Source organism: Salipiger mucosus DSM 16094, from assembly GCF_000442255.1.
Lineage (GTDB): Bacteria > Pseudomonadota > Alphaproteobacteria > Rhodobacterales > Rhodobacteraceae > Salipiger > Salipiger mucosus.
This window is the reverse complement of sequence record NZ_KE557285.1, coordinates 6,306-62,500: the sequence shown is the minus strand read 5'-3', so window position 1 is coordinate 62,500 and position 56,195 is coordinate 6,306. Positions and strand designations below refer to the sequence as shown.

Genomic DNA, 56,195 nt, shown 5'->3' with positions numbered 1-56,195 from the left:
CTGGCCGCTCTTCGCCGAGCTCAAGACGCTCGACGGCATCGGGCCCCAAGACCGCGCAGGCGCTGGCGCAGGCCGATATCGTCGCGCCGCGCGACCTGCTCTACACGTTGCCGCACTCGGGCATCGACCGCCGCCTGCGCGACAGCGTGCAGGGCGCCGAGCTGCCCGGTGTCGTCACGGTCGAGGTCCGCGTCGGCAAGCACCGCCCGGCGGCGCGCAGGGGCGGGCCCTACCGCATCCACGTCGAGGACGCGCAGACGGATTTCACCGTGGTCTATTTCCACGGCCGCGGCGATTACCTCGCGCGGGTGCTGCCGGAGGGATCGCGCCGGGTGATCTCGGGCCGGGTCGAGCTTTTCGACGGCATGGCGCAGATGGTCCACCCCGACCATGTGCTCGCGCCCGAGGAAGCTGAGAGCCTGCCGCAGTACGAGCCGGTCTACCCGCTGACGGCCGGGGTGACGCAGAAGATCATGACGCGGGCGGTCTCCGATGCGCTGGCGCGCGCGCCGGAGCTGCCGGAATGGATTGACCCGGGGCAGGTGGCGCAGGAGGGCTGGGCCGACTGGCGCGCGGCGCTGGCCGCCGCCCATGCGCCGCACCACGCCGACGACCTCTCGCCGCATGCGCCCGAGCGGAAGCGGCTGGCCTACGACGAGTTGATGGCGCATCAGCTCACGCTCGCGCTGGCGCGGGCAAAGCGGCGCAAGGGCAAGGGCCGCGTGACCGAGGGTGACGGGCACCTGCGCCGCCGCGTGCTTGGGGCGCTGCCCTATAGGCCGACCGGCGCACAGGCCCGCGCGATGGAGGAGATCGCCGCCGACATGGGCCGCGAGACGCGGATGAACCGGTTGCTGCAGGGCGACGTGGGCGCGGGCAAGACGCTGGTGGCCTTCATGGCGCTTCTGGTCGCGGCCGAGGCCGGGGGGCAGGGCGTCATGATGGCGCCGACCGAGATCCTCGCGCGTCAGCATCTGGAAGGGCTCCAGCCCCTGGCGGAAAGCGCGGGCGTGGTGCTCGAGATCCTGACCGGCCGCGACAAGGGCGCCGAGCGGCGCGCCAAGCTCGAGGCGCTGGCCCGGGGCGACATCCAGGTGCTGGTGGGCACGCATGCCGTCTTCCAGGACGACGTGGTCTTTGCCGACCTGCGGCTCGCCATCGTCGACGAGCAGCACCGCTTCGGCGTGCGCCAACGGCTCGAACTGGGGCGCAAGGGGCAGGGGGCGGACGTGCTGGTCATGACCGCGACGCCGATCCCGCGCAGCCTGGCGCTGGCGCAATACGGCGACATGGACGTCTCGGTGCTCGACGAGAAGCCGCCGGGCCGCAAGCCGATCCGCACGGCGCTGCTCTCGTCCGAGAAGATGGACGAGGTGGTCGAACATCTGCGCAAGGCCGTCGCCGAAGGACGGCAGGCCTACTGGGTCTGCCCGCTGGTGGAGGAGAGCGAGTCGCTCGACCTGACCGCCGCAGACGCCCGCTTCCGGCATCTGCGCGCGGCGCTTGGCGAGGGGGTCGTGGGGCTGGTGCACGGCCAGATGCCACCGGCCGAGAAGGACGCCGCGATGGCGCGCTTCGTCGCGGGCGAGACCAAGGTGCTGGTGGCGACCACGGTGATCGAGGTGGGCGTGAACGTGCCCAACGCCTCGATCATGGTGATCGAGCGGGCCGAGTGGTTCGGGCTGGCGCAGCTGCACCAGTTGCGCGGCCGGGTGGGCCGGGGCGAGGCCGCGAGCACCTGCCTGCTGCTCTACCAGCCGCCGCTCAACGAAAGCGGGCTCAAGCGTCTGACGACCCTGCGCGAGACCGAGGACGGATTCCGCATCGCCGAGGTCGATCTCGAGATGCGCGGTGCGGGCGACCTGATCGGCACGGCGCAGTCCGGGCTGCCGGTGTTCCGCGTTGCCGATCTGGAACACCAGGCGGGCCTTATGGCGGTGGCGCAATCGGACGCCCGACGTCTGTTGGCCGAGGATCCGGACCTCACCGGAGAGCGCGGCCAGGCGGCGCGGCTATTGCTGTGGCTGATGCGGCAGGACGAGGCGATCCGTCTGATTTCGGTCGGTTGAGGGAACGTCGGGGAACGTCCGACCGATAGGATGGGACCGCCTCGTCCCTTTGTGTTCGCAAATGTTCTTAAAAAGTTCTTTACACAGGGTTAATGGTATGAGAACAAAGTGGCAACGAAGCGCACAACAGGGAAGACCGCCATGTACCAGACGATCCGCACCGCCCTTCGCCGGTCCCAGCCGACGCTTGTTCAGGACATGCTGGGCGCCACCGCGCTCGTGGTCATCCTTGTTGGGGCGCTGCACCTGCCCGTTCTTTGAATTCTGCCTGCGTCCCGGTCCCGGCCTCCCGCATCATCTGTCCCCGATGCGCTGCCCGTAACTGCCTGTCCCCCGTCCGGTCTGCCTGATCCCGGACACGGGCCGGAGCCCCCGGACCCCGACCGACGCAAACTGACCGCCGCGTCCCATCGGAGCGCGGCGGTTTTTTCTTGTCCGGGTGTCTCGGAGCGGGGGAGGCTCAGGCGCTCTGCGCGGCGCGGGCCTGGTCGGCGGCCTCGGCCGAGGCCTCGAGCGCGAGCATGATCGAGGCGTGGCGGTTCTTGTAGGCCTGTGCCGGGCGCAGCACCTCGAGCCCGTCGAAGGGCGCGGGCGGCGTGGGGCCGTCGTGCTTGAGCATGGCGCGCAGGGCGTCCCGGGCCTGGGCAATCTCGTCGGGAGTGCAGCCCACGATGGCGCCGCCCACCACGGCCGCCGCGGCCTGGCCGAGCGCGCAGGCCTTCACGTCCTGCCCGTAGTCGGCGACCTTGCCGTCCTCCATGCGGATGTCGACGGTCACGGTCGAGCCGCAGAGCGGCGAGCGCTTCTTGACGGTGGCATCCGGTGCCTCGAGCCGCTCGGTTCGCGGAATATCGGCCGCGAGCGCAAGAATGCGCGACGAGTAGAGCTTGATGAGGTCCTGTTCGGCCGACATGGCTTTTCCTTCCCGGTTCCTCCCCATAGATAGGGGCGGACCGGCGTTCTGCAAAAGGGTTTTCTGCATGTCTTTCGATCCCGCGACCTTGGTCTATGACGACCGGGGCCTCATCCCCTGCATCGCGCAGGAGGCCGAGACCGGCGAGGTGCTGATGATGGCCTGGATGTCGGCCGAGTCGGTTGCCCGCACGCTGGAGACGGGCCGCGTGACCTACTGGTCGCGCTCGCGGCAGGCCTTCTGGGTCAAGGGCGAGAGTTCCGGGCACCTGCAGGAGCTGGTCGACCTGAGGCTCGACTGCGACCGCGACTGCCTGCTGGCGCTCGTGCGCCAGGCGGGGCCGGCCTGTCACACCAACCGGCGCTCCTGCTTCTATCGCGCGGTGCGCGAGGGCGCAGAGGTCGAGATCATGGCGCCGATGGCGGACTGAAGCGCGGCGCCGGGAGCCGCCGGCGGTGGGCCGTGCGGCAGGCGGCGTGATTGCGTATTTGGAACAAGAAGAAGAGCGGGGCGCGGGTCAGAGCCCGACCATGGCGCGGATGTCGGGCGGGGATCTACCTTCGGTGCGGTAGGTGGCGATGGCGCGGGCGTCGTCGCGCTTGGCGAGGCGGCGGCCGGTCTCGTCGCGGATCAGGCGGTGGTGGTGGTATTGCGGGTGCGGCAGGTTCAGAATGTGCTGCAGCACGACGTGGATTGGCGTGGCGCTGAAGAGGTCCTGCCCGCGGACGACGTGGGTGATGCCCTGCTGCGCGTCGTCGAGGACCACGGAGAGGTGGTAGGAGCCGGTGAAGTCGCGGCGTGAGAGCACGACGTCGCCGATGGTCTCGGTCAACTGCTGGCGGGACGTCACGATGCGGCCGGCCTCGCCCTCGGGGCCGGCGCCGGTTTCCTCGAAGGCGATCTCCGGCAGTGCCTCCAGGGCGCGGGCCATGTTCAGGCGCAGCGCGGTGCCGCCCGGGCGGGGCGTCGCGCCGTAGCCGGGGGCGAGCAACGCGCGGCAGGTGCCGGGGTAGACGAGGCCATCGGGGCCAACCGTGGGCTCGGCGCCTTCCTGCGGGGCCGAGGCGGCGGCGGCGATGTCGCGCCGGGAGCAGTGGCAGGGGTAGATCAGTTCGCGCTGCCAGAGGCTGTCGAGCGCGGCCTCGTAGGCGGAGATGCGGTCGGACTGGCGCAGGGGCGGCTCGTCCCAGTCGATGCCCAGCCAGTGCAGGTCCTCGTATATCTGCGCCTCCCAGTGGTCGCGGGCGCGGGTGCGGTCGATGTCCTCGATCCGCAGCAGGAAGGTGCCGCCGGCGGCGCGCGCCATGTCGTGGGCGAGCAGTGCCGAGTAGGCGTGGCCCAGGTGCAGCGGGCCCGTGGGCGAAGGCGCGAAGCGGGTGCGCAAGGGCGGCCTAGTCGTCGCGGCGGTAGCTGCGTTCGAGGCGGCGCGTGCGCCGCTCTTCGCCGGACTGGTAGATCAGCACCCAGGCGAGCAGGATGAACATCGGGTGCGTGAGGCCGCCGGTGAAGAGGATCGCCGGGATCCAGATGAAGAGCACCACGATCGACAGGATGATCCGGCCCGTGAAGAGGATCGAGAGCGGGGGCAGGAAGAGGGCGAGGACGTAGTTCATGCCGGTTGCGCCTCCTGCGCGGTGAGCCAGTCGGACCAGGCCGCCTTGGCGCGGTCGGTATAGGCCTTGTAGCGGTCGCGGCGGCCGCGGCGGCCGCCCTTGAGCCCCTCGACCGGGCGGAAGAGGCCGAAGTTCACGTTCATCGGCTGGAAGGTCTTTGCCTCGGCCCCGCCTGTGATGTGGTGGATGAGCGCGCCGTGGGCCGTGTCCTGCGGGATCGCGGGGACCGGGCGGCCGAGGATCTCGGCCGCGGCCATCCGGCCCGAGGCGAGGCCCATGGCGGCGGATTCGACGTAGCCCTCGACGCCGGTGATCTGGCCGGCAAAGCGCACGTTGGGTCGGCTGCGCAGGCGCATCTGGTCGTCGAGCAGCGTGGGAGAGTTCAGGAAAGTGTTCCGGTGGATCCCGCCGAGGCGTGCGAACTTCGCGTCCTGAAGGCCGGGAATCATCCGGAAAACAGAAGCTTGGGCGCCGTACTTCATCTTGGTCTGGAAGCCCACGATGTTGTAGAGCGTCCCCAGCGCGTTGTCGCGGCGCAGCTGGACCACCGCCCAGGGCTTCACGTCGGGCTGATGCGGGTTGGTGAGGCCCACCGGCTTCATCGGGCCGTGGCGCAGGGTCTCGCGGCCGCGCTCGGCCATGACCTCGATCGGCAGGCAGCCGTCGAAGTAGCCGGCGGTCTCGCCCTCGTGGAACTCGGTCTTGTCGGCGGCGAGCAGCGCATCGATGAAGGCCTCGTACTCGTCGCGCGTCATCGGGCAGTTGATGTAGGCCTTGCGCTCGTCCTCGGTCTCGCCCTTGTCGTAGCGCGACTGACGCCAGGCGGTGTCCATGTCGATGGTCTCGGCATAGACGATGGGCGCGATGGCGTCGAAGAAGGCCAGCGCGTCGGCGCCGGTCTCGGTGGCGATGGACTTGCCCAGCCCCTCGGAGGTGAGCGGGCCGGTGGCGAAGATCCAGCGGCCGTCGTCGGGGAGCGTGTCGATTTCCTCGTTGGAAATCGTGATGTTGGGATGCGCTCTCAACCTGTCGGTCACCGCCTCGGAGAAGGGATCGCGGTCGACCGCCAGCGCACCGCCGGCGGGAAGGCGGTGGTCGTAGGCGCTGCGCATGACAAGGCTGCCGGCCTGCAGCATCTCCCAGTGCAGAAGGCCCACCGCGTTCTGCTCGTGGTCGTCCGACCGGAAGGAGTTCGAGCAGACCATCTCGGCGAGGTTGCCGGTCCGGTGCGCGAAGGTTTCGACCTTCGGGCGCATCTCGTGGATCACCACGGGCACGCCCGCCTCTGCGGCCTGCCAGGCGGCCTCGGATCCGGCCATGCCGCCGCCGACGATATGCAATGTCTCTGTCATGTGAGGGCAGATAGGCGATCCGGGCGCCCAAGTTAAGAGGGGATGCACAGGCGATGTGCGCGCAGGGCCCTGTCGCGCGTGGCCTTGCCTGTCTAACTGGGCTGGAGAATGCACCGCCAAAAGGGGACCTCTGCCATGGAAATCGGCCTTTACACGTTCGGCGACGTCGGCACCAACCCTGTCACGGGCGAGCAGGTCGACGCGCAGACGCGCCTTGCCAACCTGATGGAGGAGATCGAGCTGGCCGACCAGGTCGGGCTGGATGTCTTCGGGCTGGGCGAGCATCACCGGCCGAACTATGCCATCACCTCGCCCGCGACGGCGCTTGCGGGCGCGGCGCGCACGACGCGCAACATCAAGCTCAGCTCGGCGGTGAGCGTGCTCAGCTCGGACGATCCGATCCGCGTCTACCAGCAGTTCGCGACGCTGGACAATCTCACGGGCGGGCGCGCCGAACTGATGGTCGGGCGCGGCAGCTTCATCGAGAGCTTCCCGCTGTTCGGTTACGACCTGCAGGACTACGACGCGCTCTTCGACGAGAAACTGGCCATGCTGCTCGAGATCGACAAGGGCGAACGGCTGACCTGGAAGGGCACGCGGTTCACGCCCAAGGTCGCGGGGCAGGGTGTCTACCCGCGGCCCGCGGGCGGGAATCTGCCGATCTGGATCGCCGCGGGTGGCTCGCCGCAGAGCATGGTGCGTGCGGGCGCGCTGGGGCGACCGCTGGCGCTGGCGATCATCGGAGGCGAGCCGCGCCGCTTTGCGCCGCTGGCCGACCTCTACCGCAGGGCCGCGGGCCAGGCCGGCCACGCCGACACGGCACGCGTCTCGCTGAACGTGCACGGTTTCGTGGGCGAGAACGGGAAACGCGCCGCCGACGTTTTCTTTCCGGCGCAGAAGCAGGTCATGGACCAGATCGGGCGCGAGCGCGGCTGGGGGCCGCAGAGCCGGGCGCAGTTCGACGCGGGCATGGGCCCGGAGGGCGCGATGTTCGTGGGCTCGCCGGCTCAGATCGTCGACAAGATCCTCGGGCTGCGCGAGGATCTCGGCTTCGACCGGGTGACGATCCAGATGGCCATCGGCGTCATCGAGCATGCCGAGATGCTCAAGGCGATCGAGGTGCTGGGCACCAAGGTGGCGCCGGAGCTGCGCAAGGCGGGCTAGGGCGGCCGGGAAGACCGCCCGCGCCTCACTCCATCGCGCCGCCCTCGGGCAGCGACTTCACGTAGGCCGCGACCGCCTCGCGGTCCTCGGCCGGGAGTTTCGAGAAGTTGTCGACCACCTCTGCCATGTGGCCGCCGACGCTGTCGTAGTCGGGGGTGAAGCCGGACTCGAGGTAGTAGGCGATGTCTCCCGCGCTCCAGTCGAACTCCCCGGGCGTCAGCGGCGGGATCGTGCCGGACCCGTTGGGATTGGGCGCGCCGGTCAGCCAGGCCGAGGTATCCAGCCCGCCGAGCGCGTCGCGCGGCGTGTGACATTCGCCGCAATGCGCCAGTGCCTCGACGAGGTAGCGGCCACGCGTCTCTTGGGGGTCGAGATCGCCGGACATGACCCAGTCGCGGCCAAAGTAGAGCATCTTCCAGCCGCCCACGGCGCGGCGGATGTTGAAGGGAAAGCCCACCTCGTGCGGCTGCGAGGGCGTGTCCGCCTCGGGCAGGGTCTGCATGAAGGCCCAGAGGTCGGCCAGGTCCTGCGGCTCCATGCGGGCATAGGCGGTGTAGGGGAAGGCCGGGTAGAGATGCGCGCCGCCCGGGTCGATCCCGCGCATCACGGCATTGGCGAAGTCGTCGCGGGACCACGCACCGATCCCGTGCTCGGGGTCCGGCGAGATGTTGGGCGCAAGGAAGGTCCCGAACTCCGAGGCAAAGCGCTGGCCCCCCGCAAGGACGCGCTTGTCGTCGCCCTCGGCCTCGGGAGCGTGGTGGCACGAGGCACAACCGGCGGCGGTGAAGACCGTCTCGCCGCGCGCCGCGTCGCCTTCGAGCCCGGAAAGCGTGTCGTCGGGCAACGGCTCGGGCGCCGTCAGCCACCATCCGACCCCGGCAAGGACGACCCCCGCCAGGGCAACTGTTCCCAGAAGCTTGCGCATCGGCTCAGTTCGCGGGGGCGCGGTAGTCGTCGTGGCAGCTCTTGCAGGCGCCGCCGACCTCTCCGAGTGCGGGGCCGATGGCTTCCTGACCTTCGCCCGCGGCGCTGGCCATCACCTCGGCCGCCTCGCCGAGGGCCGACCATTTCGACGCGAAATCATCCCAGTTGTCCCAGATCTCGACCTTGGCGCGCGTGCCGTCGAGGCTCATCTCGCCCGACTCCTCCGGCCAGAGCGGTTGCTGCTGGATGCTCGTTACGGCCACGAGGTTGTCGGCGGCCATCTGCGCGCGCTCGGCATCGTAGTCGATCTCGCCCTTGGCCATGCCGCCCAGAATCCCGAGGTTGATCGCGAGGATGCGGAACTGGCCTTGCCGGGCCTTGAGCTGGTCTCCGTAGTCCTGCGCCACGGCGGCGCCGGCTGTCAGGGTGGCAGTGGCCGCGATGGCCGTCAGAAGGGTCTTCATGTCTGGCTCCTTGAGTCGCTCGGTAAAACGAAGGGTAGCGTCCGCCCCCACTGGGGCAACGATAGCTTCGGCGCTGACCGGCTCTGTGACAACGTCACCGGTGACAGAGGCTGCGGGCCCGCGGAGGCCTGCGGCAGAACGCCACATCACGAGGAAAACAAGGAGGTTTGGCGCCTTGAGAGCGTCGGGCGCGGAGCCTGCGCTCGCGCAGATGTGACCTGGCGTGGGCGGTCAATGGCCCGGGATCAGGGCGAAACGCGCATGGGCGGGCGGGCCCGCTCGGGCGACAGGGCGTCGGGCCAGCCGACCCAGCGCTCCACGGCGAAGAGCGCAAGGCAGATCCCGACGACGGCAAGCACCAGCTTGACCCGTCCGGGCGAAGGCGGGTTGCGCGCCCATCGCGCCATGCGCAGGAGCCAGGTGGGACCCATCGCTTCACTCCCCGGTAAAGCGCACCTTGCCGATGAAGGGCAGGTTGCGGTTGCGCTGCGCGAAATCGATGCCGTAGCCGACGACGAACTCGTCGGGGATCTCGAAGCCGGTCCAGTCGGCCTTGAGATCGACCTCGCGCCGCACCGGCTTGTCGAGCAGCGCGATCGAGCGCAGCCGGCGCGGCTGGCGCGAGGCCAGAAGCGCCATGACGTGATGCAGCGTGTGGCCGGTGTCCACGATGTCCTCCACGACCAGCACGTCGCGCCCCTCGACGGGCGAGCGCAGGTCCTTGAGGATGCGCACCTCTCGGCTGCTTTCCATGGCGTTGCCATAGGAGGAGGCCTCGAGGAAATCGACCTCGACGGGCAGATCCAGCTCGCGCACGAGATCGGCGATGAAGACGAAGCTGCCTCGCAGCAGACCCACGACGACCAGCTGCTCCGTATCGCGGAAATCGGCCGCGATTTCGCGGGCCAGCGCCTCGACGCGGGCGGCGATGGACTTGGCCGAGATCATTTCGTCGACAACGTAGGCGCGGTCGGTCATTTCGCTTTCCCTTGAAACCCGGGGGCCACCATACGTATTGACCCATGAGTGTCACGCGATAAAGGACCGGTATGCCGACCCATTCCGAGACCAAGCGCCTGCCCTACACGGCGCAGCAGATGTACGATCTGGTGGCCGACGTGAGCCGCTATCCCGAGTTCCTGCCCTGGACCGCGGCGGCGCGCGTGCGCTCGCGCGAGGACAAGGGCGACCACGAGGTCATGCTCGCGGACTTGGTGATCTCGTTCAAGGTGTTCCGCGAACGCTTCGGCAGCCGCGTGACGCTCTGGCCCGACGAGAAGCGGATCGACACCGAGTACCTGGACGGGCCGTTCAAGTACATGCACTCGAAGTGGCAGTTCGAGGATGTCGAGGGCGGCGTCGACGTGCATTTCTTCGTCGATTTCGAGTTCAAGAACCGCATCCTGCAGGGGGCTGCTGGGATGTTCTTCTACGAGGCGATGCAGCGCATCGTGCGCGCCTTCGAGCGGCGTGCGGCCGAGCTCTACGGCTGACCGCCGGCCTCAGTCTACGTCGAGCGCGCCGCGGATCAGCTCGAGCGCATGATGAGTCGCGGCGGCCCGCACATTGGCGCGGCCGAGCGCTCCGAAGTCCACGGTTTCGACCTGCGTGCCCGACGCCGTGGCGAGGGCGAAGCAGACGCGCCCCTCGGGCTTGAGGTCGGTGCCGCCGCCGGGGCCCGCGACACCCGATACGGCGACCGCGATGTCGGCACTTGCCGCAATGCGGGCGCCCTCGGCCATCTCCACGACCACCGGCTCCGAGACCGCGCCATGCACCTGCAGGCTCTCGGCGTGGACGCCCAGCATCTCCTGCTTGGCGGCGTCGGAATAGGTGATCATCCCGCGGTGGAAGATATCGGACGAACCGGGAATGTCGGTCAGCGCGGCGGCGACCATGCCGCCGGTGCAGCTTTCGGCCGTGGTGACCGTGACGCCCGCCTCTCGGGCGCGGGTCAGGATGTCGTGGGCAAGGACTTCGGTCACATCAGGACTCCGTGCGAAATGGCGGCGAGAATAATCGTCACGATAGCAGAAAACACGCCCGCGATCACGTCATCCAGCATCACGCCGGTCGGGCCGCCCATGCGGTCGGCGCGCCCCACGAGCCAGGGCTTCCAGATGTCGAAGAGCCGGAAGAAGACGAAGGCCGAAACCCAGCCGGGCCAGAGGCGCCAGAGGTCCGCGGACATGAACATCGCGCCGTAAGCCACGGGAAACAGGGCGATCCATTGGCCGACGACCTCGTCAACCACGATATGGCCCGGATCGTGGTCGGCCTTGCCCGCGGTCTCGGCGCGGGTGGCCGCCCAGCCCAGCGGATATAGCGCCAGGGTCGCGGCCAGAAGCAGCCAGAAACCGCCCAGCGTCAGGATCCCGTATGCCACGGGCAGCGCGGTCAGCGATCCCCACGTGCCCGGGCCGGGGCGCAGGAGGCCGACGTAGAAGAAAGTGGCGATCAGTTTCATGGTTTCACCAGCGTTGCGGTGGCAATGGCGGCGATTCCTTCCTCCCGGCCGGCAAAGCCCAGCCGCTCGGAGGTTGTCGCCTTGATCGAGACGCGGTCCTCGCACAATTCGGTGATGCGGGCGATTTCAGAAATCATATCAGGGGCATGTGGTCCGATCTTCGGGCGCTCGCAGACCAGGGTCAGGTCGAGGTTCGAAACGGTGAAGCCCTTGTCCCGCGCCAGATCCACCGCGTGACGGAGGAATATCTCCGAGGCCGCGCCTTTCCACTGCGGATCGGACGGCGGGAAATGCCGGCCGATATCGCCCTCGGCCATGGCGCCATAGAGCGCGTCCGTCAGCGCGTGCATCCCGACATCGGCGTCGGAATGGCCCTGAAGTCCCCGGGAATGCGGGATTTTCACGCCGCACAGCACGACGTGATCGCCGGGTCCGAAGCGGTGAACGTCGAAACCGTTGCCAAGGCGGATGTCCATGCGGGAACTCTCCAGGAGTGCGGCGGCGCGGGCGAAATCCGCCGGGGTGGTGATCTTGAGATTGCGTTCCTCGCCCGGAACGATGGCGACCTCGAGCCCCGCGGCGCGGGCGACCTCGACGTCGTCCGCGGCGCCGCCCGGGTGCGCCGCGTGGGCCTGCACGATGGCCGGGTACAGGAAAGCCTGCGGGGTCTGCGCGCGAAAGAGACCGTCACGGTCCTGCGTCCCCGTGACGCGACCCTCGGCGCCGCGCCAGAGGGCGTCCGTGACGGCCAGTGCGGGTGCCGCGCCCGGTGCGTCGTCGAGCGCCGCGATGATCGAATCGATCAACCCACGGCTGACGCAGGGACGGGCGACGTCGTGGATCAGCACACGGTCGGGCGGGGCGCCCGCAAGCGCGTCGAGCCCCGCGCGAACCGATCCGGCACGGTCCGCGGCTCCCGCGGCAAGGATCACGTCGAGCCCCCGGGCGGCCTCCGTCGCAAGGGCCTGGTCATCGGGGTGCACGACGAGGACAACCTGGTCGAGATGGGCAAAGGCCTCGAGCGTCCGGCGCGCCACGGGACGGCCCGCGACCTCGCGCCACTGCTTGGGCAGGGGACCGCCGGCGCGGGTGCCGCGCCCGGCGGCGACGATGATGGCGGCTGTGCGCATGACAGGCTGTCCTTTCGCGCGTTCTCTATGCGTTGCGTGGCGCCTGCGCAATCACTGCGCCCGGGGTGCATAAAAAACGGGCATAGCTCTGCTATCGCGGCAGACGCGGACGCAATAGCATTGAATGCGCCTCGGACGCGGGTTACCTCCCAAGCATCTGCACAAGGAATAGGCGCTTGAGTTTCCCCTTGGGTGACAGGCTCATCACACCTCCCGTTCTGCTGGCACCGCTGGCGGGCATCACCGATCTGCCCTTCCGCAACCTCGTCTCGCGTTTCGGGGCCGGGCTTGTCGTGTCCGAGATGATCGCGAGCGGCGAGTTCCTCACCGCGCGGCCCGGCTCGCGCGAGAAGGCCGAACTGGGCGCGGGCATCGAGAACACCTCGGTGCAGCTCGCCGGCCGCAGCCCCGGCCCGATGGCCGAGGCCGCGCGCATGGTCGAGGGCATGGGCGCGCGGGTGATCGACATCAACATGGGCTGCCCGGCCAAGAAGGTCACCGGCGGCTATTCGGGCTCGGCGCTGCTGCGCGACCTCGACCACGCGCTGCGGTTGATCGAGGCGGTGGCGAATGCGGTCGACGTTCCGGTGACGCTCAAGACCCGGCTGGGCTGGGACGACAGCTGCCACAACGCGCCAGAGCTCGCGCGCCGCGCCGAGGCGGCGGGCGTTCGGATGATCGTGATCCACGGCCGCACGCGCTGCCAGTTCTACAAGGGTGCCGCGGACTGGGCGGCGATCCGTCCGGTCAAGGAGGCCGTCTCGGTGCCCGTCATCGCCAACGGCGACGTGACCGACGCGGCCACGGCGCGCGAGGCGCTGCGCCTGTCGGGTGCCGACGGGCTGATGGTCGGACGCGGGGCGCAGGGCGCGCCCTGGCGGCTGGCCGAGATCGCGGCGGAGCTGCATGGCGCGCCGGCGCCCGAGATCCCGGATGGCGGCGCATTGGTCGACATGGTGGCGGAGCATTACGAGGCGATGCTGGATTTCTACGGCCCCGAGCTGGGGCTGCGCTGCGCGCGCAAGCACCTGGGCTGGTACATGGATCAAGCCGGCACCCCGCCGGCGCTGCGCAAGGCACTGCTCACGGCACGCGAGCCGCGCATGGTGCTGCGCGATCTCGACGCCGCGCTCGGCGCGCGGCAGGCGGAGGCGGCATGAACACCAGTGCCAACACCAACGCCACATCCGAGCTCCAGATGCAGCTCTGGTCCTCGCTGCCGGTCCCGGCGGTGCTGCTGGACGCGGAAGAGCGCATCGCCGACATGAATCCGGCGGCCGAGGGGTTCATGAACAACTCCGCCAAGTGGCTGATCGGCCAGCCGATCTGGGACCGCCTCGCGGTGGATGCGCCGCTGGAGGAGAGCCTTGCACGGGCCCGCGAGAACGGCACGCCGCTCTTCGTCAACGACGTCGACGTCGGCACCGGCAACCGCGCGCCGCTGGTCTGCAACCTGCAGATCGCGCCGGTGCAGGGGCACCCGGGCTGGTTCATCATGCTCATCAGCCCGCGCGAGCTGGCCGGCCGCATGACCCAGAGCCACAGCGTGAAATCCGCCGCCAAGTCGGCCATCGGCATGGCCGAGATGCTCGCGCACGAGATCAAGAACCCGCTCGCGGGGATCACCGGCGCGGCGCAGCTGCTGTCGATGAACCTCGGCAAGGACGACCTCGAGTTCACCGACCTGATCGTCGAGGAGACCCGGCGCATCGTGAAACTGCTCGAACAGGTCGAGCAGTTCGGCAACCTCTCGGCGCCCGAGCGCAAGGCGGTGAACCTGCACGACGTGCTCGACCGGGCGCGGCGCTCGACCCAGCTGGGCGTGGGCGCGCACATGAAGATCGTCGAGGACTACGATCCCTCGCTGCCGATGGCCTACGGCGATCCCGACCAGCTGCTGCAGGCGGTGCTGAACCTGCTCAAGAACGCGGCCGAGGCCGCCGATCCGAAGGAGGGCGGCACCATCCGCCTGCACACCTTCTACGAGCACAGCTTCCGCATGCGCCGCGCCGACGGCACGACGCTCAAGCTGCCTTTGCAGGTCGAGGTGACCGACGACGGCCCGGGGTTGCCCTCGGACATCAAGGCCGACGTCTTCGATCCTTTCGTGTCCGGCAAGGAGAACGGCACCGGGCTTGGCCTCGCGCTGGTCTCGAAGATCATCTCTGACCACGACGGCTGGATTTCGGTGGAATCCGTTCCGGGCCGCACGGTCTTTCGCATTTCGCTTCCGCGCGCCCCGCGCGAGACAGAGGAGACAGGGTAATGGACGGCACGGTCCTGGTCGCCGACGACGACCGCACGATCCGCACGGTTCTGACACAGGCGCTTACGCGGGCGGGCTGCAAGGTGCACGCCACCAGCTCGCTGACCACGCTCATGCGCTGGGTCGGCGAGGGCAAGGGCGACGTGGTGATCTCGGACGTGGTCATGCCCGATGGCAACGGGCTCGAGATGCTGCCCAAGATCCACCAGGACCGGCCCGAGCTGCCGGTGATCGTGATCTCGGCGCAGAACACGATCATGACGGCGATCCAGGCGGCCGAGGCCGAGGCCTACGACTACCTGCCCAAGCCGTTCGACCTGCCGGACCTGATGAAGCGCACCGCCAAGGCGCTGGACAACCGCAACCGCGCGCCCGCGCGCGAGGATTCCGCCACCATCGGCGCCGACGGCCCCGACGAGCTGCCGCTGGTGGGCCGCACGCCCGCGATGCAGGCGCTCTACCGCCTGGTGGCCAAGGTCATGAACACCGATCTCCCGGTCCTGATCTCGGGCGAGAGCGGCACCGGAAAGAGCCTGATCGCACGGGCGATCCACGACTTCTCGGACCGCCGCACGCTGCCCTTCGTCACCGTGACGGGCGGCGACCTCTCCGAGCTCGAGGGGCCGTCGAAGGTGCTGGCGCGGGTCAAGGGCGGCACGCTGCTCATCGACGAGATCACCGATATCCCCGACGAGATCCAGGCGCGCATCGTGCGCATGATGGACATCCCCGGCGAACACGTGCCCCGCTTCATGGCGACCTCGCAGGGGGACCTCGCGCAGGCGATGGACGAGGGCCACGTGCGCCAGGACCTCTACTACCGACTGTCCGGCGCGACGATCAACGTTCCCAGCCTGCGCGAGCGGGTCGAGGACATCGCGCTGCTGACGGATCACTTCCTCGCGCGGGCCGAGCGCGAGGGTGCGCCCAAGCGGTGGCTCTCGGAAGAGGCCTCGGAACTCTTCCGCGCCTATTCCTGGCCCGGCAACGTGCGCCAGCTCGAGAACTCGGTGCGGCGGCTGAGCCTGACCAGCCGTGCCGAGGAGATCAGCCGTTCCGAGGTCGAGGCGGTGCTGGGCAACCAGCCCGACACCGGGCCGATTCTGCGCGGCGGCGACAGCGAGAAGCTGGGCACCTCGGTCGCGCGGCACCTGCGGCGCTACTTCGACCTGCACGGCAACATGCTGCCGCCGCCGGGTCTCTACGCCCGCATCCTCAAGGAGGTCGAGGCGCCGCTCATCGAGATCGCGCTCGAGGCGACCGGCGGGAACCAGGCGAAATGCGCCGACCTGCTGGGAATCAACCGGAACACGCTTCGCAAGAAGATTACCGATCTCGATATTCGCGTGACACGACGCCGCAAACTGATGTAAAAGGGCCACATGGATGTGGCCGCATCGCTCCACGCGATGAAGAAGCCACAAGATATGGCGGTCTGCTGCCACGAGCAGCACATGTTTGCGAGGTAGTCTGTGGCAACACGGGCACGTCACCCCGGGGCGAGAGGCTCAACCTGGGCACGGCTAATGCGTCTGCGGCGACAACGCCGCGTGCAGACAGCCGTGACGCTTGGCCTCGTCGTACTTGGCCCGATCCTCGCCATGGCGACTTTCATGGCGATGGGGCCGCTCGACACGGGCCGGGGCGCGCAGACCAGCCTGCGGCTGATCTTGCTGGCCGATCTCGTCTACGTCCTGCTGATCGCGGCGCTCGTGCTGGCGCGGGTGGCGCGGATGATCGCCGACCGCCGCGCGCAGTCGGCGGGCTCGCGTCTGCACCTGAGGCTCACCGGCGTCTTCGCGGTCATGGCATTGCTGCCGACGGTCACCGTGGCGATCTTCGCGGTGCTCACCATCAATATCGGCCTCGAGACCTGGTTCTCGCAGCGCGTGCAGAACGTGGTTGGCGCCTCGCTGGCCGCGGCCGAGGCCTACGAGGACGAGCAGCGCGCCGGCCTGCAGGAAGATGTCACCGCGCTGGGAAGGTTCCTCGACGCCGCACGGCGCGCGAACTTCGCGCTGGATGACGGTGACCTGCGGCAGATCCTGGCGCAGGGGCAGGGGCAGGTGCAGCGCGGTCTGCGCGAGGCCTACGTGATCGACGGCACCGGCGAGATCCGGGCGCGCGGCGAACGTTCCTACCTTTTCGATTTCGAGCAGCCCTCGCAGGCGGCCTTCCTGCGCGCCGAGGAAGAGGGCATCGCCCTTGTCGCGGACTGGGAAAACTCCGAGCTGCGCGCGCTGCTGCCGCTCCAGGCCTTCGCCGACCGCTATCTCTACGTGAGTCGCGCGGTCGACGGCAACCTGCTGGGCTTGCTGGACGAGACGCAGGAGACCGCGCGTTTCTACCAGCAACAGGAAAGCGAACGGGGCCGGCGGCTCTTCGACTTCGCGCTGCTCTACCTGGGATTCGCGGTGCTTCTGATCCTCGCGGCGACCTGGCTGGGGCTGTGGTTCGCAGAACGGCTGTCCCGGCCCGTGGGCCGCCTGACCGGCGCCGCGCAGCGCGTGGGGGCGGGCGATCTCGACGTGCAGGTCAAGGAAGAGGAGGGCGACGACGAGATCTCGATGCTCGGCCGCTACTTCAACCAGATGACCAAGCAGCTCAAGGCGCAGCGCGAGACGCTGCTCGAGAACACCCGCCAGATCGAGCGCCGGCAGCGGCTCTTCGACTCGGTGCTGAGCTCGGTGACCTCCGGTGTCGTGGGCCTCGACGCGACGGGCCGCGTGACATTCGTGAACCGCTCGGCCGAACGCCTGCTGGGCTGGCAGGAGACCAAGTCCGAGGTTCCGATCACCGTGGCCGTGCCCGAGTTCGGCGCGCTCTTCGACAGGCTGCGGACGCAGGGGCTCGAAACCGCGCAGGAAGAGGTCAAGGTCAGCCGCGAGGGGCGGCTCGAACATCTGCTGGTGCGCCTTTCGGTGCGGCGCCGGGGCGACGGCGGGCTCGAGGGCTACGTGGTGGCCTTCGACGACGTGACCGACCTCGTCAGCGCGCAGCGCATGGCGGCCTGGGGCGACGTCGCCCGCCGCATCGCGCACGAGATCAAGAACCCGCTCACGCCGATCCAGCTGTCGGCCGAACGCATCAAGCGCAAGTTCCGGAAGGGCCTCGAGCCGCAGGATGCCGAGCGGCTGGACCAGATGACCGAGGTCATCGTGCGCCAGACCACCGACCTGCGCCGCATCGTCGACGAGTTCAGCAAGTTCGCCCGCATGCCCGAGCCCGACCGCAAGCCCGAGGACCTCGTCGAGATCCTGCGCGGTGCGGTCATGCTGCAGGAAAGCGGCCAGCCGGACGTGCGCTTCACCATCGACCTGCCCGAACGCGAGATGCCCGCCGAACTGGATGCGACGATGATCGGGCAGGCGCTCACGAACCTGGTCAAGAACGCGGGCGAGGCCATCGAGAGCCTGCAGGAAAAGGGCGCGCCGGAGGGGCATGGCCCCGAGATCCGCGTCACGCTCGAGGCCGAGGAAGAGGGCCGCGCGCTTGTCCGCATCATGGACAACGGCATCGGCCTGCCCGAGGACCGCGCGCGGCTCTTCGAGCCCTATGTCACGACCCGCGACAAGGGCACCGGCCTCGGCCTGCCCATCGTCAAGAAGATCATCGAGGAACACGGCGGCACGCTGACGCTCGAGGATGCGCCCGCCTTCGACGGCGCGGCGCACGCGGGCGCCATGGCCGTCGTCCGGCTGCCGCTCGGCACCGCGCAGGGGCGCAAGGCGGCGACACAGAAACTCACTACCGAACTGGAGGGGCAGTCATGAGCGACATCCTGATCGTGGACGACGAGCGCGACATTCGCGAGCTCATCGGAGACATTCTCGAGGACGAGGGCTTCACGACCCGGCTCGCGGGCAACTCCTCCGAGGCCATGTCCGAGGTCAACGCCGAGCCGCCGGGGTTGCTGATCCTCGACATCTGGCTCAAGGACAGCAAGATGGACGGGATCGACATCCTGAAGACCGTCAAGCGCGACAACCCCGACATTCCCGTCGTCATCATCTCGGGGCACGGCAACATCGAGATCGCCGTGGCCGCGATCAAGCAGGGCGCCTACGACTTCATCGAGAAGCCCTTCAACATCGACCAGCTGCTGGTGGTGATCCGCCGCGCGATGGAGACCTCGCGCCTGCGCCGCGAGAACCTCAAGCTCAAGCGGCGCGAGACCGAGGTGGCGCAGATGGTCGGCGACAGCGCCTCCTTCCGTGCGCTGACCGGCCAGCTCGACAAGGTGACGAAATCCAACGGCCGCGTCATGCTCACCGGCCCCGCCGGGGCGGGCAAGGAGGTGGCCGCGCGCTACATCCACGCCCATTCCGCGCGCGCGGGCGCGCCCTTCGTCACGGTGAACTGCGCCGGGGTTGCGCCGGAGAACATGGAAGAGGTGCTCTTCGGCCGCGAGACCGCCGACCGCGGGATCGAGCCGGGCCTGCTGGAGCAGGGCCACGGCGGCGTCGTCTACTTCGACGAGGTGGCCGACATGCCGCTGGGCACCCAGTCCAAGATCCTGCGCGTGCTGGTGGACCAGAGCTTCACCCGCGTCGGCGGCGCCGACAAGGTGCGCGTGGACCTGCGGGTGATCTCCTCGACCAACCGCGACCTCGATGCCGAGATCGCCGAGGGCCGTTTCCGGCAGGAGCTCTACCACCGGCTCAACGTGGTGCCGATCGCGGTGCCCAGCCTCGAGGACCGGCGCGAGGACATTCCGCTTCTGGCGCGCCATTTCATCGAGACCTTCAACGTCTCGCAGGGCCTGCCGAAGCGCGAGCTGTCGGACGAGGCCGTGGCGCTGCTGCAGACCATGGTCTGGCCGGGCAACGTGCGCCAGCTCAAGAACATGATCGAACGGGTGCTGATCCTGGGCGAGGGCACGGGCCCCATCGAGGCGCGCGAACTGCCGCAGGAGGCCCCCGCGACCGACGGCGCCGAGGGGCGCGTGGTGCTGTCCGGCGCGCTGGCGACCATGCCGCTGCGCGAGGCGCGCGAGGCCTTCGAGCGGGAATACCTGCTGACCCAGATCAACCGCTTCGGGGGCAACATCTCGCGGACGGCGGCCTTTGTCGGGATGGAGCGCTCGGCGCTGCACCGCAAGCTGAAGTCGCTGGGCGTGGTGACCGGGGCCAAGTCCGGCGGCCGCGTGGCTTTCGTCGAGGACGACGACGTGCAGCAGGCCGGTTGAGCATGCGCGCCGCTACATTTGCCGCCGCGCTGGGGCTGGGCCTCGTGGCGCTGGCCGGCTGCGACACCGCCGTGCCCCGCGTTGCCACCGCCGGCGCGAGTGCGCCCGACACGCGCACTTCCGAGGCCGCCCGCAGTGCGCAGATCGCCGAGGTGACCCGCGCGCTCATGGCGCTGGGGCCCGGCGTCGATCCGGCCGAGGCCGCGCGCGCCGCCGAGATCGCCGTGCGCGAGCCGCTCGACTGGGCACGCGAGTGGCAGGTGGTCGATCCACCGTTCCTGCACAACGTCAAGGTCGTCCACGGGCTGCGCGAGAAGGGCGTCTGCCAGGATTTCGCCGACGCGCTCGAGATCGCGTTGCACGCCGAGGGGTTCGGCACGCTCGAATTGCACCGCGCCATCGCCAATGCCCGCAATCCCAAGCTCGAACATGCCACGGTGATCGTCACCGCACCCGGCCAGGCGATGCAGGAGGGGCTCATCCTCGATCCCTGGCGGATCGGGCAGGGGCGCCTCTGGGTGGGACGGGTGACCGAGGATCCGCGCTACAGCTGGGAGAGCCGTGCCTCGGTGCGCGCCTGGCACAAGGCCTGGAAGGCGCGCGCGGGCGTGGACGGCTAGCGGACGCAGCGCAGGGCATGACCGGTGTCAATGCCGGCGCGCCGCGTGGGATGATACCGTGCCGCCCGTATCGCCTCGGGAGGCCCGCATGCAGACCAACGCACTTCCCCGCTACGACGACAGCGACAATCCCACCGGATGCTGCCCGCGCTTCGACCCCACCGGATGGGACGGGCGCAGCCTTCATTTCGAGGACAAGCCCTTCCTGCGTGCCACCACCCGCAGCGCCATGCATATCCCGCTGAACATGGGCCGCGTCTTTGCGCGCGTGCAGCGCCGGATGGAGGCAGCCGGTGCCTATGATCCGGAGAACTGCATCGTGCTGAGCCGCGATCTGTCGCCCTGGGAGTCCGAGCACCTCTTCGCCGTCACGGGGCCGGTGCCGGACGAGCAGATGGTCACGCTCTCGGGGAACTTCGTCACGAAGGTCTTCGAGGGCCCGTACCGCAATGCCAGGAACTGGCACGCCGAGATGACGGCGCTCGCGCGCGAGACCGGGGCCAAGGCGGACGAGGTCTACTTCTTCTACACGACCTGCCCGAAATGCGCCAAGGTCTACGGCCGGAACTACGTGGTGGGCGTGGCGCGCACAGCCTGACGCGCCCCGGCGCTGCCGCGATGGTCGCTCCCGTGCGCGAGCGCACCGCCCCGGAGCAGCGCGGCGGCCCGCGCATTGACCCCCCACGCACATCGTGCCATGCCAAGCGGATCGAGGCCGAGGGGCAGAGGCGCATGAAGGTCATCATTTGCGGCGCGGGGCAGGTGGGCTGGCAGATCGCCCGCCACCTCTCGGGCGAACGCAACGACGTCACCGTCGTGGACAACAACCCCGACCTGGTGCGGCGGGCGACCGACACGCTCGACGTGCAGGGGATCGCAGGCTTCGCGAGCTACCCCGACGTGCTGGAACGGTCCGGCGCGCGCGATGCCGACATGATCATCGCCGCGACCTATTCCGACGAGGTCAACATGGTCACCTGCCAGGTGGCCCACTCGATCTTCTCGATTCCGCGCAAGGTCGCGCGGCTGCGCTCGCAGTCCTACCTGACGGCGATCTATTCCGACCTCTACCGGCGCGATCACATGCCGATAGATGTCGTGATCTCGCCCGAGAAGGAGGTCGCCGAGGCCGCGCTCCAGCGTCTGGCGACCTCGGTCGCCTTCGACACCGAGCAGTTCCTTGGAGGCAGCGCAAAACTCGTCGGGCTGGTGATCGACGACGACTGCCCGATCGTGAACACGCCGCTGCGGCAGCTCTCGGACCTCTTCTCGACGTTGCGCGCGGTCGTCGTGGGCGTGCGGCGCGAGGGCACGCTCTTCTCGCCCGAGCCGGGCGACCAGCTGTTCCCGGGCGATGCCTGCTACGTCATCATCCACGCCGACGACATCCGGCGCACCATGGAGATCTTCGGCAAGTCGCTGCGCAAGAAGGAGCGCGTCATTGTGGTGGGTGGCGGCAACGTGGGCCTTGCCGTGGCCCAGGCGCTCGAGACGCGGGCGGAGCGCATCCGCGCCAAGGTGATCGAGCGTGACAGGCGCCGGGCCGAACTGGCCGCCGACGCGCTGGAGCGCACCATCGTGCTGCACGGCGACGGGCTCGACACCGGGCTGCTGCGCGAGGCGGGGATCGAGCGCGCCGACGCGGTGCTCTGCGTGACCGACGACGACAAGACCAACATGCTCGCCGCCGTGCGCGCCAAGGCCGAGGGCAGCCCCATGGCCATCGCGCTGGTCAACGATCCCACGCTGATCCCGCTGATGGAGCCGCTGGGCGTCGACGCATGGATCAACCCGCGGGCCACCACGGTCAGCTCGATCCTGCGCCACATCCGCCACGGGCGCGTGCGCTCGGTCTATTCCATCGGCGACGCCGAGGCCGAGGTGATCGAGGCCGAGGTGCTCTCGACCTCGCCGCTCTCGGGCAAGTCGATCCGCGACATCGACTTCCCGGAAGGCGTGCTCGTGGGCGCGGTGATGAAACAGGACCGCGTAGTCAAGATCACCGGCGGGCTGCGCATCGAGGAGGGCGACCGCGTGGTGATCTTCGCGCTCGCCAAGGACGTGCCGGAGGTCGAGCGCCTCCTGCAGGTCTCGATCGACTTCTTCTGAGCACGGCCGCCGATGACCGCCCTGTTCCGCCTGCCGCTCATCCTGCTGCTGACGGGCATTGCCTGCCTGTCGATGATCGCCCCGGCGGCGGTCGCCCTGGCGCAGGAGGAATTCCACGACGCGCGCAGCTTCTTCTACGCGGGCGTGGTCGGGCTGGTGCTGACCGCGCTGGTGGCGGTGGCCCAGGCGACGCGGCGCCAAAAGGGCAGCGCGTCGCGCCAGCTGCTCGCGCTGCTCGCGACCTTCGTGCTGCTGCCGGCGGTGCTGGCCGTGCCCTTCCACGAGGCGCTGCGCACGACCAGCTTCCTCAACGCCTACGTCGAGATGGTCTCGAGCCTGACCACCACAGGTGCCACGCTCTTTGCGCCCGACCGGCTGTCGGATGCCGAGCACCTATGGCGCGCGCAGGTGGGCTGGCTGGGCGGCCTGATGATGTGGGTCGCGGCGGCGGCGATCATGGCGCCGCTCACGCTGGGCGGCTTCGAGGTGACCGCCAGCGGCGAGCCGGGGCAGAGCGTCGACGTGGGCGCCGCGCATCAGGACAGCGCCGATCCATCGCAGCGCCTCGCGCGGAGTGCGGCGATGCTGGTGCCGGTCTATGCCGGGCTCACGCTTGCACTGTGGATCATGCTGATGGTGGCGGGCGACCCGCCGCTGATCGCGCTCAGCCACGCCATGTCGACGCTGGCGACCTCGGGGATTTCGCCGGTGGGCGGGCCCGCGCAGGCCCCGAGCGGGATGGCGGGCGAGATGATCCTCTTCTGCTTCCTGTTCTTCGCGCTCTCGCGCCTGACCTTTTCGAGCGACACCGGTGCCGCCGGCAGCCTCGGCCTGAAGTCCGACCCGGAGTTCCGCATGGGGCTCGCGATCGCCGCTCTGGTGCCGCTGGCACTGTTCATGCGGCACTGGATCGCCTCCTTCGACATCGGCGAGGAGCAGAACCTGGGGCTCGGCCTGCGCGCCCTCTGGGGCGGGATCTTCACCGCGATGTCCTTCCTGTCCACGACGGGCTTCGTCAGCGCCGACTGGGTCGCGGCACGCGACTGGTCGGGGCTGCCGACGCCGGGGCTGATCCTCATGGGGCTCGCCATCGTGGGCGGGGGCGTCGCCACCACCGCGGGCGGGGTCAAGCTGCTGCGGATCTACGCGCTCTACCTCGCCGGCAAGCGCGAGCTGGAGCGGCTGGTGCATCCCTCGTCGATCGGGCGCGCGGGCCTGCTGGCGCGGCGCATCCGGCGGCAGGGCGCCTTCATCGCCTGGGTCTTCTTCATGCTCTTCGCCATGGCCATCGCTGCCTTCTCGCTGCTGCTGTCGATCTTCGGCGCGGATTTCGAGAACGCCATGGTGCTGACCATCGCCGGGCTCACCAACTGCGGGCCGCTGGTGACCACCGCGGCCGAGGTGCCTCTGCGGCTCGCGAGCCTGGGCGCGGCGGCCAAGTTGACCTTCACCGCGGCGATGGTGCTGGGCCGGCTCGAACTGCTGGCGATCATCGTGCTGCTCAGCCCGGACCTCTGGCGCGACTGAGACCCGCTGCACGCGCGGCAGGCGGGGGGATGCGCGGGTGCCGCACATTCGGGCAGCCGTCATTTTTTGCACTGGAAGTTCCGCGACTGTGACTCCATACTCCCCGGACGAGGGCACGCCACAGGGCGGAAACGGCAAGAACAAAGGCAAATTCAATGGCTTCCGACAGACAGAACCTTCAGGACGCATTCCTCAATCACGTCCGCAAGACCAAGGTTCCGGTGACGGTCTTTCTCATCAACGGCGTCAAATTGCAGGGCGTGATCACCTGGTTCGACAATTTCTGCGTGCTGTTGCGCCGCGACGGCCAATCGCAGCTGGTCTACAAGCATGCGATCTCGACGATCATGCCCTCGCAGCCGATCAACCTCTATGATGGCGACGGCGGCGGCAACGATTGAAGGAACATGAAACTCCGGTGACCCGCGCCTGGGTCATTCACCCGGACATCCGATCCGACCGCGACCGACGCGATGCCACCATGGCCCTCGAAGAGGCCATGGCGCTTGCCGTTGCGCTGCCCGACCTCGTGGTCGCGGGCGGCGAGGTCGTGCAACTGCGCGAACCGCACCCCGGCACGCTCTTCGGCGCCGGCAAGATCGAGGAACTCGCCGAGCGCATGAAGGCCGAGGAGGTCGAGCTCGTCCTGGTCGACGGGCCCGTGACGCCGGTGCAGCAGCGCAACCTCGAGAAGGCCTGGGGCGTCAAGCTTCTGGACCGGACGGGGCTGATCCTGGAAATCTTCTCCGACCGCGCCGCCACGCGAGAGGGCGTGCTTCAGGTCGAGATGGCGCATCTCAGCTACCAGCGCACGCGGCTCGTGCGGGCCTGGACCCACCTCGAACGCCAGCGCGGCGGGCTTGGCTTCGTGGGCGGCCCGGGCGAGACGCAGATCGAGGCCGACCGCCGCGCCATCGACGAACAGCTCGTGCGCCTGCGTCGTCAGCTCGACAAGGTCGTGAAAACCCGCGACCTGCACCGCAAGGCGCGCGCCAAGGTGCCTTACCCGATCGTGGCACTGGTGGGCTACACCAACGCCGGCAAGTCGACGCTCTTCAACCGCCTGACGGGTGCCGAGGTCATGGCCAAGGACATGCTCTTCGCCACGCTCGACCCCACCATGCGGGCGGTGCGCCTGCCCACGGGCCTCGAGGTGATCCTGTCGGACACGGTGGGCTTCATTTCGGACCTGCCGACCGAGCTGGTCGCGGCCTTCCGCGCCACGCTGGAGGAGGTTCTTGCCGCCGACATCATCCTGCACGTGCGCGACATCGCCCATCCCAACACCGAGGAACAGGCCGAGGACGTGAGCGCGATCATGGCGTCGCTCGGCGTGAACGAGGCCGTGCCGCTGGTCGAGGTCTGGAACAAGATCGACCTGCTCGATCCCGAGGCCCGCACCGCGGCGCTCAACCGTGCCGAACGCGACGAGGATGTCTTCGCCGTCTCGGCCTGGACCGGGGAGGGGCTGGACGGGCTGCTCGAGGTGGTGACCGAACGGCTCCAGGGCGAGACCGTCGAGGAGGAAATCCGGCTGGCCTTTTCCGACGGCAAGCGGCGGTCCTGGCTCTTCGGCAAGGGTCTCGTTCAGGACGAGCAGCAGGACGAGCACGGCTACCTGCTGCGCGTGCGCTGGACCGCCAAGGACCGGGCGCAGTTCGACACCCTCTGAGGTCGGTTCCGGTCGGGCCGCCGCCGGTTTCAGGTAAAGAGCACCGTATCGCAGGCCACCACCGCGCGCGCGGCGTCGTAGCGCGCGAGGTGGTGGCGCGAGGGCGTCGCTGGCGTGTTCGCCCAGATCCCGAGCGCGAAGAGCCGCTGCAGGAAGAGCCGCGCCGCCGGATCGGTCGTGCGGTCGGCGTAGCCCTGCGCGATGGCGGCGGCATACCCGGTGACGTCAGGCCTTTCGCTGCGCGCCAGCGCGTCGACCAGCAGCCAGACCAGATCGCGATGCGGCTCGTCCTCGCGGTCATTCTCGAAGTCGAGGCCGACCATGCCGCCCGGCACCGGCAGCAGGTTGTCGAGATGCATGTCGCGATGCGTGACCGCGCGCCACGCCGGCCGGCCGCGGACGTCCGGGAACATCTCCTCGAGCCGCGCAACCTCGGCGCGGAAGGCCGTTGGGTCGGGGATCTGCCGCCGCCCCTCGGAATGCCAGTCCAGGAGCCGGTGCAGCCAGGCGATCTGGCCCTTGGGGCGAAACGGGTGGTCGCGCGCCTCCGGGGCATGAAACGCGCCCAGCCAGCGCCCGGCGCGGTGCAGGGCGTCCTGCCGCGCGGGTTGCGAGAGGCTCGGCCACAGTGCCGAGAGACTGGGCGTGTCGACGTGCTCCATGCCGAGGCAGAGCGCATCGGTGTCGAAGAACAGCACCACCGGCGCGCGCCAATCTCCCGTCGAAAGCTGCGCGAGGACGGTCCGCTGACGGGTGACCTGTGCCGCGGCCTTCGCGGCGAGCCCGGGGGCCCAGAGCTTCAGCACCAACGCCTCGCGCGGGTGGCGGGCGACGAAAACGAGGCTCGCCCGCGCGCCGTCCGGTCCCAGCGGAGCCAGATCGTAGGTCCGGCCCGGCCGGTGGCGGGCCAGGACAGCGCGGGCGGTCCGGCGTGCCGCGTCGGGATCCAGCCGCGCGGCGGCGTCGTTCACGGGGTGACCAGCCGCGTCACCCCGACCGAGGCCGCGCGGGCGAGGTCCTCGTCCAGCGACATCGGGATGTATTCGCCCCGCCGCCAGAGCTGCCCCAGGTCGTCGTAGTGGCGCGACAGGAAGTGGCCCGACTGCCCGGTCGAGGAGATGAAGACCGACGAATCCGGGTCCGCGAAATCGTAGACGCCGCGATAGGTCGCGCCATGCACGTTGGCGAAGGGGTCCCGTCCGTGCCCCAGCGTGAGCCCGCGCTGAAGGGTGAAATCGCCGCCCGAAGTGCTTTGCCGGATGTTGGTGAAGTAGCGCAGCACCGGCACTTCGCCCAGCACCGGGTGGTCGTGGCGCGCCTGGTGCGCGTCGCCCCAGCGCAGGCTTTCCAGCGCCGAGCCGTAGCGCTCGTCGATCCAGACAAGCGCGTCGTCCAGCGCGAGCCGCGCGATGTCGGTGCAGGTCTCGGTCGGGGCCGAGCGGACCACGTCGCACCAGGCGCTGGCGCCGTCGACATCGCGGAAGACGCGCTCGATGAAGAGCGGGCGGATGTGGTCGTAGTCGTCCGCCAGCGGCCCGAGGTCGTCTCGGATCAGCCGGTCCTGCAGCGCGCGCAGCCAGGCGGCGTAGATCAGCGGCTCGGGCAGGTGCTCGTTCATCTCGCCGTTCCAGTTGGCGAGCAGGTCGAGCGCACGGCGACGGCGGCGTTCGGGCGTGCCCTCGGGCGCGGCCTCGCCGGTGTACCACAGGTCGCGCCCGATCAGCGGCAGCAGCGTGCGCGCGGCGGGCGAAACGGTATCGAGCTGCGCCTCGATGAAGCTGTCGCGGGTATGCACCGCGCGGCCCTGCATCATCGCGCTCCAGCGCTGCACGCGCTGGCTGTCGCCCCAGTCGTAGCTGATGTGGCGCGGGAAGGGGCGGTCGATCACCTTGTTGTTGGTGTTCCCGACGATACCTCCCTCGGGGTCGATCCAGCGCGGGTTGGCGCTGTCGGGCAGGATGCCCTGCCAGCGGTTGCTCTCGATCCAGCCGGGCGAGGGCATGCGGCCCTTCGACTGGTGGGCGGCGTCGCGCTCTGGCATGGCGCCGACGAGCTTCATGCCGATGCTCTCGTCGTCGATCACGGTCAGCATCTGGGCGGGCGCCACGTAGGTGTCCGACCGCTCGAAGGCGTCCTCGACGGAGTCGGCCTTCATCAGGCCGATGGCCGCGCTCATCGAGGTGTCGGTGTCGGACAGCGCCGTCCAGGCCAGCGAGACGACATGCCCGGGCGGCGTGATCCCGGCGAGGTCGAAGCGGCTCTTCGGCAGCACGGGGCCGTTGTCGGTCCAGCGCAGGGTGACGGTGACCGGGGCCGCGTCCTTGATCTCGACAATGGAGCGGCGCGTGCGGAAGCGTTTCCAGCCATCCGGCGTGCGGTAGCGCTCGTTGTTCTCGGGGTCCAGTTCCTCGATGTAGAGGTCCTGATCGTCGAGGTAGGCCGAGGTGATGCCCCAGGCGAGCTGCTCGGAGCGGCCCAGCAGGATCGCCGGCACGCCCGGGATCGTGCCGCCGATGACCCCGCCCGTCGCGAGGTCCATCCGCGCGAGATACCAGGTCGAGGGCGCGGTGAAGCCGAGGTGCGGGTCGTTGGCAAGCAGCGTCCCGCTGCCCGCCGTGCGCCCGGTCGCCGCGGCCCAGGCGTTGGAGGCGCCGGCGAAGTCCGGCTCGGGCACCGGCGAAAGCGGCCCCTCGGGTCGTCCCTGCGCGAACTGTTGCCCCTTCGCGCCCGGGAAAAGCTGCGCGTATTCCGGCAGGGCGGCCGTCCCCGCGCCGGGGATCTCGGGCAGGATGTCCTCGAGCCGTTCGGCCTCCGGCAGACGCAGCGAGGTGCGCGCGCGCAGGATCTCGTTCCGGAACTGGCCCGAGAGCTGCAGCGACATGAGCTTGACGATGGCAATCGAATCCGCGGGCTGCCACGGAGCAAGCGGCGCGTTGAAGAGGAAGAACTCCGGGGCGCCGCGGCCGAGGCTGCGGTCGTTGACCTCCTCGATGCGGGCGTTGACGCCCGCCGCGTAGGCCGCGAGCGAGTCCAGCGTCGCGCCGTCCTGCGCCTCGACCGAGCGGACCGCCAGCGTGTGCAGATCCAGCCTGCGCATCAGCGTGTCGGTCTCGACCGTGCGGCGCCCGAAGATCTCCGACAGACGTCCCTGGACGGTGCGCCGCATGAGCGTCATCTGCCAGAGCCGGTCCTGCGCGTGGGCATAGCCCAGCCCGAAGAAGGCGTCGCGGTCCGACCGCGCGAGGATGTGCGGCACGCCCGCGTTGTCGCGCACGATCTCGATATCGGCCGTGGTGCCGGCGACCGCGAGGGTCTTGTCGTAGTCGGGCAGGGACCGCGAGGCGAGGTAATAGACCAGCCCCACGGCGACGAGCCCCAGCAGGACGGCCGTCGAGGCGAGCCGGAGCAGCCATCGGAAAAGAAGCGCCATTGGCAGGATGATCCCGTCTGTCGTCTTCATTCGGGAGTATCGCGCCGCCGCCCCCTTGCCAAGGGGCGGGCCAGCGGCGACAAACGCGCAAACGATTGCGATAACGGGAGGGTGAAGCATGGCGAAATGTGCATTCCTGGGGCTCGGCGTGATGGGATACCCCATGGCGGGCTACCTGGCGAAGGCCGGACACGAGGTGACGGTCTACAACCGCACTGCTGCCAAGGCCGAGAAATGGGTCAGCGAATACGGTGGCGCGAGCGCCGCGACCCCGCGCGAGGCGGCCGAGGGCGCCGAGTTCGTGATGGCCTGCGTCGGCAACGACGATGACCTGCGCGAGGTCTGCACCGGGACGGATGGCGCCTTTTCCGGCATGTCGCAGGGCGCGATCTTCGTCGATCACACGACGGTCTCCTCGATGGTGACCGAAGAGCTCGCGGCCGTCGCACACGACCAGGGCTGCGGCTTCGTCGACGCGCCGGTCTCGGGCGGACAGGCAGGGGCCGAGAACGGCCAGCTCGTGGTGATGTGCGGCGGTGAGCAGGCCCATTACGATGCCGCCGCCCCGCTGATCGACTGCTACGCCAAGCTCTGCAAGCGGCTGGGCGGCCCCGGCGCCGGCCAGCTGTGCAAGATGGTGAACCAGATCTGCATCGCGGGCCTCGTGCAGGGCCTCTCCGAGGGGCTGGCCTTTGCCGAGAAGGCGGGCATCGACGGGCGCGACGTGGTCGAGGTGATCGGCGGCGGCGCGGCCGGGTCCTGGCAGATGGTCAACCGCTACGAGACCATGCTGGACGACAAGTTCGACCACGGCTTCGCGGTCGACTGGATGCGCAAGGACCTCAAGATCTGCCTTGCCACGGCGGACGAGGTGGGCGCCTCGCTGCCCGTCACCGCGCTGGTCGACCAGTTCTACAAGGACGTCCAGAAGATGGGCGGCGGCCGCTGGGATACCTCCAGCCTCATCAAGCGACTCAAGGCCTTCGACTGACGCGGGCAAGGCACCGGCGCGGGCAGTCCCCGCGCCGGTGGCACGCGGTCGGTTCCCGCGCGGAAACCGCCGCCCGGACAGGCGCCGATATTCGCCCGGCCGTCATATTCCATATTGTCTTTTCCACACCCTATCCCTTATGCTCACCGATGGGCCAGCCGCGCCCTCAGCGCGGCGGCCGAGAGTTTCGCTGCGTCGGAGCGTCCCCTCAAGGACCCGGCGCAGACCGATCGGGCCGCAAGGCCACCGAAGACCGCCCGGACCGCGACATGCGGCGGGCCGCAAACAGGCGCAGACGGACCGGATCACGATCCGCGGACCGGACAGGCGTCGGAGAAGAAACGCGATGAAGCGCGCGACGCAACAGAGGCACCCGGGCGAAGACGCAACGTCTTCCCGTGCCTGCGCGCCGCCCGTCGCCCAGACAAGCCACGCCACATCCCGCCTCCGCCCGCCAGGGCGGTGCTTCGATGTGCCGTGCAGACGGACAACATGGCAAAGAAAATGCTCATCGACGCCACCCACGCGGAGGAAACCCGCGTCGTGGTGGTGGACGGAAACAAGGTCGAGGAATTCGACTTCGAGTCGGAGAACAAGCGTCAGCTAGCCGGCAACATCTATCTCGCCAAGGTCACGCGCGTGGAGCCGTCGCTCCAGGCGGCCTTCGTGGATTACGGCGGCAACCGCCACGGCTTTCTCGCCTTCTCGGAAATCCACCCGGACTATTACCAGATCCCCGTCGCCGATCGTCAGGCGCTGATGGAGGAAGAGGCCGCGCTCGCCGCCGAGGAAGAGGACGAGGACGACGCAGCGCGCGGCCGCTCCAAGTCGCGCTCGCGCCGCTCGCGGTCGCGTGGCAAGCCCGAGGCTCGGGCCGAGAAGACGACCAGCGCGGACCAGACCGCGACGGCCGAGGTCTCCGAAGAGATCTCGGGCATGGAGACCATCGACCTCGGCGAGGGCGATGCCTCCGAAAACGGCGAGACTTCGACCGAGGCGCTGACCGACGAGACGCCGGCAGCAACCGAGGCACCGGCGTCCGAGACCGCCGAAGCAGCCCCGGAAGCAGAAGCGCCCGAAGCCGAAGGCGAGACCACCGAGGACAGCGCGGAGGCCGCGCCGCAGGAGGTGGAAGCCCCCGACGAGGCTGGTGCCGAGGACGATGCCGAAGGCGATGCCAAGGCGCGCACCGACGACAGCATCGAGAGCGTTGCCGACGACGACACCGAGGAGGACATCCGTCCCCGCCGGAAGGCGCGTGCGCGGAAGTACAAGATCCAGGAGGTCATCAAGGTCCGCCAGATCATGCTGGTGCAGGTCGTCAAGGAAGAGCGCGGGAACAAGGGCGCGGCGCTGACCACCTACCTCAGCCTCGCGGGCCGCTACTGCGTGCTCATGCCCAACACCGCGCGCGGCGGCGGCATCAGCCGCAAGATCACCAACGCGACCGACCGCTCGAAGCTCAAGCAGATCGCGCAGGAAATCGACGTGCCCAAGGGCGCGGGTCTCATCATCCGCACCGCGGGTGCCAAGCGCACCAAGACCGAGATCAAGCGCGACTACGAGTATCTTCAGCGTCTGTGGGAACAGATCCGCGAGCTGACGCTCAAGTCGGTCGCGCCCGCGAAGATCTACGAGGAAGGCGACCTCATCAAGCGCTCGATCCGCGACCTCTACAACCGCGAGATCGACGAGGTCCACGTCGAGGGCGAGAAGGGCTACCGCATCGCCAAGGACTTCATGAAGATGATCATGCCGTCCCACGCGAAGAACGTGAAGCACTACGTCGACCCGATGCCGCTTTTCGCGCGCTACCAGGTCGAGAGCTACCTCAGCTCGATGTTCAACCCGACCGTGCAGCTCAAGTCGGGCGGCTACATCGTCATCGGCGTGACCGAGGCGCTGGTCGCCATCGACGTGAACTCCGGCCGCGCGACCAAAGAGGGCTCCATCGAGGAGACCGCGCTCAAGACCAACCTGGAGGCCGCCGAGGAAGTGGCGCGCCAGCTGCGTCTGCGCGACCTTGCCGGCCTGATCGTCATCGACTTCATCGACATGGACGAGCGCAAGAACAACGCTGCCGTCGAGAAGAAGCTCAAGGACAAGCTCAAGACCGACCGTGCCCGCATCCAGGTGGGCCGGATCTCGGGCTTCGGCCTGCTCGAGATGTCGCGCCAGCGCCTGCGCCCCGGCATGATCGAGGCGACGACGCAGCCTTGCCCCGCGTGCCACGGCACCGGCCTCATCCGCTCGGACGACAACATGGCGCTGAACATCCTGCGCCAGATCGAGGAAGAGGGCACCCGCCGCCGCTCGCGCGAGGTTCTGGTGAAATGCCCGGTGGGCATCGCCAACTACCTGATGAACCAGAAGCGCGAGCACGTCGCCCAGATCGAGGCGCGCTACGGCATGGCCGTGCGGATCGAGGGTGACATGCACCTTGTCTCGCCCGATTTCTCGATGGAGAAGTTCAAGACCGCGACGCGCAGCGTGCCCGAGGTGGCCGCGCCGGTGGTCTCGGTCGACACGTCGCTGATGGACGACATCGACGAGAGCTCGGCCGCCGAGGAATCCGAGGCCGAGGCCGAAGAGCAGGCGCCCGCCGCCGAGACGCAGCCCGAGGCCGAGGGTGGCAACGGCGACGAGTCCAAGCCCAAGAAGAAGCGTCGGCGCCGCCGCCGGTCGAAGTCCCGCAACAAGGACAACGGCAACGGTCAGGACAACGGCAACGGCAACGGCGAGGAGTCGGGCAACGGCGACGACAGCGGCAAGGCCGAGGTGGACGCCGAGAGCGCCGAAGCCGAGCAGGCCGAAGCCGCACCGCAGAACGCTGAAGCGTCCGAGGCCGCGCAGGACGAGAGCACGAAGCCCAAGAAGCGCACGCGCCGCACGCGCTCGCGCGCCAAGTCCAAGGTGCAGGAAGGCGAGGGCAGCGCTTCGAGCGAGGGTGATGCCGGTGCCGAGGGTCAATCCCCGGCCACCGAGGCCGAGGCCCCTGCGGCACCTGCCGAAGCCGCCGTGGCCGCTGAAGCCTCGGAAATCCCGGCCGAAGCCGCTCCTGAGGCCGCCGCGGCACGCCCGCAGCCCGCAGAGTCGGGCGAGGCGCCCGAGGTTGCCGCAGAACCAGCGGCCGTGCTGACCGACGAGGCCGAGACCCCGGCGCCTGTCGAGGAGAGCCCGGCAGAGCCCGAAGCGGCGCCGGTCGAAGAGGCTCCGGCGGAGCCCGTCGCCGAGGTGGCGCCGGCGCCCGAACCGGAAGCGCCCGCGGACAAGCCTGCAGAGGCCGAACCCGCACCGCAGCCGGCGGCCGAAGAGCCGGCCCCCGCGCCGCAGCCGGAGCCCGAGCCGGCGGCAGAAACCGCCAACCAGGACGAAGCGGCCAAGCCGAAGCGCCGTGGCTGGTGGTCTGTCGGACGCTGACGGCCTCGGGTCATCGAATGTGAGAAAATGCAGGCGCCCCGGGACAATCTCCCGGGGCGTTTTGCGTCAGGCGCCGCGTTCGATCAGCCAGACGGTCGCGCTGCCTTCGCTTTCCGATCCGATCAGGCGATGCCCGGCCTCGGCGCAGAAATGCGGCAGGTCGATCACCGCGACGGGGTCGTCGGTCGTCACCCGCAGCCGGGTGCCGGGGGCCAGCGCCAGCAGGCGCTTGCGTGTCTTCAGAACGGGCAGGGGGCAGAGCAGCCCCGTCGCGTCAAGCTCTTCCATGCGGCGCGAATTACGCCGCGGCGGCGGCGCTGTCCACGGGGATGTGACGCCGCGCCGCGTGACGCCCGCGCCGAATTGCCCTAAGCCCGTTGCATGTTCGGAATCGACCTCTTCGACGCCAGCCTCCTGCCGGCGATGTTCGTGGCCCTTGCGGCCGGCGTGATCTCGTTTCTCAGCCCATGCGTGCTGCCGGTGGTGCCGCCCTACCTGGCCTACATGAGCGGCGTCTCGGTTGCCGAGATCAGCGGCGGCGCGCATCGCAGCCGCGCGCTCCTGCCGGCGCTCTTCTTCGTGCTGGGCTTGTCGACGGTCTTCCTGATGCTGGGCTTCGCGGCCTCGGCCATCGGCGCGGCCTTCCTGCAATACCAGGAGGTGCTGAACACCGCCGCGGGCATCGTGGTGATGATCTTCGGCGCGCATTTCGTCGGCGTCTACCGCATTCCCTTCCTCGACCGCGAGGCGCGGCTCGACGCGGGCGACCGGGGCGGTTCAGCGCTCGGCGCCTACGTGCTGGGGCTCGCCTTCGCCTTCGGCTGGACGCCCTGCATCGGCCCGCAGCTGGGGGCGATCCTGTCGCTGGCCGCCTCCGAGGCCTCGGTCACGCGCGGCACGCTGCTGCTCGCGGTCTATGCCGCCGGGCTCGGCATTCCCTTCCTGCTGGTCGCGGCCTTCCTCGGCCGGCTCACCGGGGCGATGTCCTGGATGAAGCGCCACATGGAGCGGATCGAGCGGATCATGGGTCTGCTGCTCTGGACCATCGGGCTGCTGATGCTGACGGGCGGCTTCTCGTCGCTGTCCTTCTGGCTGCTCGAGACCTTCCCGGCGCTGGGTCAGCTGGGCTGATCCCCGGCCCGGCGGCTCATTCGCCGGGCGCGGGCTCTTCGGACAACCGGAGACGCTTCTGCGCAAGCATCATGAACCCGACGGTGAGCAGGATGCGCACGACGTGGTGCAGGCTCACCAGCGCCGGGTTGGCGGCAAGGCTCAGCGCGATCACCGACATCTCGGTCACGCCGCCCGGCGCATAGGCGATGAGCAGGTGCAGGAAGGGAATGCCGGTCACCAGCGCGAGCGCCTCGGCAAAGGCCGCGCCCAGCCCCAGCATCCAGAGCACCGAGACGAGGCTCAGCCAGACCGAGCGACGCAGCATCCCGGCGGTCATGCCGTTGAAGCGCACGCCCAGCGACGTGCCGATCACCACTTGCGCCGTGGCGATGAGCCAGAAGGGCAGGTGCAGGTCCACGAGTCCCGAGAGCGTCAGCGCCGCGGAAAACAGCAGCGGGCCGGTGATCTGGCCGGCCGGAAGCCGGATGCGCCCGCCGATGAAGAGGCCGGCCGCTGCGGCGAGCGCGATGAAGATCAGCCCGCGCGGGGGCACGGCCTCGTTGCCCATGAGTTCCATCCCGGCGGCGCTGCCCACGGGATGCCCCAGCCAGAGCGAAAGCGCCGAGGGCAGGATCGCGATGACGAGGATGACGCGCAGGAACTGCTGCGCGGTGAGGATACGGGCGTCGGCGCCTGCGCCTTCGCCCAGCACGAGGCTTTCCATCAGTCCCCCGGGCGTGCCCGAATAGTAAGCCGTGGCGCGGTCGTAACCGCCCAGCCGCCGGAAGATGAGGTAGTTTCCGCCGTGGCTGAGCACCACGAAGACGGCCAGCAGGCCCAGCGTCAGCGGCAGCTGCGGCGCCAGCGCGATGATCTCGGGCGTGACCTGCGTGCCGATCATGACCCCGATCAGCGCGATGAAGAATGCGCGGAACCGCATGGGAAAGCCGTAGCTTTCCAGCGGTCCGCCGCGCGCGAGCCCCACCGCGAGGGCCGAGGTGGCGAGGCTGCCCAGCATGAAGGGCATCGGCAGATGCGCCGCCTGCGCGACAAAGCCGCCTCCGGTGCCGAGCGTCAGGAGGACGGCTGTGGTCACGATCATGCGCAGGGTAAGGGTGGAAAGATCCATGCGCAGGTTAAACCGCAACCCGCCGGGGGGTGCAATCCCGCCCGGACCGCGCGGCCTGTCTTGGATCACGCCCGCGCCGCGCTAGTCTGGCGGGCATGGAACAGGCGCTCTTCATCGGGTCCGAGATCTACCGTGGCTCACGTTACGGCCGGCTGCATCCGCTCTCGATCGAGCGCGTGCCGGCGGCCATCGACCTGTCGCGCATGCTGGGATGGCTGCCACGCGCGCGGTACCGCAATTCGCCCCGGGCGCGGCCGGCGGCGCTGACAGGGTTTCACACCGAGCGCTACATCGCCGCGCTCCAGGCGGCCGAGGACGCGGGCACCGTGACCGACGCGGTGCGTGAACGTCACGGGCTCGGCACGCTCTCGAACCCGGTCTTTCCCGAGATGTATCGCCGCCCGGCAACCGCCGCCGGGGGTGGGCTGCTCGCGGCGGAACTGGCCGTGGCCGGGCAGCGCATCGTGCACAACCCGGGCGGCGGTACGCATCACGCGCTGGCAGACCGGGCCGCCGGGTTCTGCTTTCTCAACGAGCCGGTCCTGACCATCCGCCACCTGCTGCGCCTCGGCGTGGAGCGGGTGGTCTATGTCGACATCGACGCCCATCACGGCGACGGCGTCGAGATCGCCTTCGAGGGCTCGGAGAAGGTGCGGGTGATCTCGGTCCACGAGGACCGGCGCTGGCCCTTCACGGGCGCGGTGGACGACACCGCCGGTGGCGCGGCCTTCAACATGCCGGTTCCGCGCGGCTTCAACGACACCGAGTTCGCCTTCCTGCTGGAGGAGGTCATCCTGCCCGCCGTCGAGCGCTTTCGCCCGGGTGCGGTCTTCCTGCAGTGCGGTGCCGATGCGCTGGACGAAGACCCGCTGTCGCGCCTCGCGCTGTCGAACAATTCGCATGTCCGCGCGGCGGCGGCCCTGGCTGCGATCGCGCCGCGTCTGATCGTGTCGGGTGGCGGTGGCTACAACCCCTGGACCGTGGCGCGCTGCTGGAGCGGCGTCTGGGCGACGCTCTCGGGACAGGAGATTCCCGACCGCCTGCCGCCAGAGGCGCGCGAGCTGCTCGCGGGCCTCACCTGGACGCGCAAGGGACGGCCGGCGGCGGAGCTGCTCGAGACGCTGCGCGACGCCCCGCGCGAGGGGCCGATCCGCGACGAGGTGCGCGGACTGGTGCCGCCGCTGAAGGCCCGCCTGTAAGGGAAATATGGAGCGGGTAGCGGGAATCGAACCCGCGCGTTCAGCTTGGGAAGCTGACAGGCTACCATTACATCATACCCGCCGCATCGCATGCAGATAGGGCCGGAGGCGCCCGGTCGTCAAGAGGTTCCGTGACCATCGCGATGCCACGGCCCGATTTGATCTGAATCATTCCGGTATCGGAATGTGTCATGCATTCTCCCGGTCGAATGTTTTCGCAAACGGGAGGTCGCTCATGACTCTGGACTGGAAACTCGGGGGTATCCTGCTGGGCGCGGTGTTCTTCGCCGCGGTCCTGCTGGTCAAGCCCATCGGGGTGAGCACGCAGTTCGTGATCCTTGACGGGATCGTGGCGGACGCCGTGTCGCCCGACTTCATCACGCAGACGGACGAGGGCTGGACCTCGACCAATGCCTACATGGCCAAGAGCTCGGGCAAATACGCAGCCAGCGCGGCGGGTCCGCTGAACTACGGCTTCGTCTTCGTGCTCGCCATGGCGGTGGGGGCCTTCCTGTCGTCCATGTTGCGCGGCGGCGTCCCCCTGGCCGAACGCCGCGCGCCCGAGATCTGGCGGGCGAACTTCGGCGACACCCCGTGGAGGCGCTACGCGGTGGCCTTCGCGGGTGGTTTCGTCGTGCTCTACGGCGCACGGCTGGCCGGCGGCTGCACCTCGGGGCACATGATGAGCGGCATGATGCAGACCGCGCTCTCGGGCTACATCTTCGCCGCCGGTGCCTTCCTCGCCGCCGTTCCCACCGCGATGCTGATCTACAAGGAGGGCTGAGCCATGCAGATCGTTCTCGCCATTCTCGTTGGCGGCGCCTTCGGCTTCGTGCTGGACCGCATCGGCGCCACCAATCCCAACGTCATCACCGGCATGCTCACGCTGCGGCGCCTGCGGTTGATGAAGACCATCCTGCTGGCCATCGGCACGGGGTCGATCCTGATGTTCGGCGGGCAGATGCTGGGCCTCGTCGAGGTCGGGCACATGTCGGTCAAGGCCGCCTACATCGGCGTCTTCATCGGCGGGCTGCTGCTGGGCGCGGGCTGGGCGGCCTCGGGCTTCTGCCCCGGCACGGGCGTCTGCGCGGCGGCCACGGGGCGCCGGGATGCGCTCTTCTTCATCGCGGGCGGGCTGCTCGGGGCGGCAGCCTACATGGCGACCTACCCGGCCTGGAAGGCCAGCGGCCTGCTGGCCGACATTGCCGGGGGCAAGGTCACGCTGGGGACCGTTCCGGGGTCGGCCTATGCCGGGATCTGGGCCGTCTCGGGCGACCTTCTGGGGATCGTCCTGGGCCTGGTCTTCGTGCTGGTGGCCTTCGTCCTGCCGGAGGGTATCGGCGGCGGCCATGTGCAGGAAATGCCGGCGGAGTGAAGCCGGCCTTCAATGGCAAATGGACGGCCCCGTGGCATCTCGCGGGGCCGTTTTTCGGTGCCGATGGCGTGATTTGCGTATTTGGAACAAGAAGAAGGGCCCGGATGCCGTTGGCGTCGGGCCCTTCGTCGGTGTCCGGGTGGCCCCGCGGGGCGCCGCTCAGACCATCATTTCCTTGGTCGCCGACAGGGTGATGTCGGGATAGTCGCGCGCGACGCGGTCGATGTCCCACTGCAGGCGGGTCATGTAGACGACGTCGCCGTCGTTGTCGTGCGCGATGTGCTGCTTGTTGGCGTTGACGAATTTCTCGACCGCGGCCTTGTCGCCGTGAACCCAGCGGGCCGAGGTGAACTGCGAGGGCTCGAAGCGCACCGGCAGGCCGTATTCCTGTTCGATCCGCGCGCCCAGCACCTCGAACTGCAGGGCGCCCACGACGCCCACGATGTAGCCCGAGCCGATGTTGGGCTTGAAGACCTTGGCGGCGCCTTCCTCGGCGAACTGGAAGAGTGCCTTCTCGAGGTGCTTGGCCTTCATGGGATCGCCGGCGCGCACCCCCTGAAGGAGCTCGGGCGCGAAGGAGGGGATGCCGGTCACGCGCAGCGCCTCGCCCTCGGTCAGCGTGTCGCCGATGCGCAGCTGGCCGTGGTTCGGGATGCCGATGATGTCGCCGGCCCAGGCCTCCTCGGCGAGTTCGCGGTCGGAGGCGAGGAAAAGCACCGGCGCCGAGATGGTCATCGCCTTCTTGGAGCGCACGTGGGTGAGCTTCATGCCCCGCTCGAAGTGTCCCGAGGAGAGTCGCACGAAGGCCACGCGGTCGCGGTGCTTGGGATCCATGTTGGCCTGCACCTTGAAGACGAAGCCGGAGACCTTCTTTTCCTCGGGCGCGATCTGGCGCGGCTCGGCGCGGGCTGGCTGCGGCTCGGGCGCGAGGTTGCCGATGCCGTCCATCAGTTCGCGCACGCCGAAGGAGTTGATCGCGGAGCCGAACCAGATCGGCGTCATGTGCCCCTCTGCCACTGCCTGCGGGTCGAGCCTGGGGAGCAGCTCGCGCGCCATCTCGATCTCTTCCTTGAGCTGTTCGAGCAGGTGGTCGGGAACGTGCTCGGCCAGCTTCGGGTCATCCAGCCCCTCGATCTTGATCGAATCCGCGACCTTGTTGCGGTCGGCGCGGTCCATCAGTTCCAGCCGGTCGCGCAGAAGGTCGTAGCATCCGACGAAATCCTGCCCCATGCCGATGGGCCAGGAGGCGGGCGTCACGTCGATGGCCAGGTTCTCCTGGATCTCGTCGATGATCTCGAAGGTGTCGCGCGCCTCGCGGTCCATCTTGTTGCAGAAGGTCAGGATCGGCAGGTCGCGGAGCCGGCAGACCTCGAAGAGCTTCTGCGTCTGGCTTTCCACGCCCTTGGCCCCGTCGATCACCATGATCGCCGCGTCAACCGCCGTGAGCGTGCGGTAGGTGTCCTCGGAGAAATCCGAGTGGCCGGGCGTGTCCACGAGGTTGTAGCGGAAGTTCCCGTAGTCGAAGGACATGGCCGAGGCCGAGACCGAGATGCCCCGGTCCTGCTCCATCTTCATGAAGTCCGAGCGAGTGCGCCGTGCCTCACCCTTGGCGCGGACCTGGCCCGCCATCTGGATCGCGCCGCCGTAGAGAAGGAATTTCTCGGTCAGCGTCGTCTTGCCTGCATCCGGGTGCGAGATGATCGCGAAGGTGCGGCGGCGGGCGATTTCCGCGGGCAGGTCGGGGCGGTTCGAAGGGGCATCCAGCATGGGCGGGCATATATGGTGCGCCGGCGCCGCTGTCCACGGGGAAGCGCGCGGCGTGGGGCGATCCGGGGCGGCTGTCGTATCTGCCGTCTTGTGAACGTCATCGGTTCGGTGCATGATCGGAACATATAGGGAACAAACCGGGAGGAGTCGCCATGTCTCTGAAATCCGTTGCGGACGAACTGGTCGCCGGCTGCCGCGAGGGCCGCGAGGCCGAGAACCTCGACCGGCTCTATGCCGAGGACGCGGTCTCGGTCGAGGCCTTTGACATGCCGGGCGGTGCGGGGCGCGAGACGCGCGGCCGCGCGGGCATCCACGGCAAGCACGAGTGGTGGGCCGGGGCCTTCGAGACGCATTCCGCCGAGGTCGCGGGGCCCTTCCTGCACGGCGAGGATCGCTTTGCCGTGATCTTCGTGGTGGATGCCACCGAGCTGGCCAGCGGCACACGCATGCAGATGCAGGAGATCGGGCTTTACACCGTCGCGGGCGACCGCATCGTCCGCGAGGAGTTCTTCGGCCTGCCGCAGTAGCCGGCCTTTAGCAGCGCGAGGACTTTCGCAGCGCCTCGGCCGCGTCGGGGCGGCGCAACAGCGTTTCCTGCACCTCGAAGACGCCCTGGTCGCTGCGCCCGTGGTCTGGCAGCAGCGCGCCCATCGTCTTGTCGAGGTCGCCGGGCAGGGCCGCGCGGGTGCGGGTGTCGACGAGCAGGCTCTCGGCCGCGATGCCCTCGGCGTAGACGATCTGGTGCCGATCGAAGAGCATCTGGTAGTAGTCGACGAAGCCGCCCTCGGTGCGCGTGATCGTGGTGCCGTTTACCAGATGTCGCGCCCGCACCAGCAGCTCGGCGCGACCGGCGCCGAGGCGGTCCTGCCGCTGGTAGACGAAGAGCCGGTGGTCGGGGCTGACCCGCAGGTCGCGCGCGTTGTTGAGCGTGCCCGCGCGGATCAGCACCGGGGCGAAGGCCCCGATGGCGCGGGTCGTGTTGTGGCCGATCCAGCGGATCTCCTGCGGGCCGTCGTCGCGGGTGAGAACGCGGTCGCCCTCGCGCAGGTCCTCGACGGCGCGTTGTGCGCCCGAGGCAAGCGTGATCATCGTGCCGGCCGTGAAGGACGTGCAGGCCATCTGCGCAAACGTCTGCAATGCACCGGCCCGGTCTATGCCGACGAGCACGTAGTCGCGGCGCGGCTGCATTGGCGCCACTGGCAGCACCAGAACCTGCACCACGCCGCCCTCGGCGTCGGTTTCCACCAGCACAAGCGCCTCGGTCGTCTCGCCGTTGCCGGACATGAAGGTCAGGCAGCAGTCGAGGTGCAGCGCCGCGCCCGGCGTGCCGATGCCGCTGTCGACCGCGACGGAAAAGGGCGGGCGGCTGGCGGGAACCAGGCTGAGGCGGTGCAGCGCGGCCACGGGCGACAGGTTGAAGACGTCGTCGAGTTCCAGCTCCTCCGCGAATCCCAGCCCGTCGCCCATGTTGGCGCCGTTGACCACGCGCAGCTGGTCGGCGCGGTAGACGCTGACGCTCTGCGCGGGCGCCTTTGGGTCGGTCTGGCTCATGTCGTCGTCTCCCGTCGCGCGCCGCAGCCGGCGTGCGGGGCGCGGAAATCTCGTGCAAGCCATTGTATGCCGAAACAATCTGGCATCAATTGGTCGCGAGGCCGGCGATCTGCCGGCGCAACGCGCAAGGAGGAGAGAGCATGGATCTGGGGATCGCAGGCAAGAGGGCGCTGGTTTGCGCGGCATCCAAGGGGCTGGGCCGGGGCTGCGCCGAGGCGCTGGCCGAGGCGGGCTGTGCACTGGTGCTGAACGCGCGCAGCGAAGGCCCGCTCGAGGAGACCGCGCAGGCGATCCGCGAGGCACACGGGGTCGAGGTCGTGACCGTGGCCGCCGATAACACGACGGAAGAAGGCCGCGCCGCGCTGCTCGAGGCGGCGGGCGAGGTCGAGATCCTCGTGACCAACTCGGGCGGGCCACCGCCGGGCTACTGGACAGACTGGGACCGCGAGGATTTCATCAAGGCGCTGGACGGCTCGATGCTCTCGCCCATCGCACTGATGCAGGCGCTGGTGCCGGGCATGATGGAGCGCGGCTGGGGCCGGGTGGTCAACATCACCTCGCGCTCGGTCAAGGCGCCGATCCTGCCACTTGGCCTGTCGAACTCTGCTCGCGCGGGGCTGACGGGCTTCGTCGCCGGAACCTCGCGGCAGGTGGCCGGACAGGGCGTGACGATCAACAACCTGCTGCCCGGCGTGCACGACACCGACCGGATCGAGCAGATGGACGCGCGGCTCATGAGTGAAGAGGGCATCGACCGCGACGAGGCGCGCCGCCGCCGCGCGGGCGGCATCCCGGCCGGGCGCTACGGCGATCCGGCCGAGTTCGGGCGGATGTGCGCCTTCCTCTGCTCGGCGCATGCGGGCTACATCGTCGGACAGAACATCGTTCTGGACGGCGGCGAGACAAACGCGACGATCTGAGCCCGTGGCGCGCGGACCCGACGGGCAGGGCGGCGGCGCGGGGTCTTCTCTCGCCGCGCAGCTGTTCAACCGTGACACTCTGGCGGACCTGGGCGCCGAGTTCGCGGTGCTGCCCGGCTTCGATGCGGGGCGGTTCGTGGACGAGACGGCGCCGCGGCTCGCCGGGCTGGGCGTGCATGACCGGCTCGACGTCATCGCCGACGGGCTCGAGGCGCAGCTCCCGCGCGCCTTCCCGGAGATGGCAGACGCGCTCGAGGCCGCCATGCCGCCGCCGCTCGATCCGGGGCGCCGCGACGACGACTTCGGGCGCTTCATCCATGCCGTGCCCGGCGTGCTTGCCGTGCGGCACGGGCTGGAGGATCACCCGGACCGCGCGCTCGACCTGATCCAGGCGGCGACGCAGCGGTTCTCGATGGAATACGCGATCCGCCCCTTCCTGAACCGCTGGCCGGATCTCACGCTGGCGCGGATGGAGCACTGGGCGCGTGACCCGCATTACCACGTACGCCGGCTGGTGAGCGAGGGCACGCGGCCGCGCCTTCCCTGGGGCGCGGGCATCACCCTCGACCCCATGGAGCCGCTGCGCTTTCTCGATGTCCTGCATGGCGACCCGGCGCGATTCGTCACGCGCTCGGTGGCGAACCACCTCATCGACCTGTCGAAGATCCACCCCGACGCGGTGTTGGACCGGCTGACCCGCTGGCGCGCCGAAGGTGCTCAGGACGCGCGCGAGCTGGACTGGCTGACGCGGCACGCGCTGCGCACGGCGGTGAAGCGGGGCGAGCCGGGGGCGCTGGCGCTTCTGGGATACCGCGCCGACCTGCCCGTCACGGCGCGACTCCAGGTGCCCGGGAGCGTCACGGTCGGCGAGGCACTGGAGTTTTCCGTGACCCTGGAAAGCGGTGAAATGGGCCCGGTGTTAGTGGATTACCGGCTGCGGTTTCACCGTCCGGGCGGGAGCGCGGAAAGGGTCTTCAAGCTGAAGGCAGGTGAGGTGGTGCCCGGGCGGCCGCTGCGGCTCGAGAAACGGCATCGGCTCAAGGGGGATGCGAAGACCTTTCGGCTGCATCCCGGGCCACATGCGGTGGTGGTGCAGGTCAACGGGCGCGACGTCGCGGAGGCCGGGTTCGAGCTTTTGCCGGCCTGAAGGAGGGGGCTGCGCCCCCTGCGGCTGCGCCGCTGCGTATTTGGAACAAGAAGAAGGACCGGGCGATCAGGTCGCCTGCCAGCGCGCCTCGAGCTTTTCGAGGGCGGCGATGCGCTCGTCGGTTTTCGGGTGCGACAGCAGCCAGGCCGGGACGGAGCCGCCGCGTCCCTGGGTCAGGCTCTCGAGCTTGGTGAAGAGCGACTTCTGATGCTCGACGCCGATGCCGGACTTGTGCAGCAGCGCAGCGGCGTAGGCGTCGGCCTCGTATTCGTCGGAGCGCGAGAGCCGGGCCGCGAGCAGGGAGGTCAGGGCGTTGGCGATGTAGACGCCGATGCCGGGGATGAGCCGGCCCAGCACCATGGCGAGCGCCGTGCGGATGGCGTTCTGGCCGGAGAAATCGATCATACGCCGCCGGGCGTGCCCCAGCGCAACGTGGCCCAGCTCGTGCGCGATGACGCTGGCCATCTCCTCGGCCGAGACCTCGCCCGCGCGGTAGCGCGCGTAGAAGCCCCGGGTGATGAAGATGCGCCCGTCCGGTGCGGCGAGACCGTTGACCGGTTCGATCTCGTAGATGTTCACGCGGATGCGCGGCAGGTCCAGCGCCTCGGCCATGCGGTCGGTGAGGCCCTTGAGCCGTGCGTCGGCAAGCTCGGTCGACTTCGCGTCCAGCTCCTTCGCCGTCCGCCAGGCCGAGAAGCGGTACATGGCGAGCGCGTAGAGAATCGCGAGAAGGATCGGCGTGAACTTCAACATGGGGAGAATATGGGGCCGCGAGGACGCTCCGCCAAGACAAGCCTTTGTGCCGGCCGGTCACAGGCGAAGGACCGCGCCGGCCCGTCTTTCATCTTTCTCTCAAATACTCGAACCCGCCGCTTAGGCCCGGCCGCGCGGCCGCGAGGTCGCGCTGATTCCGGGCCGCGGGGCGGGCGGATCACTCCGCCGCGCCCTCGTCGTCCTCGGCCTGTTCGGCGATCCATGCGACCGAGACCACGGTCTCGCCCGCGCGGGTGTTGAAGACCTTGACCCCGCCCGCGTTGCGCGAGCGGAAGGAGATGCCCTCGACGGGCACGCGGATCGACTGGCCGGTGGAGGTTGCCAGCATGATCTGATCGTCCATCTCGACCGGGAAGGAGGCGACCAGCGGCCCGCCGCGCATGCCTTTGTCGATGGCCTGCACGCCCTGTCCGCCACGGCCGCGCACCGGGTAGTCGTGGCTCGACGAGAGCTTGCCGAGGCCGCGCGCGGTGATCGTGAGGAGCAGGTTCTCGGCCGCCGACATTTCGGCGTAGCGCTCCTGGCTGATGCCGGAGTCGGCGTTGCCCTCTTCCTCGTCCGACTCGTCGTCCTCGGTGATGCCGGCCACGAGGCGGCGCATCTTGAGGTAGGCCGCGCGTTCGTCGGAGCTGGCCTCGAAGTGGCGGATGATCGACATCGAGACCACGCGGTCGCCGTTCTGCAGGCGGATGCCGCGGACGCCGGTGGACTTGCGGCCCTTGAAGATGCGGACGTCGGTGGTGCGGAAGCGGATCGCACGGCCCGAGTCCGTCACCAGCATGATGTCGTCCTCTTCCGAGGCGATGCGGGCGTTGACCAGCTCCACGTCCTCGGGGAGCTCCATGGCGATCTTGCCGTTGCGCTTCACGTTGGTGAAGTCCGAGAGCGCGTTGCGGCGCACGTCGCCCGCCGAGGTGGCGAAGACGATCTGCAGCTCGTCCCAGTCGCTCTCCTCGCGGTCGACCGGCATGATCGCCGCGACCGAGACGCCCTGCGGGATCGGCAGGATGTTGACGATGGGCTTGCCCTTGGAGGTGCGGCCGCCGGCCGGCAGGCGCCAGCACTTGAGCTTGTAGACCATGCCCTCGGTCGTGAAGAACAGCAGCTGGGTGTGGGTGTTGGCCACGAAGAGCTGCGTGACGACGTCGTCCTCTTTGAGGCCGCCGCCCGAGAGACCCTTGCCGCCGCGCTTCTGGCTGCGGAAGTCGGCCAGCGGGGTGCGCTTGATGTAGCCGGACTGGGTGACGGTCACCACCATGTCCTCGCGCTCGATGAGGTCCTCGTCCTCCATGTCGCCGGCCCAGTCGACGATCTCGGTGCGGCGGGGCACTGCGAACTGGTCGCGCACGGCGGTCAGCTCATCCGAGACGATGCCCATGATCCGCTCGCGCGAGCCGAGAATCTCGAGGTATTCCTTGATCTTGCCGGCCAGCTCCTCGAGTTCGTCGGTGACCTCCTTGACGCCCAGCTGGGTGAGGCGCTGCAGCCGCAGTTCGAGGATGGCGCGGGCCTGCGCCTCGGAGAGGTTGTAGGTGCCGTCGTCGTTGATCGTGTGGGTCGGATCGTCGATGAGGCGGATGTACTGCGCGATGTCATGCGCCGGCCAGCGCCGGGTCATGAGCTTTTCGCGGGCCTCGGCGGCATCGGCCGAGGAGCGGATGGTCGCGACAACCTCGTCGACGTTGGAGACCGCCACGGCAAGGCCGCAGAGGATGTGCGAGCGTTCGCGCGCCTTGCGCAGCAGGTAGGCGGTGCGGCGCGCGACGACGTCCTCGCGGAAGTCGAGGAAGGCCGTCAGGAAGGCGCGCAGGGTGAGCTGCTCGGGCTTGCCGCCGTTGAGGGCAAGCATGTTGCAACCGAAGGAGGTCTGCATCGGCGTGAAGCGGTAGAGCTGGTTCAGCACCACGTCGGGGGTGGCGTCGCGCTTGAGCTCGACCACGACGCGGACGCCGGAGCGGTCGCTCTCGTCCTGGACGTGGGAGATGCCCTCGATCTTCTTCTCGCGCACGGTTTCCGCGATGCGCTCGATCATCGTGGCCTTGTTCACCTGGTAGGGGATCTCGTCGATGACGATGGCGTGGCGGTCGCGCTTGATTTCCTCGATCCGGGTCTTGGCCCGGATGATGACGCTGCCGCGCCCCTCGATGTAGGCCTTGCGGGCGCCGGAGCGGCCGAGGATCACGCCGCCGGTGGGGAAGTCGGGGGCGGGAATGTACTCGATTAGCTGCTCGGTCGAGAGGTCGGGCTGCTCGATCAGCGCGAGCGTGGCGTCCACGACTTCGCCAAGGTTGTGCGGGGGAATGCGGGTCGCCATGCCGACCGCGATGCCCTCGGAGCCGTTGACGAGGATGTTCGGATAGCGCGCCGGAAGCACCAGCGGCTCGTTGCGTTCGTTCGCGTAATTCGGAACGAAATCAACGGTTTCCTTGTCGATGTCCTCGAGCAGCGCCTCGGCCGATTTCTCGAGCCGGGACTCGGTGTAACGGTAGGCGGCCGGCGGGTCGCCGTCCATCGAGCCGAAGTTGCCCTGGCCGTCGATCAGCGGCAGGGACATGGAGAAATCCTGGGCCATGCGGACGAGGGCGTCGTAGACCGCGCTGTCGCCGTGGGGGTGGTAGCGGCCCATGACGTCGCCGACGGCGGTGGCGCACTTGCGGTAGGGCTTGGCGCGGGTCTGGCCGTTTTCCCACAGGGTATAGAGGATGCGGCGGTGCACCGGCTTGAGGCCGTCGCGCAGGTCGGGGATCGCGCGGCTCACGATGACGCTCATGGCGTAGTCGAGATAGCTCGACTTCATCTCGTCGGTGATCGAGATGTTGGGGCCGTCGTAGGCAGACCGCTCGGGTCCGCCGTTTTCTTGATCGTTGTCAGGGGGTTCCGGCGTGTCGGTCACTGGCGATGCCTGTCCGTCTTTTCGCTATATGTTGTTGAAAAAGCTTATATCAGAGACAGGATATGGGGCGCAATGGCACCCGGACCGCTTTTCTGGCAGCCACCCCTGATGGTGGCTAACATACTGTTTTAATTGAAAACTCGCGACTCGCTGGGCAAGCTTCTTGCATGAGAGACACGCGAGGTAAAGCGATGCAGGAAAGCGAAACCGAACTCATGCTCAGGGGCTACGGTCTGACGACCGCCGAAATCTTCTACCGGATGCCCGATTATAACAACGTTCTCAATACCTTCGTCTGGCAGGACTACGACCTGGCGCCGGATCATCCCAAGCTCTTCAAGTTCATCGAGTTCTGGCAGGACGAGATCGAAGGGCCGCTGCACTCGGTGCGGTTCTCGCACCGCAAGGCGCTGGCCTCGGGGGAGTGGCGGCAGGTCGTGGGCGAGTTGCGCTATCACTGAGCCGGAGCGGCGAGCCGTACCGGACGTACGGGAGTTCCGTACGGCCCGGCAGACCCGGCCGATGACGCCAAGACGCCATCCGTACCGGTCGTACGGGCTTTCCGTACGGATCCCGAGACAACGCCACCCCGGGGACATTTTCCGGGGAACCCGGGGCGGGCCACCGGGGTTCGGATAGCGATGATATTCCGACGACTGACCTTCCTCGCCGTGGCGGCCGTGCTGCTGGCGCTCGTTCACGTGGCGCCGGCCTCTGCCCAGGAGGAGGGTCCGCCGGGGAGCTGGTTCGAGATCGAGAGCCTCAACGCGGGGCTCGGGACCATGCCCGACGGCCTGGACCGGACGACGCCGCGGTCGAGCCTCGAGAGCTTTCTCATCGCGGCGCGCAACGGGAACTGGTCGGCGGCGATGCACATGCTCGACCTGTCGGACATTCCGCGCGGCGACCAGCCCGGCGAGGGGCGCGCGCGGGCGGAAGACTTTCTCAACCTTCTCGAGCGCAAGATCGTCATCAACTGGCTCGGCGTGCCCGACCGTCCCGACGGGATGAGCACGCGGGGCCCGTCGAACGATCCGATGGCGGGCGTGTCGCGCCGCTCCATCGCGCTGTGGTACGTCGACCTGGGCGGGCGGCCGATGCCCATCCGCATCAACCGCGTGAAGCCCGAGGGCGCCGACCCGGTCTGGGTGCTTTCGCGGCAGACGGTCGACCACCTGCCGGCGCTGGGGCAGGCCTTCGGCCCCTCGGAGCTGGAGCAGATGCTGCCCGGCATCCTGCGCCAGCACGCCTTCTGGGGCCTGCGCTGGTGGGAGGTCGCGGGCCTGCCCATCGGGCTGCTGATCACGGCTCTGGCGGGCTGGATCACCCACTGGTTGCTGTCGAAGGGCTACAACCGGAACCGGCGCATCGCGCCGGACTCGCTGCTGGTCGCTGTGCGGGGGCCCATCGTGCTGCTGGTGATGACGGTTGTGCTGGGCCTGCTGAGCAACCGGCTGTTCATCTTCTCGGGCCGGATCGAGACGGTGCTTTCGCCGCTGACGATCCTGGGCGTCGTGGCGGCGGTGCTCTGGCTGGTGGTCAACGCGGCGGACGCGATCCTGGCCAAGCTGGTCTCCTTCGACGGGGCCGAGCTGAGTGCCGTCGGCGAGGGTCAGGAGCAGCGCCGCTCGGTCGCGACCAAGGTCTCGGCGGCGCGGCGTTTCCTGCTGGTCATCATCGCCGTTGTCGGCGCGGGCATCGTGCTGAACGAGGCCAGCGTGATGCAGTCGCTGGGCATTTCGCTGCTGGCCTCGGCGGGCACGATCACGCTGCTGATGGCCTTTGCCGGGCGCAACATCCTGTCCAACATCATGGCGTCGCTGCAGATCTCGCTGAACCAATCGGCGCGGATCGGCGACCGGATCGAGTACCAGGGCCATATCTGCTCGGTCGAGCGGATCAACTTCACCTATGTCCAGTTGCGCATCTGGACGGGCAAGCGGCTGGTGGTGCCGGTGGCCGACTTCGTGGCCGAGCCGTTTGAAAACTGGACGATGCAGGAGCAGAACAACATCTTCCTGGTGACGCTGAGGCTGGATCACCGCGCCGACATCCGGCCCCTGCGTGAGGCCTACCACGCGCTGCTGGACCGGCGCGGCATCCGCGACGGGGACGAGCGCGGCGTGCTGGTGACCGACCACGACGTCTTCGGCCAGACGGTGCTGTTCCTGATCCCCAGCGACGATCCGAACGAGGGCTGGACCTTCTCCTGCGAGATGCGCGAGGCGCTTCTGACGAAAGCGCGCGAGATTGACAGCACGGCCGAGCCGCTGTTCCCCGATGCCCGCGCCCTGCCCGAAGCGGGCGAGGCGGGGGGCGGCGGGGCCGCGCCCTCGCCGCGCAGCTAGGGACGGCGCGGGTCGCGCCGACGTGGCCTCAGGGAATGATGCGGGTGTACTTGGTGCCCTCGAGCGTGGCGCCGACGCGCAGGCCCGACTGGCCGAAGATCACCGCGATCACCGGCGAGAGCGAGGTCGTCGTCTCGGCCGCCAGCGTCTGGCCCTCTTCGGGGGTGGCGTATTCCACGTTGGCGCCCGCGGCCCAGCCCGGCGAGCGGCGGAAGTTCATGAGCGCGTCGTTGGTCATGAAGAACAGCACGTGCGCGTATTGCTGCGCGCCGATCTGCAGCCCGCCGGAGCCGCGCACCATCGAGTAGTAGTCGACGGTCGCGCCGCCCACGCGCAGCGCGCCGCGGCCGTAGGCGCCGCCGAGGCCGAGGCCGGCCTCGGTCACCAGCGGCATGACCAGCATGCCGGCGGATTTCTCGGCCAGGTCGACCGTGCCGGGGAACTGCGAGTACATCTGGCTCAGCGTGGAATCCACGCGGGCGTCGATGGTTGCGCCGCCGGGGCTGCCGATGCCGTTGCCGCAGCCGGCCACGAGGCCCGCCGCGCCGGCGCCGAGCCCGAGGGTGAACGCTCGTCGGGTGAATGTCATGGGTCTGCTCTCTTGTCTCTCGTTGCCGAATGCCTGTGGCCCGGCGCTTTGGCCGGGCTGCCTTTTGGACCCGGCTGTTCCGCCGGTTGACCGGTAGTATACGCGCCCGCGCCGCGCCTGTCACGGCATGACGCGGGGCGCGGGCGGGGGATTGCTCAGCCGTTCAGCAGCCGCGCGGCCGCGGGGGCGAAATAGGTCAGCACGCCGTCGCAGCCGGCGCGCTTGAAGGCGGTGAGGCTTTCGAGCATGACGCGGTCGTGGTCGAGCCAGCCGCGCTCGGCGGCGCCCGCCAGCATCGCGTATTCGCCCGAGACCTGGTAGGCGAAGGTCGGCGCGCCGAACATCTCCTTGGTGCGGCGGCAGATGTCGAGATAGGGCATGCCGGGCTTGACCATGACCATGTCGGCGCCTTCCGAGAGGTCGCGTTCCACCAGCCGCATGGCCTCGTCCGAGTTGCCGGTCTGCATCTGGTAGGTGCTCTTGTCGCCCTTGAGCGCGCCCGAGGCGCCGACCGCGTCGCGGAAGGGGCCGTAGAAGGCGCTGGCGAACTTGGCGGCGTAGCTCAGCAGCAGCACGTTGCGGTGCCCGCCCGCCTCGAGCGCGTCGCGGATGGCGCCGATGCGGCCGTCCATCATGTCCGAGGGGCCGATGATGTCGGCGCCGGCCTCGGCCTGTGACAGGGCCTGCTTTACCAGCGCCTCGACGGTTTCGTCGTTGACGATCTCGCCGTCGACGACGAAGCCGTCGTGGCCTGTGGCGCTGTAGGGGTCGAGCGCGACGTCGGTCATGACGGCAATGTCGGGCACCGCCTCCTTGATCGCGCGGGTGGCGCGGTTCGACAGGTTCTCGGGGTTCCAGGCCTCGGCGCAATCGAGCGTCTTTCTGGCCGGGTCGGTGTAGGGAAAGAGGCAGATCGCGGGGATGCCGAGGGCATGCGCCTCGCGGGCGGCCTCGACCACGCGGTCGACCGAGAGGCGGTTGACGCCGGGCATGGAGGCCACGGGTTCGGTCACGCCCTCGCCGTCACGCACGAAGACGGGCCAGATGAAATCGGCCGGGCTGAGGGGCGACTCGGCCACGAGGGCGCGGATCGCGGCGGACTTGCGCAGGCGGCGGAAGCGCGTGGCGGGAAAACGGGCGTGGACGGGGTGCATGGCGGGTCTCCGGCTGGCCTTACGTTGCCTCGAGATGCACTCTGCGGGGCGGGATTGTCCAGCCCTGCGCGGCCCGGCGATCACACTCGCGCGCCTGCGGGCCGCGCGGCTCTGGGCTTTCGCGCGGCGGCGGGCTAGAAGGCGGAAAAGCGGGACGAGGCGCGGCGTGGACTGGTACAGGATCGTTTTTGAAACCATCGACATGCGGTCCTTTTCGAACCTGTGGTTCTGGATCGCGCTGGCGGTGATGTGGTCCTCGACCAGCCACTGGGTGCTGGGCGTGCCCTTCGACATGGTGGTGCGGGCGCGGCGCACGGGCACGGACGGCCCGGCGGCGGCGGATCTCGAGGAGCTGGTGCGGATCAACGTGACCCGCATCCTCTACATCGCGGAAGAGGCCGGGCTGTGGATCGTGGCCATCGGCTCGGCGGTGCTGACGGGGCTCGCGGTGCTGGGCTGGGTCTACTGGATCGAGTTCGCGCAGGCCTGCTTCCTGCTGGGCTTCCCGATGTCGATGGTCGGCCTGCTAAGCGTCGTCACCGCCGCGCGGATCCGGCGCGAGGGGCTTGGCGGCCCCGCGATGTGGCGCCGGCTGTCGATGCACCGGCTGGGCACGCAGATCATCGGCATGGTCTCGATCGTGGTCACGGCGCTCTGGGGCATGTTCATGAACATGTCCGTGAACGTGCTGGGCGGTTGACGCGGCGCCCGCGCCACGCCATTTCGGCTGCCATGTCCCAGACCAAGCTCACCATTGGCGGCGCGCCCGAAGGTTTCGACGCGACGCTCGTGCTGGCCGAGGCCGAAAAGGCCGGCGGCCCCGTCATCCATGTCGCCCGCGACGACAAGCGCATGGCCGCCATGGCCGAGGCGCTGGCCTTTTTCGCCCCCGATATGCCGGTGCTGCACTTTCCCGCCTGGGACTGCCTGCCCTATGACCGCGTCTCGCCCAACCCCGACATCTCGGCCGCGCGCATGGCGACGCTGGCGGGGCTGGTGCACGGGATGCCCGAGCGCTTCGTTCTGCTGACGACGCTCTCGGCGGCGACGCAGTACATCCCTGCGCGCGAGGTGCTGCGCGAGGCGGCCTTCTCGGCCCGCGTCGGCAACCGCGTCGACGAGGCGGCGCTGCGCGCCTTCCTCGTGCGGATGGGCTTCGTCCAGGCGCCCACGGTGACCGAGCCGGGCGACTACGCGATCCGGGGCGGCATCATCGACATCTATCCGCCGGGCGAGGGCGGGCCGGTGCGGCTGGACCTCTTCGGCGACGTGCTGGACGGGGCGCGGCGGTTCGACCCGGTCTCGCAACGGACGACCGAAAAGCTCGAGACGGTCGAGCTGGCGCCGGTCTCGGAGGTGATCCTCGACGAGAGCGCGATCACCCGCTTCCGGCAGAACTATCGCGTGGAGTTCGGCGCGGGCACCTCGGACGATCCGCTCTACGAGGCGGTGAGTGCGGGGCGCAAGCAGCAGGGGATGGAGCACTGGCTGCCCTTCTTCCACGAGCGGCTGGAGACGCTGTTCGACTACATGCCGCAGGCGCCGGTGCTGATGGACGACCAGCTCACCCCCGCGCGGCTGGCGCGCTGGGAGAGCATCGAGGACCAGTACGACACCCGCCGCCATGCCATGAGCCAGAAGGGGCGCATGGACTCGGTCTACAAGCCCGTGCCGCCGGACCAGCTGTACCTGGACGACGACGCCTGGGAGAGCGCGCTGGCGGATCGGCGCGCGGTGCAGTTCCACCCGCTCGCGCAGGCCTCGGGGCCCGGCGTCGTGGACGCGGGCGGGCGTATCGGGCGCAACTTCGCGCCCGAGCGACAGCAGGAAAATGTGAACCTGTTCAGCGCTCTGGCCGATCACATTAAAGCGAAGCTTCAAGAGGGTCCGGTGCTCATCGCCTCCTGGTCCGAGGGCGCGCGCGAGCGGCTGTCGGGCCTGCTGGAGGACGAGGGACTGGCCGAGGCCATCCCGGTCGCCAACGGCACGCGCATGGGCCGGCGCGGGCTGCACCTTGCGGTCTGGGCGCTGGAGTCGGGCTTCGAGGCGCCGCGCGGCGACGACCGCATGACGGTGATCTCGGAGCAGGACGTGCTGGGCGACCGGCTGATCCGGGCGCCGAAGAAACGCCGCAAGGCCGAGAACTTCCTGACCGAGGCGCAGGCGCTCACGCCGGGCGACCTGGTGGTGCACGTCGATCACGGCATCGGGCGCTACCACGGGCTCGAGGTGGTGACGGCGGCGGGCGCCGCGCACGAGTGCCTGCTGCTGGAATATGCCGAGGGCGCGCGGCTTTACCTGCCGGTCGAGAACATCGAGCTGCTGTCGAAATACGGCCACGACGAGGGGCTGCTAGACAAGCTGGGCGGCGGCGCCTGGCAGGCCAAGAAGGCGCGGCTGAAGGAGCGCATCAAGGAGATCGCCGACCGGCTGATCCGCGTCGCCGCCGAGCGCGCGCTGCGCAAGGCGCCGGCGATCGATCCGCCGCCGGGCGCCTGGGAGAGCTTCTGCGCGCGCTTCCCCTACAACGAGACCGACGACCAGCTGGGCGCCATTCACGACGTGGTCGAGGACATGACCAGCGGCCAGCCGATGGACCGGCTGATCTGCGGCGACGTGGGCTTCGGCAAGACCGAGGTGGCGATGCGCGCGGCCTTCATCGCCGCCATGTCGGGCGTGCAGGTGGCGGTGATCGCGCCGACGACGCTGCTGGCGCGGCAGCACTACAAGAGCTTTGCCGAACGCTTTCGCGGCTTCCCGATCAACGTGGCGCCGCTGTCGCGTTTCGTGTCGTCCTCGCAGGCGGCCAAGACGCGCGAGGGGATTTCCAAGGGCACGGTGGATATCGCCGTGGGCACCCACGCGCTGCTGGCCAAGAACATCCGGTTCCAGAACCTCGGCCTGCTCATCATCGACGAGGAGCAGCATTTCGGCGTGTCGCACAAGGAACGGCTGAAGCAGCTGCGCACCGACATCCACGTGCTGACGCTGACCGCGACGCCGATCCCGCGCACGCTGCAGCTGTCGCTTTCGGGTGTGCGCGAGCTGTCGATCATCGGCACGCCGCCGGTGGACCGGCTGTCGATCCGCACCTACGTGAGCGAGTTCGACGCCATCACCATCCGCGAGGCGCTGCTGCGCGAGCATTATCGCGGCGGGCAGAGCTTCTTCGTGGTGCCGCGCCTGACCGACCTGCCCGAGATCGAGGAGTTCCTGCGCGAGCAGGTGCCCGAGGTCTCCTTCGTGGTGGCGCACGGGCAGATGCCGGCGGGCGAGCTCGACGACAAGATGAACGCCTTCTACGACGGCAAGTTCGACGTGCTGCTGGCGACGACCATCGTGGAATCGGGCCTCGACATCCCGACGGCCAACACGATGGTCGTGCACCGCGCGGACATGTTCGGGCTGAGCCAGCTCTACCAGATCCGGGGCCGGGTGGGACGCTCGAAGACGCGGGCCTATGCCTACCTGACGACGCGGCCGCGCGCGAAGCTGACCGACTCGGCGCAGAAGCGGCTGCGCGTGCTGGGCTCGCTCGACACGCTGGGGGCGGGCTTCACGCTGGCGAGCCAGGACCTGGACATTCGCGGCGCCGGCAACCTGCTGGGCGAGGAGCAGTCGGGCCAGATGCGCGACGTGGGCTACGAGCTTTACCAGTCGATGCTGGAAGAGGCGATTTCCAAGATCAAGTCGGGCGAGACCGAGGGGCTGACCGACGACGACGGCCAGTGGGCGCCGCAGATCAACCTCGGCGTGCCGGTGCTGATCCCCGAGGATTACATCCCCGATCTCGACGTGCGGCTGGGGCTCTACCGGCGTCTCTCGGAGCTGACGACCAAGGTCGAGCTCGAGGGCTTTGCCGCCGAGCTGATCGACCGCTTCGGGCCGCTGCCCAAGGAGGTCAACACGCTGCTGCTGGTGGTGCGCATCAAGGCGATGTGCAAGCGCGCGGGCATCGCCAAGCTTGACGGCGGGCCCAAGGGTGCGACGATCCAGTTCCACAACGACAAGTTCGCGCGGCCCGAGGGGCTGGTGGAATACATCAAGGCGCAGGACGGGCTGGCGAAGATCAAGGAGAACAAGATCGTCGTGCGCCGGGACTGGAAGAAGGACAGCGACAAGATCAAGGGCGCCTTCGCCATTGCCCGCGACCTTGCCGAGAAGGCCGGCGCGATCAAGACGCGGGAGCCGGCCAAGGCCTGAGCGCCGAAGGGGTGGCATGCGGATCGCGAGCCTCAACGTGCAGAACCTGCGCCTGCTGCCCGACGCGGGCGGCGGCCACCTGCACGGCGCGCGCGACCGCGACGCGGGCGAGGATCCGTCGCTCGACGCGCGCGACCGGAGCCTGACCGCCGAGCTGCTGGCGGAGATCGACGCCGACGTGGTGGCGCTGCAGGAGGTCTTCGACGCGGCGACGCTGGACGCCTTTCACGACCGTTGCCTTGCCCCGCTGGGGGCGGAATGGCCGCACCGGCTGTGCCTGCCGGGCAACGACGGGCGGGGCCTCGACGTGGCGGTCATGGCGCGGCGGCGCTGGGAGGCGGCGACGAGCCATGCGGGGCTGCTGCCCGAGGACCTCGGGCTGCGGCGCCCGACCTGGATGCCGGAGGGGCAGCCGGTCTTTCGCCGCGATTGCCTGGAGCTGGCCTTTGGCGCGCTGACGCTTTTCGTGGTGCATCTCAAGGCGCCCTGGCCGGACGCGGTGCGCGGCTGGCACCAGCGGCGGCTCGAGGCCGAGGCGGTGGTGCGGCTGCTGCCCCGGGGCGAGGGTGCGCTCTGGCTGGTGGCGGGCGATCTGAACGAGCCCGCCGGGCCGGGCGCGCGGGCCATCGCGCCGCTGGAGGCGCGGGGCGTGGACCTTGGCCTGCGGCTGCCCGAGGACCTCGGGCTGCGGCGCCCGACCTGGATGCCGGAGGG

The 56,195-nt window shown here is 69.2% G+C and carries 49 protein-coding genes, 1 tRNA gene and 1 pseudogene (1 of these 51 only partly in view); 29 read left to right on the top strand and 22 right to left on the bottom strand.

The window, feature by feature from the left end:
- Positions 1 to 2,069, top strand: a pseudogene (recG, locus tag SALMUC_RS24560) (ATP-dependent DNA helicase RecG) (it extends 23 nt beyond the left edge of the window).
- Positions 2,070 to 2,529: 460 nt separating this feature from the next.
- On the opposite strand, the gene SALMUC_RS24555 reads toward recG, so the two are convergent.
- The gene (locus SALMUC_RS24555) at positions 2,530 to 2,982 is read right to left on the bottom strand and encodes an iron-sulfur cluster assembly scaffold protein (RefSeq protein ID WP_020039960.1); all 453 of its coding nucleotides are present in this window, start codon (positions 2,980 to 2,982) and stop codon (positions 2,530 to 2,532) included.
- A gap of 67 nt (positions 2,983 to 3,049) precedes the next feature.
- Here SALMUC_RS24555 and hisI point away from each other — a divergent pair, with 67 nt between their 5' ends.
- Complete coding sequence (gene hisI / locus SALMUC_RS24550; RefSeq protein ID WP_020039961.1) at positions 3,050 to 3,412, top strand: phosphoribosyl-AMP cyclohydrolase; 363 nt, start codon at positions 3,050 to 3,052, stop codon at positions 3,410 to 3,412.
- Positions 3,413 to 3,499: 87 nt separating this feature from the next.
- Here the strand turns inward: hisI and gluQRS are convergent, their stop codons facing one another.
- The 3 genes from gluQRS to trmFO are packed head-to-tail and all read right to left on the bottom strand — an operon-like array spanning position 3,500 to position 5,947.
- The gene (gene gluQRS / locus SALMUC_RS24545) at positions 3,500 to 4,366 is read right to left on the bottom strand and encodes a tRNA glutamyl-Q(34) synthetase GluQRS (RefSeq protein ID WP_020039962.1); all 867 of its coding nucleotides are present in this window, start codon (positions 4,364 to 4,366) and stop codon (positions 3,500 to 3,502) included.
- 7 nt (positions 4,367 to 4,373) lie between these two features.
- A complete protein-coding gene (locus tag SALMUC_RS24540) occupies positions 4,374 to 4,595 on the bottom strand; it encodes a hypothetical protein (protein WP_020039963.1) in 222 nt (73 codons plus the stop codon).
- Entirely contained in the window at positions 4,592 to 5,947 is a 1,356-nt protein-coding gene (gene trmFO, locus SALMUC_RS24535; protein ID WP_021120940.1) for a methylenetetrahydrofolate--tRNA-(uracil(54)-C(5))-methyltransferase (FADH(2)-oxidizing) TrmFO, read from the bottom strand. The genes SALMUC_RS24540 and trmFO overlap by 4 nt, the downstream gene beginning before the upstream one ends.
- A gap of 135 nt (positions 5,948 to 6,082) precedes the next feature.
- Here trmFO and SALMUC_RS24530 point away from each other — a divergent pair, with 135 nt between their 5' ends.
- Positions 6,083 to 7,111 carry an Atu2307/SP_0267 family LLM class monooxygenase gene (locus SALMUC_RS24530; RefSeq protein ID WP_020039965.1) on the top strand — a complete coding sequence of 343 codons (1,029 nt, stop codon included), beginning with the start codon at positions 6,083 to 6,085 and terminating at the stop codon, positions 7,109 to 7,111.
- Positions 7,112 to 7,136: 25 nt separating this feature from the next.
- Here SALMUC_RS24530 and SALMUC_RS24525 read toward each other — a convergent pair whose 3' ends face one another.
- The 4 genes from SALMUC_RS24525 to hpt all read right to left on the bottom strand — a co-directional run bounded on the left by SALMUC_RS24525 (position 7,137) and on the right by hpt (position 9,477).
- Positions 7,137 to 8,036: a c-type cytochrome gene (locus SALMUC_RS24525; RefSeq protein WP_020039966.1), complete on the bottom strand. Its 900-nt coding sequence runs from the start codon at positions 8,034 to 8,036 to the stop codon at positions 7,137 to 7,139.
- Positions 8,037 to 8,040: 4 nt separating this feature from the next.
- Positions 8,041 to 8,499 (bottom strand): c-type cytochrome, encoded by a 459-nt coding sequence (locus SALMUC_RS24520; protein WP_020039967.1) that lies wholly within the window; start codon positions 8,497 to 8,499, stop codon positions 8,041 to 8,043.
- Positions 8,500 to 8,744: 245 nt separating this feature from the next.
- Positions 8,745 to 8,930 carry a hypothetical protein gene (locus tag SALMUC_RS24515; protein WP_020039968.1) on the bottom strand — a complete coding sequence of 62 codons (186 nt, stop codon included), beginning with the start codon at positions 8,928 to 8,930 and terminating at the stop codon, positions 8,745 to 8,747.
- Between the two features lie 4 nt (positions 8,931 to 8,934).
- Positions 8,935 to 9,477: a hypoxanthine phosphoribosyltransferase gene (gene hpt, locus SALMUC_RS24510; protein WP_020039969.1), complete on the bottom strand. Its 543-nt coding sequence runs from the start codon at positions 9,475 to 9,477 to the stop codon at positions 8,935 to 8,937.
- A 71-nt stretch (positions 9,478 to 9,548) separates the two neighbouring features.
- Here hpt and SALMUC_RS24505 point away from each other — a divergent pair, with 71 nt between their 5' ends.
- Positions 9,549 to 9,992 carry a type II toxin-antitoxin system RatA family toxin gene (locus tag SALMUC_RS24505; protein ID WP_020039970.1) on the top strand — a complete coding sequence of 148 codons (444 nt, stop codon included), beginning with the start codon at positions 9,549 to 9,551 and terminating at the stop codon, positions 9,990 to 9,992.
- A gap of 9 nt (positions 9,993 to 10,001) precedes the next feature.
- Here SALMUC_RS24505 and SALMUC_RS24500 read toward each other — a convergent pair whose 3' ends face one another.
- Genes SALMUC_RS24500 through SALMUC_RS24490 form a run of 3 tightly spaced genes read right to left on the bottom strand, consistent with a single transcriptional unit; the run spans position 10,002 to position 12,096 of the window.
- Positions 10,002 to 10,484: a CinA family protein gene (locus tag SALMUC_RS24500; protein WP_020039971.1), complete on the bottom strand. Its 483-nt coding sequence runs from the start codon at positions 10,482 to 10,484 to the stop codon at positions 10,002 to 10,004.
- Positions 10,481 to 10,966, bottom strand: a complete 486-nt coding sequence (locus SALMUC_RS24495; RefSeq protein WP_020039972.1) for a phosphatidylglycerophosphatase A family protein — start codon at positions 10,964 to 10,966, stop codon at positions 10,481 to 10,483. The genes SALMUC_RS24500 and SALMUC_RS24495 overlap by 4 nt, the downstream gene beginning before the upstream one ends.
- On the bottom strand, positions 10,963 to 12,096 hold the full coding sequence (locus SALMUC_RS24490) for a bifunctional 2-C-methyl-D-erythritol 4-phosphate cytidylyltransferase/2-C-methyl-D-erythritol 2,4-cyclodiphosphate synthase (protein ID WP_020039973.1): 1,134 nt from the start codon (positions 12,094 to 12,096) through the stop codon (positions 10,963 to 10,965). The genes SALMUC_RS24495 and SALMUC_RS24490 overlap by 4 nt, the downstream gene beginning before the upstream one ends.
- A gap of 176 nt (positions 12,097 to 12,272) precedes the next feature.
- Between SALMUC_RS24490 and dusB the strand changes: the two genes are divergently transcribed.
- The 11 genes from dusB to hflX all read left to right on the top strand — a co-directional run bounded on the left by dusB (position 12,273) and on the right by hflX (position 25,478).
- On the top strand, positions 12,273 to 13,256 hold the full coding sequence (dusB, locus tag SALMUC_RS24485; protein WP_021120938.1) for a tRNA dihydrouridine synthase DusB: 984 nt from the start codon (positions 12,273 to 12,275) through the stop codon (positions 13,254 to 13,256).
- Entirely contained in the window at positions 13,253 to 14,362 is a 1,110-nt protein-coding gene (locus SALMUC_RS24480) for a two-component system sensor histidine kinase NtrB (protein ID WP_020039975.1), read from the top strand. The genes dusB and SALMUC_RS24480 overlap by 4 nt, the downstream gene beginning before the upstream one ends.
- Positions 14,362 to 15,735, top strand: coding sequence for a response regulator (locus SALMUC_RS24475; RefSeq protein WP_020039976.1), 1,374 nt, complete (start codon positions 14,362 to 14,364; stop codon positions 15,733 to 15,735). Before SALMUC_RS24480 ends, SALMUC_RS24475 begins: the two co-directional genes overlap by 1 nt.
- Before the next feature lie 153 nt (positions 15,736 to 15,888).
- Positions 15,889 to 18,135: a sensor histidine kinase NtrY-like gene (locus SALMUC_RS24470; protein ID WP_051156023.1), complete on the top strand. Its 2,247-nt coding sequence runs from the start codon at positions 15,889 to 15,891 to the stop codon at positions 18,133 to 18,135.
- Positions 18,132 to 19,550, top strand: coding sequence for a nitrogen assimilation response regulator NtrX (gene ntrX / locus SALMUC_RS24465; protein ID WP_020039978.1), 1,419 nt, complete (start codon positions 18,132 to 18,134; stop codon positions 19,548 to 19,550). Before SALMUC_RS24470 ends, ntrX begins: the two co-directional genes overlap by 4 nt.
- A 2-nt stretch (positions 19,551 to 19,552) precedes the next feature.
- Positions 19,553 to 20,170, top strand: a complete 618-nt coding sequence (locus SALMUC_RS24460) for a hypothetical protein (protein WP_020039979.1) — start codon at positions 19,553 to 19,555, stop codon at positions 20,168 to 20,170.
- 88 nt (positions 20,171 to 20,258) lie between these two features.
- Positions 20,259 to 20,768, top strand: a complete 510-nt coding sequence (locus SALMUC_RS24455) for a hydrolase (RefSeq protein ID WP_020039980.1) — start codon at positions 20,259 to 20,261, stop codon at positions 20,766 to 20,768.
- A gap of 134 nt (positions 20,769 to 20,902) precedes the next feature.
- Positions 20,903 to 22,279 (top strand): Trk system potassium transporter TrkA, encoded by a 1,377-nt coding sequence (gene trkA / locus SALMUC_RS24450; RefSeq protein WP_037372911.1) that lies wholly within the window; start codon positions 20,903 to 20,905, stop codon positions 22,277 to 22,279.
- Between the two features lie 12 nt (positions 22,280 to 22,291).
- Positions 22,292 to 23,806, top strand: coding sequence for a TrkH family potassium uptake protein (locus SALMUC_RS24445; protein ID WP_020039982.1), 1,515 nt, complete (start codon positions 22,292 to 22,294; stop codon positions 23,804 to 23,806).
- 155 nt (positions 23,807 to 23,961) lie between these two features.
- The gene (hfq, locus tag SALMUC_RS24440) at positions 23,962 to 24,207 is read left to right on the top strand and encodes an RNA chaperone Hfq (RefSeq protein ID WP_020039983.1); all 246 of its coding nucleotides are present in this window, start codon (positions 23,962 to 23,964) and stop codon (positions 24,205 to 24,207) included.
- 17 nt (positions 24,208 to 24,224) lie between these two features.
- Complete coding sequence (gene hflX / locus SALMUC_RS24435; protein ID WP_020039984.1) at positions 24,225 to 25,478, top strand: GTPase HflX; 1,254 nt, start codon at positions 24,225 to 24,227, stop codon at positions 25,476 to 25,478.
- Between the two features lie 29 nt (positions 25,479 to 25,507).
- On the opposite strand, the gene SALMUC_RS24430 is transcribed toward hflX, so the two are convergent.
- Both SALMUC_RS24430 and SALMUC_RS24425 read right to left on the bottom strand, forming a co-directional pair.
- On the bottom strand, positions 25,508 to 26,449 hold the full coding sequence (locus SALMUC_RS24430) for a phosphotransferase family protein (RefSeq protein ID WP_020039985.1): 942 nt from the start codon (positions 26,447 to 26,449) through the stop codon (positions 25,508 to 25,510).
- Positions 26,446 to 28,908 carry a penicillin acylase family protein gene (locus tag SALMUC_RS24425; protein ID WP_020039986.1) on the bottom strand — a complete coding sequence of 821 codons (2,463 nt, stop codon included), beginning with the start codon at positions 28,906 to 28,908 and terminating at the stop codon, positions 26,446 to 26,448. The genes SALMUC_RS24430 and SALMUC_RS24425 overlap by 4 nt, the downstream gene beginning before the upstream one ends.
- A gap of 118 nt (positions 28,909 to 29,026) precedes the next feature.
- Here SALMUC_RS24425 and SALMUC_RS24420 point away from each other — a divergent pair, with 118 nt between their 5' ends.
- The gene (locus SALMUC_RS24420) at positions 29,027 to 29,899 is read left to right on the top strand and encodes an NAD(P)-dependent oxidoreductase (protein WP_020039987.1); all 873 of its coding nucleotides are present in this window, start codon (positions 29,027 to 29,029) and stop codon (positions 29,897 to 29,899) included.
- 492 nt (positions 29,900 to 30,391) lie between these two features.
- A complete protein-coding gene (locus SALMUC_RS24415) occupies positions 30,392 to 33,319 on the top strand; it encodes an Rne/Rng family ribonuclease (RefSeq protein WP_020039988.1) in 2,928 nt (975 codons plus the stop codon).
- A gap of 66 nt (positions 33,320 to 33,385) precedes the next feature.
- Here the strand turns inward: SALMUC_RS24415 and SALMUC_RS24410 are convergent, their stop codons facing one another.
- Positions 33,386 to 33,607, bottom strand: a complete 222-nt coding sequence (locus tag SALMUC_RS24410; protein WP_020039989.1) for a sulfurtransferase TusA family protein — start codon at positions 33,605 to 33,607, stop codon at positions 33,386 to 33,388.
- A 93-nt stretch (positions 33,608 to 33,700) separates the two neighbouring features.
- Between SALMUC_RS24410 and SALMUC_RS24405 the strand changes: the two genes are divergently transcribed.
- A complete protein-coding gene (locus SALMUC_RS24405) occupies positions 33,701 to 34,450 on the top strand; it encodes a cytochrome c biogenesis CcdA family protein (RefSeq protein WP_020039990.1) in 750 nt (249 codons plus the stop codon).
- Positions 34,451 to 34,466: 16 nt separating this feature from the next.
- Here SALMUC_RS24405 and SALMUC_RS24400 read toward each other — a convergent pair whose 3' ends face one another.
- A complete protein-coding gene (locus SALMUC_RS24400; RefSeq protein WP_020039991.1) occupies positions 34,467 to 35,561 on the bottom strand; it encodes an AbrB family transcriptional regulator in 1,095 nt (364 codons plus the stop codon).
- Between the two features lie 95 nt (positions 35,562 to 35,656).
- On the opposite strand from SALMUC_RS24400, the gene SALMUC_RS24395 reads away from it, so the two are divergent.
- Entirely contained in the window at positions 35,657 to 36,760 is a 1,104-nt protein-coding gene (locus tag SALMUC_RS24395; protein ID WP_020039992.1) for an acetoin utilization protein AcuC, read from the top strand.
- Between the two features lie 8 nt (positions 36,761 to 36,768).
- Here the strand turns inward: SALMUC_RS24395 and SALMUC_RS24390 are convergent.
- Positions 36,769 to 36,842: transfer RNA gene (locus tag SALMUC_RS24390), tRNA-Gly, on the bottom strand.
- 153 nt (positions 36,843 to 36,995) lie between these two features.
- On the opposite strand from SALMUC_RS24390, the gene SALMUC_RS24385 reads away from it, so the two are divergent.
- Positions 36,996 to 37,544: a YeeE/YedE thiosulfate transporter family protein gene (locus tag SALMUC_RS24385; protein ID WP_020039993.1), complete on the top strand. Its 549-nt coding sequence runs from the start codon at positions 36,996 to 36,998 to the stop codon at positions 37,542 to 37,544.
- A 3-nt stretch (positions 37,545 to 37,547) separates the two neighbouring features.
- On the top strand, positions 37,548 to 38,135 hold the full coding sequence (locus SALMUC_RS24380) for a YeeE/YedE thiosulfate transporter family protein (protein WP_020039994.1): 588 nt from the start codon (positions 37,548 to 37,550) through the stop codon (positions 38,133 to 38,135).
- A gap of 159 nt (positions 38,136 to 38,294) precedes the next feature.
- On the opposite strand, the gene SALMUC_RS24375 is transcribed toward SALMUC_RS24380, so the two are convergent.
- Positions 38,295 to 39,902, bottom strand: a complete 1,608-nt coding sequence (locus SALMUC_RS24375) for a peptide chain release factor 3 (protein ID WP_020039995.1) — start codon at positions 39,900 to 39,902, stop codon at positions 38,295 to 38,297.
- Positions 39,903 to 40,054: 152 nt separating this feature from the next.
- Between SALMUC_RS24375 and SALMUC_RS24370 the strand changes: the two genes are divergently transcribed.
- Positions 40,055 to 40,429 (top strand): nuclear transport factor 2 family protein, encoded by a 375-nt coding sequence (locus SALMUC_RS24370; RefSeq protein WP_020039996.1) that lies wholly within the window; start codon positions 40,055 to 40,057, stop codon positions 40,427 to 40,429.
- A gap of 7 nt (positions 40,430 to 40,436) precedes the next feature.
- Here SALMUC_RS24370 and SALMUC_RS24365 read toward each other — a convergent pair whose 3' ends face one another.
- Positions 40,437 to 41,453 (bottom strand): Hint domain-containing protein, encoded by a 1,017-nt coding sequence (locus SALMUC_RS24365; RefSeq protein WP_020039997.1) that lies wholly within the window; start codon positions 41,451 to 41,453, stop codon positions 40,437 to 40,439.
- A gap of 140 nt (positions 41,454 to 41,593) precedes the next feature.
- On the opposite strand from SALMUC_RS24365, the gene SALMUC_RS24360 reads away from it, so the two are divergent.
- Together SALMUC_RS24360 and SALMUC_RS24355 are read left to right on the top strand one after the other, a co-directional pair.
- Entirely contained in the window at positions 41,594 to 42,373 is a 780-nt protein-coding gene (locus tag SALMUC_RS24360) for an SDR family oxidoreductase (protein ID WP_020039998.1), read from the top strand.
- A 4-nt stretch (positions 42,374 to 42,377) separates the two neighbouring features.
- Positions 42,378 to 43,520 carry a hypothetical protein gene (locus SALMUC_RS24355; RefSeq protein ID WP_020039999.1) on the top strand — a complete coding sequence of 381 codons (1,143 nt, stop codon included), beginning with the start codon at positions 42,378 to 42,380 and terminating at the stop codon, positions 43,518 to 43,520.
- A gap of 66 nt (positions 43,521 to 43,586) precedes the next feature.
- On the opposite strand, the gene SALMUC_RS24350 is transcribed toward SALMUC_RS24355, so the two are convergent.
- Positions 43,587 to 44,273 (bottom strand): M48 family metalloprotease, encoded by a 687-nt coding sequence (locus SALMUC_RS24350; protein WP_020040000.1) that lies wholly within the window; start codon positions 44,271 to 44,273, stop codon positions 43,587 to 43,589.
- A gap of 178 nt (positions 44,274 to 44,451) precedes the next feature.
- Positions 44,452 to 47,187 (bottom strand): DNA gyrase subunit A, encoded by a 2,736-nt coding sequence (gene gyrA, locus SALMUC_RS24345; protein ID WP_020040001.1) that lies wholly within the window; start codon positions 47,185 to 47,187, stop codon positions 44,452 to 44,454.
- 191 nt (positions 47,188 to 47,378) lie between these two features.
- On the opposite strand from gyrA, the gene SALMUC_RS24340 reads away from it, so the two are divergent.
- Together SALMUC_RS24340 and SALMUC_RS24335 are read left to right on the top strand one after the other, a co-directional pair.
- The gene (locus tag SALMUC_RS24340; RefSeq protein ID WP_020040002.1) at positions 47,379 to 47,648 is read left to right on the top strand and encodes an usg protein; all 270 of its coding nucleotides are present in this window, start codon (positions 47,379 to 47,381) and stop codon (positions 47,646 to 47,648) included.
- A 180-nt stretch (positions 47,649 to 47,828) separates the two neighbouring features.
- Positions 47,829 to 49,535, top strand: a complete 1,707-nt coding sequence (locus SALMUC_RS24335; RefSeq protein WP_020040003.1) for a mechanosensitive ion channel family protein — start codon at positions 47,829 to 47,831, stop codon at positions 49,533 to 49,535.
- A gap of 28 nt (positions 49,536 to 49,563) precedes the next feature.
- On the opposite strand, the gene SALMUC_RS24330 is transcribed toward SALMUC_RS24335, so the two are convergent.
- Both SALMUC_RS24330 and hemB read right to left on the bottom strand, forming a co-directional pair.
- Positions 49,564 to 50,124 carry a lipid-binding SYLF domain-containing protein gene (locus tag SALMUC_RS24330; protein ID WP_020040004.1) on the bottom strand — a complete coding sequence of 187 codons (561 nt, stop codon included), beginning with the start codon at positions 50,122 to 50,124 and terminating at the stop codon, positions 49,564 to 49,566.
- Between the two features lie 155 nt (positions 50,125 to 50,279).
- The gene (gene hemB, locus SALMUC_RS24325; protein WP_020040005.1) at positions 50,280 to 51,278 is read right to left on the bottom strand and encodes a porphobilinogen synthase; all 999 of its coding nucleotides are present in this window, start codon (positions 51,276 to 51,278) and stop codon (positions 50,280 to 50,282) included.
- A gap of 166 nt (positions 51,279 to 51,444) precedes the next feature.
- Between hemB and SALMUC_RS24320 the strand changes: the two genes are divergently transcribed.
- The 3 genes from SALMUC_RS24320 to SALMUC_RS24310 all read left to right on the top strand — a co-directional run.
- Entirely contained in the window at positions 51,445 to 51,978 is a 534-nt protein-coding gene (locus SALMUC_RS24320; protein ID WP_020040006.1) for a hypothetical protein, read from the top strand.
- 32 nt (positions 51,979 to 52,010) lie between these two features.
- Positions 52,011 to 55,481, top strand: a complete 3,471-nt coding sequence (gene mfd, locus SALMUC_RS24315; RefSeq protein ID WP_021120933.1) for a transcription-repair coupling factor — start codon at positions 52,011 to 52,013, stop codon at positions 55,479 to 55,481.
- 16 nt (positions 55,482 to 55,497) lie between these two features.
- Positions 55,498 to 56,195, top strand: a 698-nt coding sequence (locus SALMUC_RS24310) for an endonuclease/exonuclease/phosphatase family protein (RefSeq protein ID WP_084514083.1), incomplete at its 3' end; no start/stop codon positions are given.

Coding starts and splice junctions, on each gene's coding strand:
- SALMUC_RS24555 (WP_020039960.1), bottom strand. CDS start 2,982: ATGTCGGCCGAACAGGACCTCATCAAGCTCTACTCGTCGCGCATTCTT.
- hisI (WP_020039961.1), top strand. CDS start 3,050: ATGTCTTTCGATCCCGCGACCTTGGTCTATGACGACCGGGGCCTCATC.
- SALMUC_RS24540 (WP_020039963.1), bottom strand. CDS start 4,595: ATGAACTACGTCCTCGCCCTCTTCCTGCCCCCGCTCTCGATCCTCTTC.
- trmFO (WP_021120940.1), bottom strand. CDS start 5,947: ATGACAGAGACATTGCATATCGTCGGCGGCGGCATGGCCGGATCCGAG.
- SALMUC_RS24530 (WP_020039965.1), top strand. CDS start 6,083: ATGGAAATCGGCCTTTACACGTTCGGCGACGTCGGCACCAACCCTGTC.
- SALMUC_RS24525 (WP_020039966.1), bottom strand. CDS start 8,036: ATGCGCAAGCTTCTGGGAACAGTTGCCCTGGCGGGGGTCGTCCTTGCC.
- SALMUC_RS24520 (WP_020039967.1), bottom strand. CDS start 8,499: ATGAAGACCCTTCTGACGGCCATCGCGGCCACTGCCACCCTGACAGCC.
- SALMUC_RS24515 (WP_020039968.1), bottom strand. CDS start 8,930: ATGGGTCCCACCTGGCTCCTGCGCATGGCGCGATGGGCGCGCAACCCG.
- hpt (WP_020039969.1), bottom strand. CDS start 9,477: ATGACCGACCGCGCCTACGTTGTCGACGAAATGATCTCGGCCAAGTCC.
- SALMUC_RS24505 (WP_020039970.1), top strand. CDS start 9,549: ATGCCGACCCATTCCGAGACCAAGCGCCTGCCCTACACGGCGCAGCAG.
- SALMUC_RS24495 (WP_020039972.1), bottom strand. CDS start 10,966: ATGAAACTGATCGCCACTTTCTTCTACGTCGGCCTCCTGCGCCCCGGC.
- SALMUC_RS24490 (WP_020039973.1), bottom strand. CDS start 12,096: ATGCGCACAGCCGCCATCATCGTCGCCGCCGGGCGCGGCACCCGCGCC.
- SALMUC_RS24480 (WP_020039975.1), top strand. CDS start 13,253: ATGAACACCAGTGCCAACACCAACGCCACATCCGAGCTCCAGATGCAG.
- SALMUC_RS24475 (WP_020039976.1), top strand. CDS start 14,362: ATGGACGGCACGGTCCTGGTCGCCGACGACGACCGCACGATCCGCACG.
- SALMUC_RS24470 (WP_051156023.1), top strand. CDS start 15,889: ATGCGTCTGCGGCGACAACGCCGCGTGCAGACAGCCGTGACGCTTGGC.
- ntrX (WP_020039978.1), top strand. CDS start 18,132: ATGAGCGACATCCTGATCGTGGACGACGAGCGCGACATTCGCGAGCTC.
- SALMUC_RS24460 (WP_020039979.1), top strand. CDS start 19,553: ATGCGCGCCGCTACATTTGCCGCCGCGCTGGGGCTGGGCCTCGTGGCG.
- SALMUC_RS24455 (WP_020039980.1), top strand. CDS start 20,259: ATGCAGACCAACGCACTTCCCCGCTACGACGACAGCGACAATCCCACC.
- trkA (WP_037372911.1), top strand. CDS start 20,903: ATGAAGGTCATCATTTGCGGCGCGGGGCAGGTGGGCTGGCAGATCGCC.
- SALMUC_RS24445 (WP_020039982.1), top strand. CDS start 22,292: ATGACCGCCCTGTTCCGCCTGCCGCTCATCCTGCTGCTGACGGGCATT.
- hfq (WP_020039983.1), top strand. CDS start 23,962: ATGGCTTCCGACAGACAGAACCTTCAGGACGCATTCCTCAATCACGTC.
- SALMUC_RS24425 (WP_020039986.1), bottom strand. CDS start 28,908: ATGGCGCTTCTTTTCCGATGGCTGCTCCGGCTCGCCTCGACGGCCGTC.
- SALMUC_RS24420 (WP_020039987.1), top strand. CDS start 29,027: ATGGCGAAATGTGCATTCCTGGGGCTCGGCGTGATGGGATACCCCATG.
- SALMUC_RS24415 (WP_020039988.1), top strand. CDS start 30,392: ATGGCAAAGAAAATGCTCATCGACGCCACCCACGCGGAGGAAACCCGC.
- SALMUC_RS24410 (WP_020039989.1), bottom strand. CDS start 33,607: ATGGAAGAGCTTGACGCGACGGGGCTGCTCTGCCCCCTGCCCGTTCTG.
- SALMUC_RS24405 (WP_020039990.1), top strand. CDS start 33,701: ATGTTCGGAATCGACCTCTTCGACGCCAGCCTCCTGCCGGCGATGTTC.
- SALMUC_RS24400 (WP_020039991.1), bottom strand. CDS start 35,561: ATGGATCTTTCCACCCTTACCCTGCGCATGATCGTGACCACAGCCGTC.
- SALMUC_RS24395 (WP_020039992.1), top strand. CDS start 35,657: ATGGAACAGGCGCTCTTCATCGGGTCCGAGATCTACCGTGGCTCACGT.
- SALMUC_RS24385 (WP_020039993.1), top strand. CDS start 36,996: ATGACTCTGGACTGGAAACTCGGGGGTATCCTGCTGGGCGCGGTGTTC.
- SALMUC_RS24380 (WP_020039994.1), top strand. CDS start 37,548: ATGCAGATCGTTCTCGCCATTCTCGTTGGCGGCGCCTTCGGCTTCGTG.
- SALMUC_RS24375 (WP_020039995.1), bottom strand. CDS start 39,902: ATGCTGGATGCCCCTTCGAACCGCCCCGACCTGCCCGCGGAAATCGCC.
- SALMUC_RS24370 (WP_020039996.1), top strand. CDS start 40,055: ATGTCTCTGAAATCCGTTGCGGACGAACTGGTCGCCGGCTGCCGCGAG.
- SALMUC_RS24365 (WP_020039997.1), bottom strand. CDS start 41,453: ATGAGCCAGACCGACCCAAAGGCGCCCGCGCAGAGCGTCAGCGTCTAC.
- SALMUC_RS24360 (WP_020039998.1), top strand. CDS start 41,594: ATGGATCTGGGGATCGCAGGCAAGAGGGCGCTGGTTTGCGCGGCATCC.
- SALMUC_RS24350 (WP_020040000.1), bottom strand. CDS start 44,273: ATGTTGAAGTTCACGCCGATCCTTCTCGCGATTCTCTACGCGCTCGCC.
- SALMUC_RS24340 (WP_020040002.1), top strand. CDS start 47,379: ATGCAGGAAAGCGAAACCGAACTCATGCTCAGGGGCTACGGTCTGACG.
- SALMUC_RS24335 (WP_020040003.1), top strand. CDS start 47,829: ATGATATTCCGACGACTGACCTTCCTCGCCGTGGCGGCCGTGCTGCTG.
- SALMUC_RS24330 (WP_020040004.1), bottom strand. CDS start 50,124: ATGACATTCACCCGACGAGCGTTCACCCTCGGGCTCGGCGCCGGCGCG.
- hemB (WP_020040005.1), bottom strand. CDS start 51,278: ATGCACCCCGTCCACGCCCGTTTTCCCGCCACGCGCTTCCGCCGCCTG.
- mfd (WP_021120933.1), top strand. CDS start 52,011: ATGTCCCAGACCAAGCTCACCATTGGCGGCGCGCCCGAAGGTTTCGAC.